The sequence below is a fragment of the Nonomuraea sp. NPDC050536 genome, from assembly GCF_044457685.1.
GTDB lineage: Bacteria > Actinomycetota > Actinomycetes > Streptosporangiales > Streptosporangiaceae > Nonomuraea.
Genome location: NZ_JBITHD010000019.1, coordinates 112617 through 168681 on the forward strand (window position 1 = coordinate 112617; position 56065 = coordinate 168681).

At 70.9% G+C, this 56065-nt stretch carries 52 protein-coding genes and 1 riboswitch (2 of these 53 only partly in view); of the genes, 22 read left to right on the forward strand and 30 right to left on the reverse strand.

The window, feature by feature from the left end:
• A protein-coding gene (locus tag ACIBHX_RS39800) for a TIGR03620 family F420-dependent LLM class oxidoreductase (protein ID WP_397072642.1) crosses the window boundary here: on the reverse strand, positions 1–554 show its 5' portion. Its footprint begins 331 nt before the window's first position; 554 of the gene's 885 nt are visible here — the first part of the coding sequence; it begins with the start codon at positions 552–554; its stop codon lies off the left edge, out of view.
• Positions 555–599: 45 nt separating this feature from the next.
• Here ACIBHX_RS39800 and ACIBHX_RS39805 point away from each other — a divergent pair, with 45 nt between their 5' ends.
• Positions 600–1082 (forward strand): TetR/AcrR family transcriptional regulator, encoded by a 483-nt coding sequence (locus tag ACIBHX_RS39805; protein WP_397072699.1) that lies wholly within the window; start codon positions 600–602, stop codon positions 1080–1082.
• On the opposite strand, the gene ACIBHX_RS39810 is transcribed toward ACIBHX_RS39805, so the two are convergent.
• Positions 1079–1639, reverse strand: a complete 561-nt coding sequence (locus tag ACIBHX_RS39810; RefSeq protein ID WP_397072643.1) for a TetR/AcrR family transcriptional regulator — start codon at positions 1637–1639, stop codon at positions 1079–1081. The two genes, ACIBHX_RS39805 and ACIBHX_RS39810, sit on opposite strands and share 4 nt — an antisense overlap.
• 119 nt (positions 1640–1758) lie before the next feature.
• Between ACIBHX_RS39810 and ACIBHX_RS39815 the strand changes: the two genes are divergently transcribed.
• Positions 1759–2043 carry an antibiotic biosynthesis monooxygenase gene (locus tag ACIBHX_RS39815; RefSeq protein ID WP_397072644.1) on the forward strand — a complete coding sequence of 95 codons (285 nt, stop codon included), beginning with the start codon at positions 1759–1761 and terminating at the stop codon, positions 2041–2043.
• Positions 2044–2133: 90 nt separating this feature from the next.
• Positions 2134–3114, forward strand: coding sequence for a helix-turn-helix domain-containing protein (locus ACIBHX_RS39820; protein WP_397072645.1), 981 nt, complete (start codon positions 2134–2136; stop codon positions 3112–3114).
• Here ACIBHX_RS39820 and ACIBHX_RS39825 read toward each other — a convergent pair.
• The 17 genes from ACIBHX_RS39825 to ACIBHX_RS39905 all read right to left on the reverse strand — a co-directional run bounded on the left by ACIBHX_RS39825 (position 3094) and on the right by ACIBHX_RS39905 (position 23579).
• Positions 3094–4104, reverse strand: a complete 1011-nt coding sequence (locus tag ACIBHX_RS39825; protein ID WP_397072646.1) for a TolB family protein — start codon at positions 4102–4104, stop codon at positions 3094–3096. The genes ACIBHX_RS39820 and ACIBHX_RS39825 overlap by 21 nt on opposite strands.
• Complete coding sequence (locus ACIBHX_RS39830; RefSeq protein ID WP_397072647.1) at positions 4101–5342, reverse strand: MFS transporter; 1242 nt, start codon at positions 5340–5342, stop codon at positions 4101–4103. Before ACIBHX_RS39830 ends, ACIBHX_RS39825 begins: the two co-directional genes overlap by 4 nt.
• A gap of 2 nt (positions 5343–5344) precedes the next feature.
• Positions 5345–6958: an alkaline phosphatase family protein gene (locus ACIBHX_RS39835; protein WP_397072648.1), complete on the reverse strand. Its 1614-nt coding sequence runs from the start codon at positions 6956–6958 to the stop codon at positions 5345–5347.
• Positions 6959–6963: 5 nt separating this feature from the next.
• Positions 6964–8112: a S8 family peptidase gene (locus ACIBHX_RS39840; RefSeq protein WP_397072649.1), complete on the reverse strand. Its 1149-nt coding sequence runs from the start codon at positions 8110–8112 to the stop codon at positions 6964–6966.
• A gap of 99 nt (positions 8113–8211) precedes the next feature.
• Entirely contained in the window at positions 8212–9777 is a 1566-nt protein-coding gene (thiC, locus tag ACIBHX_RS39845) for a phosphomethylpyrimidine synthase ThiC (RefSeq protein WP_397072650.1), read from the reverse strand.
• Positions 9770–9883: riboswitch (TPP riboswitch) on the reverse strand. (Overlaps the previous gene by 8 nt.)
• A gap of 114 nt (positions 9884–9997) precedes the next feature.
• Complete coding sequence (locus tag ACIBHX_RS39850; protein WP_397072651.1) at positions 9998–11431, reverse strand: PucR family transcriptional regulator; 1434 nt, start codon at positions 11429–11431, stop codon at positions 9998–10000.
• Entirely contained in the window at positions 11428–12456 is a 1029-nt protein-coding gene (locus tag ACIBHX_RS39855; RefSeq protein ID WP_397072652.1) for a DUF917 domain-containing protein, read from the reverse strand. The genes ACIBHX_RS39850 and ACIBHX_RS39855 overlap by 4 nt, the downstream gene beginning before the upstream one ends.
• Positions 12457–12486: 30 nt before the next feature.
• The gene (locus ACIBHX_RS39860; RefSeq protein ID WP_397072653.1) at positions 12487–13536 is read right to left on the reverse strand and encodes a DUF917 domain-containing protein; all 1050 of its coding nucleotides are present in this window, start codon (positions 13534–13536) and stop codon (positions 12487–12489) included.
• Positions 13529–15049, reverse strand: a complete 1521-nt coding sequence (locus tag ACIBHX_RS39865) for a hydantoinase/oxoprolinase N-terminal domain-containing protein (RefSeq protein WP_397072654.1) — start codon at positions 15047–15049, stop codon at positions 13529–13531. The genes ACIBHX_RS39860 and ACIBHX_RS39865 overlap by 8 nt, the downstream gene beginning before the upstream one ends.
• Entirely contained in the window at positions 15046–16353 is a 1308-nt protein-coding gene (locus ACIBHX_RS39870) for a purine-cytosine permease family protein (protein ID WP_397072655.1), read from the reverse strand. The genes ACIBHX_RS39865 and ACIBHX_RS39870 overlap by 4 nt, the downstream gene beginning before the upstream one ends.
• A gap of 118 nt (positions 16354–16471) precedes the next feature.
• Complete coding sequence (locus tag ACIBHX_RS39875; protein ID WP_397072656.1) at positions 16472–16888, reverse strand: nuclear transport factor 2 family protein; 417 nt, start codon at positions 16886–16888, stop codon at positions 16472–16474.
• 4 nt (positions 16889–16892) lie between these two features.
• On the reverse strand, positions 16893–17222 hold the full coding sequence (locus tag ACIBHX_RS39880) for an SHOCT domain-containing protein (RefSeq protein WP_397072657.1): 330 nt from the start codon (positions 17220–17222) through the stop codon (positions 16893–16895).
• Between the two features lie 106 nt (positions 17223–17328).
• On the reverse strand, positions 17329–19296 hold the full coding sequence (locus ACIBHX_RS39885; RefSeq protein WP_397072658.1) for a right-handed parallel beta-helix repeat-containing protein: 1968 nt from the start codon (positions 19294–19296) through the stop codon (positions 17329–17331).
• Positions 19297–19306: 10 nt separating this feature from the next.
• Positions 19307–20173 carry a carbohydrate ABC transporter permease gene (locus tag ACIBHX_RS39890; RefSeq protein WP_397072659.1) on the reverse strand — a complete coding sequence of 289 codons (867 nt, stop codon included), beginning with the start codon at positions 20171–20173 and terminating at the stop codon, positions 19307–19309.
• A complete protein-coding gene (locus ACIBHX_RS39895) occupies positions 20170–21054 on the reverse strand; it encodes a carbohydrate ABC transporter permease (RefSeq protein WP_397072660.1) in 885 nt (294 codons plus the stop codon). The genes ACIBHX_RS39890 and ACIBHX_RS39895 overlap by 4 nt, the downstream gene beginning before the upstream one ends.
• Positions 21055–21058: 4 nt before the next feature.
• Entirely contained in the window at positions 21059–22321 is a 1263-nt protein-coding gene (locus ACIBHX_RS39900) for an ABC transporter substrate-binding protein (protein WP_397072661.1), read from the reverse strand.
• Positions 22314–23579, reverse strand: a complete 1266-nt coding sequence (locus tag ACIBHX_RS39905; protein WP_397072662.1) for a Gfo/Idh/MocA family protein — start codon at positions 23577–23579, stop codon at positions 22314–22316. The genes ACIBHX_RS39900 and ACIBHX_RS39905 overlap by 8 nt, the downstream gene beginning before the upstream one ends.
• An 83-nt stretch (positions 23580–23662) precedes the next feature.
• On the opposite strand from ACIBHX_RS39905, the gene ACIBHX_RS39910 reads away from it, so the two are divergent.
• Complete coding sequence (locus tag ACIBHX_RS39910) at positions 23663–24811, forward strand: ROK family protein (RefSeq protein ID WP_397072700.1); 1149 nt, start codon at positions 23663–23665, stop codon at positions 24809–24811.
• Between the two features lie 2 nt (positions 24812–24813).
• Positions 24814–26625 (forward strand): hypothetical protein, encoded by a 1812-nt coding sequence (locus ACIBHX_RS39915; RefSeq protein ID WP_397072663.1) that lies wholly within the window; start codon positions 24814–24816, stop codon positions 26623–26625.
• Positions 26626–26708: 83 nt separating this feature from the next.
• On the opposite strand, the gene ACIBHX_RS39920 is transcribed toward ACIBHX_RS39915, so the two are convergent.
• Positions 26709–27119: a helix-turn-helix transcriptional regulator gene (locus tag ACIBHX_RS39920; protein WP_397072664.1), complete on the reverse strand. Its 411-nt coding sequence runs from the start codon at positions 27117–27119 to the stop codon at positions 26709–26711.
• A gap of 192 nt (positions 27120–27311) precedes the next feature.
• Between ACIBHX_RS39920 and ACIBHX_RS39925 the strand changes: the two genes are divergently transcribed.
• A complete protein-coding gene (locus ACIBHX_RS39925) occupies positions 27312–27686 on the forward strand; it encodes an STAS domain-containing protein (RefSeq protein ID WP_397072665.1) in 375 nt (124 codons plus the stop codon).
• 189 nt (positions 27687–27875) lie between these two features.
• Complete coding sequence (locus tag ACIBHX_RS39930; protein WP_397072666.1) at positions 27876–28214, forward strand: hypothetical protein; 339 nt, start codon at positions 27876–27878, stop codon at positions 28212–28214.
• Between the two features lie 3 nt (positions 28215–28217).
• Here ACIBHX_RS39930 and ACIBHX_RS39935 read toward each other — a convergent pair whose 3' ends face one another.
• A complete protein-coding gene (locus ACIBHX_RS39935; protein ID WP_397072667.1) occupies positions 28218–28640 on the reverse strand; it encodes a helix-turn-helix transcriptional regulator in 423 nt (140 codons plus the stop codon).
• Between the two features lie 389 nt (positions 28641–29029).
• Between ACIBHX_RS39935 and ACIBHX_RS39940 the strand changes: the two genes are divergently transcribed.
• Positions 29030–30079 (forward strand): NAD-dependent epimerase/dehydratase family protein, encoded by a 1050-nt coding sequence (locus tag ACIBHX_RS39940; protein WP_397072668.1) that lies wholly within the window; start codon positions 29030–29032, stop codon positions 30077–30079.
• Positions 30080–30105: 26 nt separating this feature from the next.
• Here ACIBHX_RS39940 and ACIBHX_RS39945 read toward each other — a convergent pair whose 3' ends face one another.
• The 4 genes from ACIBHX_RS39945 to ACIBHX_RS39960 form a co-directional block, all read right to left on the reverse strand.
• A complete protein-coding gene (locus ACIBHX_RS39945) occupies positions 30106–30708 on the reverse strand; it encodes a D-glycero-alpha-D-manno-heptose-1,7-bisphosphate 7-phosphatase (protein ID WP_397072669.1) in 603 nt (200 codons plus the stop codon).
• Between the two features lie 219 nt (positions 30709–30927).
• Positions 30928–32223, reverse strand: a complete 1296-nt coding sequence (locus ACIBHX_RS39950; protein WP_397072670.1) for a serine/threonine-protein kinase — start codon at positions 32221–32223, stop codon at positions 30928–30930.
• An 86-nt stretch (positions 32224–32309) separates the two neighbouring features.
• Positions 32310–33572: a hypothetical protein gene (locus ACIBHX_RS39955; RefSeq protein ID WP_397072671.1), complete on the reverse strand. Its 1263-nt coding sequence runs from the start codon at positions 33570–33572 to the stop codon at positions 32310–32312.
• A gap of 8 nt (positions 33573–33580) precedes the next feature.
• Positions 33581–37201, reverse strand: a complete 3621-nt coding sequence (locus tag ACIBHX_RS39960) for a PQQ-binding-like beta-propeller repeat protein (protein ID WP_397072701.1) — start codon at positions 37199–37201, stop codon at positions 33581–33583.
• A gap of 398 nt (positions 37202–37599) precedes the next feature.
• Between ACIBHX_RS39960 and ACIBHX_RS39965 the strand changes: the two genes are divergently transcribed.
• Positions 37600–38151 (forward strand): MBL fold metallo-hydrolase, encoded by a 552-nt coding sequence (locus ACIBHX_RS39965; protein WP_397072672.1) that lies wholly within the window; start codon positions 37600–37602, stop codon positions 38149–38151.
• Between the two features lie 8 nt (positions 38152–38159).
• Here ACIBHX_RS39965 and ACIBHX_RS39970 read toward each other — a convergent pair whose 3' ends face one another.
• A complete protein-coding gene (locus ACIBHX_RS39970) occupies positions 38160–39008 on the reverse strand; it encodes a PaaX family transcriptional regulator C-terminal domain-containing protein (RefSeq protein WP_397072673.1) in 849 nt (282 codons plus the stop codon).
• A gap of 300 nt (positions 39009–39308) precedes the next feature.
• Here ACIBHX_RS39970 and ACIBHX_RS39975 point away from each other — a divergent pair, with 300 nt between their 5' ends.
• The 4 genes from ACIBHX_RS39975 (at position 39309) to thyX (ending at position 41648) form a co-directional block, all read left to right on the forward strand.
• Positions 39309–40031 (forward strand): helix-turn-helix transcriptional regulator, encoded by a 723-nt coding sequence (locus ACIBHX_RS39975; protein ID WP_397072674.1) that lies wholly within the window; start codon positions 39309–39311, stop codon positions 40029–40031.
• Positions 40028–40396, forward strand: a complete 369-nt coding sequence (locus ACIBHX_RS39980; RefSeq protein WP_397072675.1) for a hypothetical protein — start codon at positions 40028–40030, stop codon at positions 40394–40396. Before ACIBHX_RS39975 ends, ACIBHX_RS39980 begins: the two co-directional genes overlap by 4 nt.
• A 101-nt stretch (positions 40397–40497) precedes the next feature.
• The gene (locus ACIBHX_RS39985; RefSeq protein WP_397072676.1) at positions 40498–40818 is read left to right on the forward strand and encodes a plasmid stabilization protein; all 321 of its coding nucleotides are present in this window, start codon (positions 40498–40500) and stop codon (positions 40816–40818) included.
• Positions 40819–40925: 107 nt separating this feature from the next.
• Positions 40926–41648 (forward strand): FAD-dependent thymidylate synthase, encoded by a 723-nt coding sequence (thyX, locus tag ACIBHX_RS39990; RefSeq protein ID WP_397072677.1) that lies wholly within the window; start codon positions 40926–40928, stop codon positions 41646–41648.
• A 180-nt stretch (positions 41649–41828) separates the two neighbouring features.
• Here the strand turns inward: thyX and ACIBHX_RS39995 are convergent, their stop codons facing one another.
• Together ACIBHX_RS39995 and ACIBHX_RS40000 are read right to left on the reverse strand one after the other, a co-directional pair.
• Entirely contained in the window at positions 41829–42053 is a 225-nt protein-coding gene (locus tag ACIBHX_RS39995; RefSeq protein ID WP_397072678.1) for a hypothetical protein, read from the reverse strand.
• Positions 42054–42367: 314 nt separating this feature from the next.
• Positions 42368–44029 (reverse strand): alpha/beta fold hydrolase, encoded by a 1662-nt coding sequence (locus ACIBHX_RS40000; protein WP_397072679.1) that lies wholly within the window; start codon positions 44027–44029, stop codon positions 42368–42370.
• A gap of 146 nt (positions 44030–44175) precedes the next feature.
• On the opposite strand from ACIBHX_RS40000, the gene ACIBHX_RS40005 reads away from it, so the two are divergent.
• The 6 genes from ACIBHX_RS40005 to ACIBHX_RS40030 are packed head-to-tail and all read left to right on the forward strand — an operon-like array spanning position 44176 to position 50775.
• Positions 44176–44526 (forward strand): bifunctional 3-phenylpropionate/cinnamic acid dioxygenase ferredoxin subunit, encoded by a 351-nt coding sequence (locus ACIBHX_RS40005; RefSeq protein ID WP_397072680.1) that lies wholly within the window; start codon positions 44176–44178, stop codon positions 44524–44526.
• Positions 44523–45695, forward strand: coding sequence for an NAD(P)/FAD-dependent oxidoreductase (locus tag ACIBHX_RS40010; protein ID WP_397072681.1), 1173 nt, complete (start codon positions 44523–44525; stop codon positions 45693–45695). Before ACIBHX_RS40005 ends, ACIBHX_RS40010 begins: the two co-directional genes overlap by 4 nt.
• Before the next feature lie 14 nt (positions 45696–45709).
• Positions 45710–46795 (forward strand): S-(hydroxymethyl)mycothiol dehydrogenase, encoded by a 1086-nt coding sequence (locus tag ACIBHX_RS40015; protein WP_397072682.1) that lies wholly within the window; start codon positions 45710–45712, stop codon positions 46793–46795.
• On the forward strand, positions 46795–47418 hold the full coding sequence (locus ACIBHX_RS40020; RefSeq protein WP_397072683.1) for an MBL fold metallo-hydrolase: 624 nt from the start codon (positions 46795–46797) through the stop codon (positions 47416–47418). The genes ACIBHX_RS40015 and ACIBHX_RS40020 overlap by 1 nt, the downstream gene beginning before the upstream one ends.
• A gap of 28 nt (positions 47419–47446) precedes the next feature.
• A complete protein-coding gene (locus ACIBHX_RS40025) occupies positions 47447–48562 on the forward strand; it encodes an aromatic ring-hydroxylating dioxygenase subunit alpha (protein WP_397072684.1) in 1116 nt (371 codons plus the stop codon).
• Positions 48559–50775, forward strand: coding sequence for an FdhF/YdeP family oxidoreductase (locus ACIBHX_RS40030; protein WP_397072685.1), 2217 nt, complete (start codon positions 48559–48561; stop codon positions 50773–50775). The genes ACIBHX_RS40025 and ACIBHX_RS40030 overlap by 4 nt, the downstream gene beginning before the upstream one ends.
• Here ACIBHX_RS40030 and ACIBHX_RS40035 read toward each other — a convergent pair.
• Positions 50747–51520, reverse strand: coding sequence for an IclR family transcriptional regulator (locus ACIBHX_RS40035; protein WP_397072686.1), 774 nt, complete (start codon positions 51518–51520; stop codon positions 50747–50749). The genes ACIBHX_RS40030 and ACIBHX_RS40035 overlap by 29 nt on opposite strands.
• A gap of 128 nt (positions 51521–51648) precedes the next feature.
• Between ACIBHX_RS40035 and betA the strand changes: the two genes are divergently transcribed.
• Positions 51649–53286 carry a choline dehydrogenase gene (betA, locus tag ACIBHX_RS40040; protein ID WP_397072687.1) on the forward strand — a complete coding sequence of 546 codons (1638 nt, stop codon included), beginning with the start codon at positions 51649–51651 and terminating at the stop codon, positions 53284–53286.
• A gap of 184 nt (positions 53287–53470) precedes the next feature.
• Here the strand turns inward: betA and purU are convergent, their stop codons facing one another.
• Positions 53471–54334: a formyltetrahydrofolate deformylase gene (purU, locus tag ACIBHX_RS40045; RefSeq protein WP_397072688.1), complete on the reverse strand. Its 864-nt coding sequence runs from the start codon at positions 54332–54334 to the stop codon at positions 53471–53473.
• 222 nt (positions 54335–54556) lie between these two features.
• Here purU and ACIBHX_RS40050 point away from each other — a divergent pair, with 222 nt between their 5' ends.
• Positions 54557–56017 carry an aldehyde dehydrogenase family protein gene (locus ACIBHX_RS40050; RefSeq protein ID WP_397072689.1) on the forward strand — a complete coding sequence of 487 codons (1461 nt, stop codon included), beginning with the start codon at positions 54557–54559 and terminating at the stop codon, positions 56015–56017.
• Positions 56018–56042: 25 nt separating this feature from the next.
• A protein-coding gene (locus ACIBHX_RS40055) for a glycine betaine/L-proline ABC transporter ATP-binding protein (RefSeq protein ID WP_397072690.1) crosses the window boundary here: on the forward strand, positions 56043–56065 show its 5' portion. Its footprint extends 1036 nt past the window's final position; the window shows 23 of its 1059 coding nt (coding positions 1–23); the start codon lies at positions 56043–56045; its stop codon lies beyond the right edge, outside the window.

The following is a 56065-nucleotide window of genomic DNA, read 5'->3' on the forward strand; positions in this document are numbered from 1 at the left end:
GGCCTAGGCCCGAGGAGGCTTCTGGCGTGGCGGGTGTGCGTGACCGGCATGCCCAGAGGGTGGGCGCCCGAAGCCCGTTCGGCGGCGAGCTGGAGCATCCTCGGACCCAGCGCGGCCAGGACCCGAGGCGGTGCGGGGATCGGCGGGCCGAAGGGGGCGGCGTCCATCGCGTCCAGGTAGGCGCGCATCGTCGCCACCGGGGGGCCGAAGCGGTGCCCGCGCACGTCGGTGACCAGGGCGGGATGGCTCACTCCGAGGCCGAGCAGGAACCTGCCGGGGAACGCCTCCGCCAGAGTGCGCTGCGCGGCGGCGGTGGTGACGGCGTCGCGGGCGTAGATGCCGGCCGTACCGGTGGCGACGACCATCCGGCGGGTGGCCGACAGCAGGAGGGCGGCCTGCGCCATGACCTCGCGGCCGGTCGTCTCTGAAAGCCACAGGGCCGGGTACCCGAGATCCTCGACGGCCGCGGCCACCCGGCGCGGGACCGGGGCGGGATAGCGGTCCATCTCGCCCGCCCAGATGCCGACCCGGCCGAGCTCAGGTGTGGTCTTCACGATGCGTCTCCAGACGGTAGGCATGCGGACGGGGCCGAGGCGTCCCTGGAGGAGATCGCCCGGCGGGCGGGCGTCGGCTCGGCCACGCTGCATCGGCACTTCCCGTCACGGCAACGCCTGCTCGAGGCGGTCTTCCGGGGCAAGGTCGAGGCCCTGTGCGCCACCGCGGGCGACCTGGCGGACGACCCCGATCCCGGACAGGCGCTGGTGACCTGGCTTCGCGCCGTCGCCGGGCACGCCGTGTCCAACCGGGGCCTGGCCGCGTCGCTGATGCGGGGCGGCCAGGACGGCGATCCCACGCTGGGAGCCACCTGCCACACGATGATCGTGGACGCGGGAGAGGACCTACTGACCCGCGCCCGCTGGGCGGAGGCCGTACGGCCCGGCGTCTCGATCAGGGACCTGCTCACCCTCGCCAACGCCATCTCGCTGGCCGTCGAGCAGGAACCCGACGGCGTGGCGCAGGCCGACCGGCTGCTCGGCCTCGCCCTTGACGGAGTGCGCCCAGCGGCGAAGGGGAAGAGCTAGTCGGCGGCTCGTTTGAGCAGGAGGTCGGCGGCGCGGGCGCGGACCTCGGCGCGGGTGCGCTCGCCGTGGTCGGCGGCGAGGAAGTGCTCGCCGATCCGCAGGCAGAAGGCGAGCAGGCTACGGGCCTCGACCTCGTCGGGGTCTGAGCAGAAGGCGGCGAACAGTTCGCGGGCGTATTCCATGCGCCGGTTGTCGACGCGTCGTAGGCGCGCGGCCACCGCCTCGTCGCGCCGGGCCCAGTCGCGCACGGCGAGGTCGATCGGCAGCAGGTGGTCGCCGGAGAAGGTGAGCTGGCCCGCCCGCTGGATCTTGGTGCGGGCGTCGCCGCCCTCGTGCTCCACCCGCTCCCGCACGTCCTGGGTGCTCTCGCGCTCCCAGCTGTCGAGCATCGCCTCCAGCAACTCGTTCCGGTCTGCGAAGTACCCGTAGAAGCCGCCCTTGGTGACGCCCAGCGCCCTGGCCAGGGTCTCGATCCGCACGGCGTCCGGCCCTCCTGCGGCCAGCGCCAGAAGGCCCTGCTCGATCCACTTGTCACGAGGCGTACGAATCGTGCCCACGATGTGTCTCCTCTCACACTTCCCAAAGATGTATACGCAACCGTATATACGGGGGTGTATATATACGGTACGCCGGGGCAACAGTGCCCCGCACACTGACGAGAGGAGGTGGCGGCGGAATGACAGTCGGCTTCGTCGCCTTCCACTATCCGACGCCCGAGCATTTCGAGGAGTTCGTCGGCCGCACGCACCAGGTGGCCGACTTCCTGCAGTCGAAGCCGGGATGCCTGTCCGCAGAATGCTGGGCCACGACCGACGGCGGCGCCGTCGTGACGACCGGCCGGTTCGAGTCACAGGACACCTTCCAGGCGGCTTTCGCCGCCGCCGTCGAACTGGGCCCGGTCGTCGGCTTCGACGAACGCGAACACCGGCCCCGCGAGGTCTACACCCTCCTTTCCCGATGATCCCGCACTGACGACGGCCGGCGGGCCGGACGCGGAAAGGCCCTCCCCGTCCTGGCTGCCGCGGAAGCGGCAGGAGGCGACACTTGGGTCATGGTTGATGACTTACCGGCACAGTTGCGGCGGCTGGGTGTCGCCCGGAGCGCGGCTGCGGCCTACGCCCACATGCTGAAGGTCCAGCCGGCCACCACCGCGCAGCTGGCCTCCGCGCTGGGCTGGAGGCTCGAGGACACCGAGGCCGCGGTCGGCGAGCTGACCAGGCTGGGTCTGGTGACGGGCGCGCTGGCCGGCGACGGCCTGCTCAAGCCGGCCGAGCCGTCGATCGCGCTGGAATGCCTGGCGCACGCGCGCTCGGCCGAGCTGCTCGGCGCCAGGATCGCGGCCGCGAACGCCTACGGCGCCTACCGCAGGACCGTGCACCCCCAGCCCACGGAGGACCTGGTGGAGGTGCTGACCGGCGCCGACATCGTGGAACGCATCCACCAGGTCGAGGGCTCGGTGGAGTCGGAGGTGCTGCGTTTCGACTCCCCGCCCTACCACACCAACGGGCAGCCGAACGAGGAGGAGGTCAGGAGCCTGGCGGGCGGCGTGGTCTACCGGGTGGTGTACTCCAGGTCGGCGGTGCAGAACGCCGACTACTACGCCTGCAACATCAAGCCCTGCATCGCCGCGGGCGAGCAGGCGCGGGTGCAGCCGACGGTGCCGGTGAAGCTGACCGTGTTCGACCGGCGGGTCGCGTTCGTGTCGATGTCGTTCGTGGAGGCCGAGATCAACGACTCGATGCTCGTGGTCTACCCGTCGAGCCTGCTGTCGGCGCTGATCGGGCTGTTCGAGACGTCCTGGCGGGCGGCGTTCCCGATGCATCTGGGCACGCGGGAGCCGCCCGCGGTGAGCCCGCTGCGCCGCCGCATCCTGGAGCTGCTGGCCACCGGCCTGACCGACGACAGCATCGCGCAGCTGCTCGGCATCAGCAGGCGCACGCTCTCGCGCCACGTGGAGCAGCTCAGCTACAGCGCGGGCGCGGTCACCCGCTTCCAGCTGGCGCTGCACGCCTCACGTGAGGGCTGGATCTGACGCGCGCAGCGACGCCGGCGAGGAAGCCCCGGCCAGCAGCAGCGCCGGCCGTCCCGAGCCGTCGGCCGGCACCTGCCACACATCCGACTCCTCCCGCCCGCGCGGCAGCGCGTAGGCCACGGTCCGGTCGTCGAGCCAGGCCGCCTGGTCGTCGACGCTGCGGGTCTCGGCCAGCGGGGTCTCACGCATGGTGGCGAGATCCAGTACGGCGAGCCGCCAGCCGCGGCGGGGGTCGCCCGCCACGGCCGACTTGAACGCCACCCGGGTGCCGTCCGGCGACAGCGACGGGCACTCCACGTTGTCGCGCAGCGCCTCGACGCTTCCCGCCGCCAGGTCGCCGCGGACCAGGTAGCGGTGCCCGGCGGTCGACATGGTGGCGTAGAAGCGCCGGTCGTCGGCGGCGAAGGTGACGCCCCAGAAGTTGACGTCGGCCGCCCGGTAGGGCCTGCCGCCGACGCTGACCTTCCAGTCCTCCAGGGTGGGCACTAGGCGCTGGGTGCGGGTGTCGAGCAGGCCTACCCGGGTGGAGAAGCGTCCGCCGTTGTAGGAGTCACCGGTCACGAACACCGTCCAGGCAACCCACCGCCCGCTCGGTGACACGCGCGCCCGGTTGGGGACGCCGACCAGCGGGATCGTCCGCCGCTCGCGCAGGTGCGCGTCGAGCACGGCGAGCTGGTAGGTGGGCAGGTCGCCGTCGGGACGCAGGCACAGCCCGGTCCCGCCGGCGGCGTAGAACCTGGTGCAGGTCAGCACCCCTATCCGGGGAGGGCCACCCGCGGCCGCGGACAGGACGCGGCCGCGGGTGGCCTGGTCGGCGCTGACGGCGACGAGGCGCGGCCCCGGTTCGAGGCTGATCGCCGCCGCGCCGGTGACCGCCCGGTGGGAGTGCTGCCGGGCGGCGTGTACGGCCCAGCCGCCGACCCCGGTGAGCAGGCAGAGCGCGACCACGGCCGGCGCCGCCCGCCGGCACGCCCGCCGTACCGTGGTCATCGCGGCCTACGCAGGACGGTGAGGGTGACCAGGATCGCGCCGCCGGTCACGGCGGCGGCCAGCCAGATGGCCGGGCGGGGGCCGAGCGTGCCCCAGGCCAGCCCGAACCCGATGGAGGAGGCCAGGTAGGCCAGCGCCTGCGCGCTCTGCACGAGCGCCAGCCCGGTGGTGCGCAGCGCGGCGGGCAGCACCGGCCCGGCCAGCGCCATGAGCACCCCGTCGGTCGCGGCGTAGAACCCGCCATACCCGGCCAGCGCCGCCACGACCGCGACGGGGCCAGTGAGCAGCCCACTGAGCAGCCCGCCGAGGACAAGGTAGACCGCGAGCAACGCGCCGTACCCGCCGAGCACGACGGGCAGGCGGCCGCGGCGGTCGGCGAGCGCCCCGAGCGGTGCGGCGAGCAGCAAGTAGACCAGGTTGGTGGCGACGGCCATGAGCGGGAACCAGCCGGTGGCGATGTCGTTGGCCCTGGTCAGCAGCAGGTAGACGAAGCCGTCGCCGATCGTGGCCAGGCCGAGTACCCCGGCGGCCAGCACCAGCCGCCGGACAGCCGGCTCGCGCAGCAGCCCGAGAGCGGCGGCGACGGACACCCGCGCCGTCGCGGGAGCGGGTTCACGGTGGTCGCGCACGGCAGCCCAGAGGATCACCAGCCCGGCGGCGGCCACGCAGAAGCTGACGGTGAACAGCGCGTCGAAACCGTCGGCGGTCGCCCCGCCCGCCAGTCCCAGCACGGCGAGCGCGACGAGCGGCCCGGCGAACGCACCGAGGCTGTCCATCGTCCGGTGGACGCCGAAGGCGCGGCCCAGCAGCGGCTCCGGCGTGGACAGGGTGATCAGCGCGTCGCGTGGCGCGGTGCGCAGCCCCTTCCCCGCCCGATCAGCGACCAGGACCGCGGCGACGGCCGGCACCGCGCCGCCGGCGGCGAGCAGACCGAGCTTGGCCACGGCGGAGATGCCGTAGCCGGCGGCGGCGACGGCCTTGCGTCCGCGCGTGCGGTCGGCCAGGTAGCCGCCGGCAACCCGCAGCAGCGCGGTCGCGCCGGTGTAGAGGCCGTCGAGCACGCCGTACACGGCCGGGCCCAACTGCAGGGTGAGCACGAAGTACACCGGGAGGACGGCGGTGACCATCTCGGCGGAGACGTCGGTGGCGAGGCTGACCGCGCCCAGGGCGAAGACGTTGGCGGCCAGCCCGCGCCCGGTCAACCGCCCCGGGCGCAGGCCGATGGTGGACAGGTACACGGCTATCCCACGGTGATCGTCAGGTCGTCGAGCTGGGCCTCGAGAAGGCTGGCTGTGCCGTTGTCGGCGGCCTCCACGCGCAGCCTGATGGTCTTGCCGGCGTAGGCGGACAGGTCGGCACCGCCCTGCTGCCAGGCTCCCGGCTGTTCGACCCCCGACCCTGCCTTGTCGAACAGGGTCGATCCGCCGACCACGCTGACGCGCAGGTGGTCGTCGGAGCCCGAGTTGTCGCCCGCCGCGAAGCTGTAGGTGAACGTCAGCCTGGCTCCCGCGGGCACAGTGATCTCCGGCGAGTCGATCGTGGTCGCGCCGCCGTCCACATCGTCGGCGCCTGATGAGCTGCCCGCCGCCGCGCCCGTGACCAGGCAGGTGGTGGAGCAGGCCAGCTGCATCGGCTTGTTCGACGACGCCGAGACGGTCTGCTCCGCCCCGCCCCGCTCCCAGCCGCCGGTGGAGGCGCCGCCGCCCACGGTCCAGCCCTTGTCGGACTCGAAGTCGTCGGCGAACACCGTCGTGCCCGTCGCCGAGATCCGCCACGAGAACGTGGCTGAGGCGGTGGCGCCGGAGGCGTCCCTGGCGGTCGCCGTGACGGAGGAGGTGCCGGTCGCCGTCGGCGTGCCGGAGATCAGGCCGGAGCCGCTGATCGACAGGCCGGCCGGGAGCCCGGTGGCCGACCAGGTGTAGGGGGTGGCGCCGCCGGTGGCGCCCAGCTGGAGTGACACGACCTTGCCCGTGGTGCCGCTCTGGTCGCCCGGCAGGGTGACGGCGAACGCCGATCCTGTCGTCCAGACGTCGGTGATGGGCGACTTGTCCTTGGCGTTGCCGAGGGCGGACAGGCCGTACATCTCCTCGATCGTGCGCAGCACGGTGTAGTGGTTGATCTGCGTGCCCGACTCGTAGCCCGGCTTGACGTGCTCGCCGACGAAGGTGGTGAAGATCTTGTTGACCGAGGTGAAGTTGTCCTCGTCGAAGGTCTGGACGAGCAGGCTGTTGTGGGTCTTGGCCCACTGCGCGTAGGCGTCCAGGTGGTTCTTCAGCCACGTGTCGCCGGTCTTGGTGGAGCAGTCGTGCATGTCGTCGCACATGTCGGGGATCACGAACGAGACCGTGGGCAGCTTGCTGAAGTCGGTGGGGAACTGGCTGTAGGGGACGTGGTATCCGGAGCCCTTCACGGTGGGGAAGTCCACCCAGGGGGCGTGCTTGCGTACGTACCTGCCGCTGGAGCAGCCGGTGTAGCCGGCGCTCGGCAGGCCCTCCGAGTAGGCCTTGAACGTCAGGCCCGCCTCCAGCAGCTGCTGCCCGAGGTTGGCGACGGTGAAGTCCTTGGGGCAGGAGTCGTTGGTGACGCCCTGCTGGGAGCCGGAGAACAGGGCGAGGTAGTTGGGCTGGCTCGGGTGGGTGACGCCGAAGGAGTTGGTGAACAGCGCGCCCTGGGAGGCCAGCTGGTTCAGGTACGGCGCGTTCGAGCTGCCCTTGACGGTGGAGTAGTTGGTGTTCTCGAAGATCACCACCACCACGTGGTCGTAGCGGGGTATCGCCGGGGCCGCGGCGGCGGTGCCGGCGGTGGGGGTCACGAGGAGCAGCGCGCCCGCTGCGGCGGCGAGGGTGAGGCGCATGGGGGTCAACCTCCTGTCGTAGTGGCGGGGTCGATGTACAGCAGCCGGTTGGGCGTGCCCGATCCGGGGTTGGCGATCTTGCCGGGGGTCGCGGACGTGACCAGCGCGTCCTGCACCGCGGCGGGGCTCGCGCCGGGGTGTGCGGCCAGGTATATCGCCGCCGCCCCCGTCACGTGCGGCGCCGCCATGGAGGTGCCGCCGATGGTTCTGGTGGCGGTGTCGCCGCTGTTCCAGGCCGAGGTGATGGCGACCCCCGGCGCGAACAGGTCGGTGCAGGAACCGTAGTTGGAATCCGAGGCCCGCCGGTCGCGGGAGTCGGCGTTGTCGACCACGATGGCCTCGCCGATCCGTCCTGGCGAGTTACGGCAGGCGTCGGTGTTGCCGTTGCCGGAGGAGACCACGTAGGTGACGCCGGAGGCGATCGACTTCCTGATCGCGGTGTCCTCCGTCTTGCTGGCGCCGCCGTTGAGGCTCATGTTGACCACGGCCGGCTTGGCCGCGTGCGCGGTGACCCAGTCGACGCCGGCGATGATCTGCGAGGCGGTGCCGTGCCCCGAGCAGTCGAGCACCCGGACGGCGACCAGCTTGACCTGCTTGGCGATGCCGTAGTCGGCCCCCCCGACGGTGCCGGCCACGTGCGTGCCGTGCCCCGCGCAGTCCTGGCCGTCGCGCCCGTCGCCGACCTCGTCGGCTCCGATCGAGGCGCGCCCGCCGAACTGGACGTGCGTGGGCCTGATGCCGGTGTCGAGCGTGTAGACGGTCACGCCCGCGCCGGCCGAGGGATAGCTGTAGGAGTGGTCGAGCGGCAGGTCGCGCTGGTCGACGCGGTCCAGGCCCCAGGAGGGCGGGTTGGGCTGGGTGTCGCTGGCGGTCACCACGCTGTCCTGCTCGACGAGCACGACCCGGGGGTCGGCGGCGAGTTCGGCGGCCTGCGCCGCCGACATCCTCGCGGCGTAGCCCTTGACTGCGCTTGTGTAGACGTGGTCGACGTGGCCGCCGTGCCTGGCCGTGAGGTCGGCGGGGCTGCCGTCCTTCAGCGTGACGAGGTAGCTGCCGGGGACCGGGTAGGCGGCCTCGATCACCGTGCCGTGCGGCGGTGGTGGCGTGGGAGTGAGGGCGAGCGCCGCGAGCGCGGCGCATAACAGGTGCGGCATGGCCTTCTCCTGACAGGCGGGTTGACAAACCCGACCTAAACCCAAGATCTCCGGCAGTGGTGTCACAACCACGCCACTGGCGCGTCTGCGCCACCCGCCTCAGTCGATGGGGGTGATGGGGAGGTCGTGGCTGATCCGCATGGAGCAGAACTTCGGGCCGCACATCGAGCAGAAGTGGGCCGTCTTGGCGGGCGCCGCGGGCAGGGTCTCGTCGTGGTAGGCACGGGCGGTGTCCGGGTCGAGCGCGAGGTTGAACTGGTCCTCCCAGCGGAACTCGAAGCGCGCGCCGGACAGCGCGTCGTCCCACGTCTGCGCCAGCGGGTGTCCCTTGGCCAGGTCGGCGGCGTGGGCGGCGATCTTGTAGGTGATCACGCCGGTCTTGACGTCGTCCTTGCCCGGCAGGCCCAGGTGTTCCTTGGGAGTGACGTAGCAGAGCATGGCCGTGCCGTACCAGCCGATCATGGCGGCGCCGATGCCGGAGGTGATGTGGTCGTAGCCGGGGGCGATGTCGGTCACGAGGGGGCCGAGGGTGTAGAAGGGGGCGTCGTCGCAGAGCTCGCGCTGCAGGTCGACGTTCTCCTTGATCTTGTGCATGGGTACGTGGCCGGGGCCCTCGATCATGACCTGGACGTCGTGGGCGCGCGCGAGCCCGCTGAGCTCGCCGAGAGTGCGCAGCTCGGCGAACTGGGCCTCGTCGTTGGCGTCGGCGATCGAGCCGGGGCGCAGCCCGTCACCCAGGGAGAAGGCCACGTCGTAGGAGGCGAGCAGCTCGCACATCTCCTCGAAATGCTCGTACAGGAAGCTCTCCCGGTGGTGCGCCAGGCACCAGGCGGCCATGATCGCGCCGCCGCGCGAGACGATGCCGGTCTTGCGCCCGGCGGTGAGGGGCACGTGGGCCAGCCGTACCCCCGCGTGCACGGTGACGTAGTCGACGCCCTGCTCGCACTGCTCGACGAGGGTGTCGCGGTAGATCTCCCACGACAGCTCCTCCGGGCGCCCGTCGACCTTCTCCAGCGCCTGGTAGATCGGGACGGTGCCGATCGGCACCGGTGAGTTGCGGATGATCCACTCGCGGGTGGTGTGGATGTCGCGGCCGGTGGACAGGTCCATGACGGTGTCGGCGCCCCAGCGGGTGGCCCAGGTCATCTTCTCCACCTCCTCCTGGATGGAGGAGGTGACCGCGGAGTTGCCGATGTTGGCGTTGATCTTCACGAGGAAGTTGCGGCCGATGATCATGGGCTCGGATTCGGGGTGGTTGACGTTGGCCGGGATGATCGCCCTGCCCGCCGCCACCTCGGTGCGGACGAACTCGGGCGTGACGCCCTCGCGGACCGCGACGAACTCCATCTCCTTGGTGATCTGGCCGCGCCTGGCGTAGGCGAGCTGGGTCACCGGCGCCCCGGTGGCGCGCAGCGGGTGCCGCCGCTCGCCCTGGAGCCCGGCCGGCACGGGCCTTCCTCCGTAGCGCGCGACGTCGCTCCGGTCGAGGATCCACCCCTCGCGCAGCGGCGCCAGGCCCCGGGCGACGTCGACCTGCACGTCCGGGTCGGTGTAGGGCCCGGACGTGTCGTAGAGCGTGACGCTCGTGCCGTCGGACAGGTGCACCAGCCGCATCGGCACGCGAAGATCACCAGAGTAGATCTTGGAAAAGCACGCGTCGCTCATCGCGGAAACTCCCTTCGCCGGCATTACCCGGAGCAGGTTCTGGCGGTCGGCGGCTGATGTAGCCGTCCTCTCAGCCCGGTCACACCGGGCTCCCGCGTTCGGTCGGCGCCCACCGTAACCCGGAACACCCGGGTCCGCGCAAGGGGCGGCGCGTATGCCGTCCGGCAGATTTCAGCGGAGCCACGGACTGGTCACCTGGTCCGACCTGCCATGACCGGAGCTAGGAGGGGGAGGTGCTGACGCGGCAGGCCAGGTGGAGGGCGAGGCGGGTGTCCGCGTCGGCGAGGTCGACGCCGAGGAGGCTCTCGATCCTGGCGACCCGCCGGGCGATGGTGTTGCGGTGGACGCCCAGCACGGCCGCGGCCTCGATCAGGGAGGACTCGGCGTCCAGGTAGACCGTGAGCGTTTCGACCAGTTCGGGCGAGAGGGTGGCCAGGAGCGATCTGGCCGCGGGCACGAAGGTGTCGGTGCGGGTCCAGGCGAGCAGGAGCTGGGCCAGCCCGAGCCGGTCCACGTGCAGGAACCTGCCCGTCTCCGCCCGGGACCCGGCCAGGCGGGCGGCGTCGCGGGCCTCCGACAGGGTGCGGGCGATGCCGCCGGGGCCCGGGTGCGGCCTGGCCATGCCGACGAGCAGGTCCAGGTCGGCCAGGTGGCGCTGCGCCTGCCGTACCCCGGCGGCGAGCCGATCGACGGCGTCGGTGCCGGGCTCGGCGGTGGTGGTCACCCACGCCACCCAGCCGCCGTCCTCGGCGACCACGACCGCCTCGATCCCCTCCGCGGCCAGGGCGGAGACGATGTCGCTCGTGGAGGTCACCACGTCGACGGGCCGGCTGGCGCCGAAGCGGATGCCGGTGTGCCAGCCGTCCAGCGCCCAGCCCGCCTCGGCCGCGCGCCTGCGCAGCGACGGGCCCGCGTCGTCGCCCGACTGGAGCAGCTCGCCGAGCAGGCCGGAACGGCGGCGGGCGTCGCGCTCCAGCTCGACCCTGCGCAGCGCGAGCGAGCGTTGCGCGGCTCCCGCGGCCACGGCCAGGACCTCCTCGTCGCCCGCCGTACCGGGGCTGACCAGCCAGAGCTCGGCGCTGCGGCCGTCGGGGGCGAGCACGGGCACGGCCACGCCGCCGCCCGCCAGCCGCTGGCGCACCGGCAGCGCGACCCTGACCTGCGCCGTCACCGCGGGGCCGAGCAGCGCGGCGCCGTCCCTGGCCAGCACGGTGACCTCGGCGTGCAACACCTCGCTGGCCCTGTCGCGTAGCTCGGCCAGGGTGAGCCCGCCCGCGTCGAGCACCTGGTGCGCGGCCAGCACGCGCCGGGCCACGTCCACCTCCGGTGCCGCGAGCAGGACGGCCAGCCGTACCGCCGTCTCCAGCGGATCGCCCAGGCAGCCGAGCACGGGCGTGCGCAGGCGGTCGGCCAGCAGCAGCGTGCCACGCAGCAGCGGCTCGTCGCCCGGCACGACGAGCGCGGCGGCTCCTGCCTCGGCCGCGCGGTTCAGGTCGGCGTCCAGCCGCCACCCGGTCCGCTCCCCGTCGAGACGTACGGCCAGCGCTCCGAGGAAGGGCTCGGTCACGGACACGCCGGTGACCTGGCGCCCGCTGTCGAGGGGCCCGCCCAGTACCACGAGGTCGGCCCGGTCGAGCAGGTCGGCGACGTTCATGCCGGACCCTCCATCAGCCGTGGTGGCACGTCGATGCCGAAGGCGGCGGGCGAGACCTGGGCCAGCTTGTCCGTGCGGCGCCAGAAGGCCGGGCAGGGCAGCTGCAGCACCTCGACGCGCGGCCCGCGCACCACCTCGTCGCAGCCGAGCGGCCGGCCGGTCCTGGCCTCGAGCAGGCAGATGACGTCAGGCGTGGTCGCGACGGGGACGCCGTCGGCGAAGACGGCCTGGAACTCGTTCTCCATCTCCACCCGCAGCACCGGACCTCCGTCGCCGAGCACGCTGACCACGCCGCGGCCGCCCGGCTGCCTGATCACCTCCACGACGCGGCCCGTCCCGAGCGACCGCCCGCCCAGCGCGGGCGCGCGCGGCGCCCGCTCCGGCAGTGCGAGCATGGTCCTGCCCAGCTCGAGCGCGCGGGCCAGGCCACCGACGATGGCCAGCGCGGGCAGGTCGGCCACGCGGATCGGCCAGTGCGCGAACGCCGCCCAGCCGCCCGCCGCCTGCACCGCGCCGTGCATGAGCTTCTCCCCGGCCTCCGGGTCGTAGCTGTCCATGATCGTGGTACGGCCGGCCGAGTCGACCAGCGCGTACGGCCCGGCCTGGACGCCCTTGCGCGAGGTGGATGCCTGCCCGAGCCGGGGGAAGGCCCGGCCCATCAGGTCGGCGTCGACCACGGGCAGGCCGCAGGTGAGCACCGCGAGGCCGTTGCTGCCGCCCGCCTCGATCGACATGATCGCGTCCACCCGGCTGCCGCTCCACCGGGCGACGGCCGCCACGGCCGCGGCCATCTCCTCGCCGGTGGGCGGCTTCTCCTCCAGCATCCCGGTGGCTCCGGCCAGCCCGACCGGGACGAGCAGCGCATCAGGCGGCAGCTCGGCGGCGGCCATGAGCTCGACGGGCCCCCGGCGCAGCCTGGCCCGCAGCAGCCGCATCAAGGTCACCGTGGCGCCGCCACCGCCGGAGCCGAGCAGGACGCAGCCACGTTCGAGCGCGGGCAGGTCCTGCTCCCGGATCTGGCTCATCTCTGGACGATAAGGCACCTTTCGCAGGCGTCAGATGAGGGGTACCGGGTCCAGGTCGTAGCCGAAGTACCTGGGGCCGACCAGCATCAGCCCCTCGGGGGTGCGCCAGCGCGGGTCGCACGGCGCGGCCAGGACGGTGACGCGCTGGCCGTACCGCAGGGTCTCCGTCGTGATCGGGTCGCCGGTCTGGGTGTCGAGTACGCAGATGAGGTCGGGCGTGCTGGCCACGGGGGTGCCGTCCAGTTCGGCGAGCAGGTGCTCGTTCTGGAACGACAGCCGCAGCTCGCCGTCCCCGGACAGCCGGGCGATGCCGCGGGCGAACCCGCCGACGGTGCGCCGCTCCACGTCCAGCACCTTGCCGCCGAACAGGACCCGGCCGCCCAGCCTGGCGGCGACCGCCTGCGGGGCGTCGCCGATGGCGCGGTGCTCGGCGACCAGCTCGCCGAGCTCGGCGCTGAGCGAGATCGTGGCGGGGACCATCGCCTCGCGGGCCTTGGCGCCGTCCATGGCGTACAGGACGGTGGTGGCCGAGCCGCCCATCTCCACGGTGGCCGCCCTGGCCAGGCGCTCGGTCCAGTGGTTGCTGACGGTGTCGATGACCGACCGGTTGCCCTTGTCGTCGGCCATGGCCATGGGCGAGGCGGCCACGCCGTACATGGCGGGGATGAACATCTGCAGCTCGGGGAAGGCGCGGCCCATGCCGTCGGCGTCGATGAGCGGCAGCCCGAGCCGGGCCGCGGCGGCGACGGGGATCAGCGAGTTGACGCCGCCCACCTCGGCGCAGGCGATGTGGGTCGGGCGGCGGCCGAGGTACCCGCAGATGGCCTCGACCGCGGCCGAGATCTCCTCGATCGAGGGCGGCTTCTCCACCATCACCGTGGGCGCGCCCATGCCCGCCACCGGCAGCACCATCGCCTCGTCCGGCACCTCGTCCAGCGGGACCAGCTCGACCGGGCCGTGCTCGCGCAGCGCGGCGCGGGCCATGAGCCGGCCGATGTACGGGTCGCCCCCTCCCCCGGTGCCGAGGATGGCCGCGCCGCGGGCGATGGCGGGCAGGTGCTCGAGTCCGATCTCACGCATGCAGCTCTCCTACGGCCTTGACCTTGATGCGGGTGGCGTCGCCGGGCAGGTAGGGCAGCGGGATCTCGTCGAACTCGACGATGCGCACGCTGCCCGGCCGGGCGCCGCCCGCCACGGCCCGGTCCACGGCCTCCTGTTTGGCCTCGTCCACCACCGCCTCGCGGCGGCCGGGCGGGACCGTGTAGATGCGGTCCACCTCGCCGCCGATCTGGGCGATGGCCGCGCCGATGGCGTTGGCCACCGCGTAGTTGCCCGGCCGATGCACCTCGCCGCAGCCGGGCAGCGCGTCGGGCAGCAGGATCGACCCGCCGCCCACGCCGACCACGGGCAGCGGCTCCGGGCTGGTCCGCATGCGCTCCACGGCCTCGGCCACGTCGTCGGCGATGCGCTTCAGCACCCCGGCGACCATCTCCCGGTCCAGGTGCGCGACGAGGGCGGGGTCGCCCAGCTCGGCCAGCCCGGCGGCGACCGCGATGTCGGTGGCGGTGAGCGTCGAGCCGCCGAACACCAGCGCCCGGCTGGTCAGCTCGTAGCCCACCGAGTCCGGCCCGACCGTGCGCCCGTCGTGGATCCGGCTGCCGCCGCCGATTCCGATGGACAGCACGTCGGGCATGCGGAAGTTCGTCCTGATCCCTGCGACGGTGACCTCGGTGGTGGCCTCGCGGGGGAACGCGCCGTTGAGCACGCCGATGTCGCTGGTGGTGCCGCCGATGTCGACGACCGCGCAGGTCTCCAGCCCGGACAGGACGGCGGCGCCGCGCATGGAGTTCGTCGGCCCTGAGGCGAACGTGGCCACCGGGTAGCGCCTGGCGAACTCCAGGTCCATCAGCGTGCCGTCGTTCTGGCTGAGGTACAGCGGGGCGCTGATGCCCAGCCCCGCCATGGCCTGGGCCAGGCCGTCCACGATCTCGTCGGCCAGCTCGCGCAGCGCGGCGTTGACGATGGTGGCGTTCTCCCGCTCCAGCAGCCCGATCCTGCCGATCTCGTGCGACAGCGAGATCGGCACGCCGGGCAGCTCCTCGGCCAGGATCTCCGCCGCCCGCTCCTCGAACTCCTGGTTGACGGGCGAGAAGATCGAGGAGATCGCCACCGAGCGGATGCCGCGGGCGCGGATGTCCTCGGCGGTACGGCGCAGCTCGCCGGGATCCAGCTCGGAGATGACCCGGCCGTCGAACTCGTGGCCGCCGTGGCACAGGTAGCCGCGCCCGGACACCGCCTCGACCAGCCTGTCGGGCCAGTCCACGAAGGGGGGCAGGGACGTGGTCGCTGGCAGGCCGAGCCGTACCGATGCCGTGGGAGCCAGCCGGTCGGCCTCCACCAGCGCGTTGATGAAGTGCGTCGTGCCGATCATCACGGCGCGCACGTCGCCGTGGACGTTCAGCCCCTCGATGGCGCTGACGATGCCGCCGGTGACGTCCTTGCTGGTGGTGCGCTTGACCGCGGAGACCACCCGGTCGCCGTCCATCAGGACGGCGTCGGTGTTGGTGCCGCCGACGTCGATGCCGATCCTCACGCCGCGACCTCCTCAGCGATCTCGGTCCTGCTGACGCCGACGGGCCGCACCAGACCGAGCCGCCCGCAGGCGACGTACAGCACGAACGCGGTGACCAGCGAGTTGACGCTGCCCAGGCCCGCGGTGACGAAGTGGCCGACCAGCGTCGCGACAAGCCATATCACCAGGGTGACCGGCACCCACATGGGCGCGCTCGGCGGTGCCGCGCCGGTGTCGCGGCCCTCGGCCAGCTCGCCCCGCCAGCGGCGGACGACGAAGTACTCGGCGATCATGATGCCCGCGATGGGCGGGAAGATCACACCGAGCAGGATGAGGAATTCGGTGAACAGGTCGAGGATGCCCAGCGCGCCGAGCAGGGTCCCGGCCACGCCGACGATCGCGGTGATCACGGCCCGGCTGGGGCGGCGGCCGGTGAGCACGCCGATGAAGGTGACCAGGCCGAGGCCGGAGGAGTAGAGGTTCCAGTCGTTGATCTTCAACGTGCCGGCGATGATCACCAGGGTGCCGACCAGGCCGACGGAGGAGGTGACGATCGCGATGACGTCGGAGCTGCCGACGGCGTGCGCGAGCAGCACCCCGGCCAGGCCGATGACGTACTCGCCGAGGGTGACGCCGAGGACCGTCTGCTTGACCACGTCGGCGGCGCTGCGGTTGAACCTGGTCATGTCCGAGGTGATGACCGCGCCGACCATCAGGCTGCCGGCGACCAGCGCGATGCCCTGCAGCAGCGTCATGGGCGGCCCGGGCGGCGCCTGGCTCATGAGGGTGCCGACGGAGTGCTTGCTCAGCTCGCTGACGATCGACCAGGCGACCAGCGCCAGGAACAGCGGCACCGTAAGGTAGGCGGTCCAGGCCATCGAGTGGAAGCCGGCGATCACGATCGCGGTCACGGCCAGGCCGAAGACGATCGCCCACACCCATTCGGCCGGGCCGCCGATGAGGGCGTGCAGGCCGCGGGCGGACACGCCCGACTGGATGCCGAACCAGCCGATCAGGCTGACGCCGATGGCCAGTCCGATCACCGCGGAGCCACCCCGGCCGAAGCCGGTCCAGCGGGCGAGCATCGAGGTGGACAGGCCCTCGCGCATGCCGATGATCCCGACCAGGATCATGGCCGCTTCCAGGATGACCGCGCCGAGGGTCAGCGCCCAGAAGGACTGCCAGAAGGTCATGCTGAAGCCAAGCGTGGCGCCGAGCATGAACTGCGTCAGCGCGGAGACCTGGCCGAAGCGTTGCACCGCCACCGACAACCAGGGGTAGCGTGCGCGCTCGGGCACGCGGTTGAGCGAGTAGTCGTCGGCCACCGTTGACCTCCCAGGGGGTTAGCTTGAGAGAACGGTAGGTAAGCGACTAAATACTGCAAAGGTGCGCATCGCACACTATGCCGCGATCTTTGGTGCCTTTCGCACAAATCGCAGCCGGTCAGGCCGGCAGGAGGCCCAGCTGATCGAGGAGGTCAGCCTCGTCCCAGTACTGGCGAAATGCGGCGATCTGACCGCCCCGGAGCTCGGCGAACATCGCGCCGCGCACGTCCAGGGTCTTCCCGGACGGCGGCACGACCACGTCCTCGCCCAGGTTCAGCTCGCCCGTGTGGCGGGCGGTCAGCCGCCACTCGGCCACGACCGTGCCGTTGGGCAGTTCCATCGGCGAGGCCTCCACTGTGATGTCGGACAGGCCGGTGGCGCGGTCACCCGCGCCGACCAGCAGTTCCTCGCGCGAGGGGATCTCCCTACCCGCCGACCAGCCACGGCAGTCGGGGGCGTAGAGCGCGGCGATCCGCTCCGCGTCACCCGCGGCGACGGCGCGTAGCGCCTCCAGCACGGTCTCGGTCGACGTCATCTGTTCAGCCTCCGATCAGGCGGGACTTCATGGCGGTGAACTCGGCCTCGGTCAGCGCGCCCGAGTCGCGCAGCCGAGCGAGCCGTTCGAGCTCGGCCAGCGGGTCGGCGGGCTGCTGATACGCCTGCTGAGGTGGCGGTGGCGGCTGGTAGGCCTGCTGAGGAGGCGGCTGCTGGTAGGCCTGTTGCGGCGGCGGCTGCTGCGTGGCCTGGTAGGCCGCCTGCGCCTGCTCGTTGTACTGGTCCTGCTCTGACTTGTTCTTGCCGGCGCGGTAGGCGACGGCCGCGGTGGTCGCCCCGGCCGCCACCCGAAGCAGCGGCCGACGTGGGCGCATGAAGAGTCCCATAGGAGTGCCCTCCCCCAGATTCCGTCTGGCCAGAGTCAAGCCTGCGGCTTGTTTGTGCCGTGTCACGCGGAGAAGGGCACCCCGGGGCGGGTCGTCAGGCGGTGGCGATCTCGTAGACGGCGAAGTTGCCCCACTTGAGGTTGGCGTTGCGGACCACCAGGCGGAGCTTGCGCGTGGTGACCCGCTGGGGCAGCGTGATCGTGCGGTTCTCGACGGTCGCGGTGTTGCCCGACCACGTCAGCTTCTGGCCGGCCACCTGGGTCACCCAGGCCGAGCCGTTCCAGGTCTGCACGTCGAGCTCGGTGATGGCCTGGCCGGTGGCCCAGGCGGTGTGGATGGTGACCGAGCCGATGCTCCTGTCCTGGCCGTAGCCGACGTCGATGGTGCCGGGGAAGGTGATGCCACTGGCGACGCTGCTCCACGAGGTGTTGACGTCGCCGTCGACCATGCGGAAGGGGTGCAGGACGCCGAGGGTGGCGTAGGAGGTGGTGGCCACCGTCACCGGGCCCGGGTACTGGTGGAAGCCGCGGTCGGGCTGGGTGGCGGAAACGGTGCCGCCGAAGTAGTCCGCGATGCCGGGCGCCAGGCTCACGCCCCTGCCCCTGGCGGGCGAGTCGGACTGGAGCTGGTAGTCCTCGGCGGCGGTGGAGCCGGGGTTGACCAGCTTGGGGTCGGACTTCAGCGCGTTGGTGTCGGAGGGCGCCGGGCCGCCGGAGTAGAGGTTGGCGTCGTAGAGCGTGCCGTTCTGCGCGTCGTAGCCGGCGGTGGTCTTGTTGACGACGACGTTGTTGCGGATCTTGATGCCGGTCGCGTTGTTGTAGATGTGCACGATCTTGCCGAGCGGGTAGCTGCCTGCGCCGTTGTAGGGCGGCTTCACCACGACCACGCGGCCCCCGGCGTACAGCGTGTTGTTGTAGATCTCGGTGCCCGACGTCTCGGTGGACAGGCTGAACAGCTCGTAGCCGTCGTCCCTGCTCAGGTTGTAGCGGACGGTGTTGGTCCTGGTGGGGGCGCCGGTGAAGGAGACGGTGATGAAGAAGCCGCCGTCGTTCTCGTGGCTGTAGTTGTACTGCACCACGCTGCGGTTGTTGTCGGCGTCGGAGTCGAAGCCGTGCCCGTCGGTGCCGGGGCCGTTGAAGCCGGTGCGCGAGACCTCGTTGTGCTGGACGACGATGTCGTCGTTGCCCTGCCACCAGATCCCGACGTTGCCGCCGTTGTTGACCAGCCGGCCGCTGGCCGCCCTGTCGACCCGGTTGCCGTCGATCAGGGCGCCCTTGGTGTGCATGGGCGTGATGCCGCCCGCGGTCACGTCGTGGACGTAGTTGCCGCGGATCACCACGCGAGTGCTCGGCGTCCAGGTGACGACCTCTGAGTCCGGAATTCCGGTCTCGACGGGATACAGGCTGGTCATCCCGTTGCGCCGCGACCAGGTGGACCAGGTGATGATCCCGTAGGAGCGGATGTCGGCCACCTCGTTGTTCTCGATGACCAGGTTGTCGTAGTAGGTGGGGACGCTGTTGCCGCGGATGGACACCAGCAGCCCGGCCGCGCTGACGTAGCTGCCGCCGGGGCCGTCCACGTCGTGGATGAACAGGTTGCGCAGGGTGACGTTGGCGAGCACGCCGGCGTCCTTGGCGAACAGGTTGACACCGGTGCGCGGGGTGGTGCCGTTGCTCCAGTTCGTCACCTCGAGCCCGTCGACGGTCAGGTCGTGCACGTTGCTCACCTTGACCGCGGCGTCGACCGTGCCCTCCCCCGCGATGATCGGTTTGGCGCCGGTCCCGTAGGCGCCCACGAACGCGGGGCTGCCCGCCGTACCGGCTCCTTGGACGGTCAGCCGGCCGCTCCAGCGCTGCCCCGCCCTGAACAGCAGCCGATCACCGGGACCGAGAGTCAGCTGACTGGCCTTCGCGAGGGACTGCCAGGCCGAGGCCGAGCTGGTGCCGGAGTTGGCGTCGCTGCCCGACACGGCGTCGACGTAGTAGGTGGTCCCCGCCGACGCATGAGCCGGTACGGCGGGCAGTAAGGACAGCAGGCACAGAGGTAGCAGGAGTTTGCGCATCAAGATGCTCCTATTTCGAGATTCCGGCGGTCATTCCCTCGACGATGCGGCGGCCGAGCCAGAGGTAGAGCACGATCATGGGATAGACCAGGATCACGATCCCGGCGAACAGGCCGCCCCAGTCCGAGCTGTACTGCATGGAGCTGTAGAGGTTGAGCAGCGCGGCGGGCAGCATGCGCTCCCCCGGCTGCGGCGCGATCAGCAGGACGAGCAGCGTCTCGTTCCACAGGCCGATGACGTTGAGCACGAGCACGGTGACCACGCCCGGCCTGGCGACCGGCAGCACGATCCGGACGAAGGACCGCAGGGGGCCTGCGCCGTCCATCTCGGCGGCCTCCTCGATCTCGTGCGGCAGCGAGCGCAGGTAGCCGGTGAGCACGAAGACCGAGAACGGCAGCGACAGGGCCACCTGGAAGATCAGCAGCGTGATGCGGTTGTCCCACCAGCCGGTGACCCAGTCCTCCATGAACGTGTAGAGCGACAGCTTGATCACCACGATGGGGATCACCACGGTCTGCAGCGGGATGCTCAGCCCCATCGCGAAGTAGCCCGTCAGCGGTCCGGCGAGCCGACGGCTCGAGCGCGCGAGCACGTACGCGGCCGGGGCCGACAGCGCCACGATGAGCAGCGAGCCGAGCAGCGTGAGCACGGTGCTGTTCAGCGCGGCCGAGGAGAACCCGGCCGCCTGCCAGGCCGCGCCGTAGTTCTCCCAGTGCGGGTCCTCGGGCAGCGAGAACGGGGTGAGCCAGACCTCGCCGGACTCCTTGAGCGACTGCAGCCCGATCCAGGCGACGAGGGCGAGGTTGAAGGCCACCCAGGCCCACAGCGCGATCGCGGTCGCGCGCGGGAGCAGGATGTCGCCGAGCAGGCGCCTCATGCCAGCTCCACCCGCTCGCGGCGAGTGATGCGCCGGGTCAGCGCGACCAGCACCGCGGTCACCAGGAGCACGACGACCCCCATCGCGGCGGCCCTGCCCAGGTCGGGAACCCCGGAGCCGCTGATCGAGTAGTACTGCTGCACGGCCACGGTGCGCGCCTGCAGGGGCGGGCTGGCCGGGGTGCCCGCCGTGGTGAAGGCGAGCACGATCTCGAAGATCTTCAGGCTGTTGACCACCCACAGCACCGCGGAGACGGCGAAGACGTCCCAGGTCAGCGGCAGCGTGATGTGGCGGAACTGCTCCCACCTGGTGGCTCCGATCAGCCGCGCGTCCTCGTAGATGTAGGCCGGGATGCCGTCGGCCGCCGACATCATCAGCGCCACGTAGAAGCCGGTGCTCGACCAGACCAGGCCGCCCACGATGCAGCGGAAGACCAGGTCGGGCCCGAGCCAGGGCTGCGGATCGAGGCCGATCCAGCCGAGCACGGTGTTGACGGCGCCGCCGGGGTTGAGCAGGAAACCGATGGCGGCGCCCACCGCGATCACCGAGATGATCATCGGCAGGAAGATCACGGACCGGATGAAGGCCCGGCCCTTGAGCTGCCTGAGCACCACCATCGACAGGAACGTGAAGGCGAAGACCAGCCCGCCGCCGACGACGGCCAGCACGAAGGTGTTGACGAACGCCTGGCGGAAGACGTCGTCGCGCAGCAGCGCGAGATAGTTGCCCAGGCCGCGCCAGCTCATGTCCGAGCCGGGGCCCGCCCACCTGGTGAGGCTGACCCAGAGCCCGAACAGCGACGGCCCCACGAACAGCACCGTGTAGGCGAGCAGCGCCGGCAGCAGGAAGGGCCAGAAGGCGCGCCGGATGTTGGCTCCCATCGGCTCAGTTGGTGTTGGCCAGGTGCTCGGCGGTCTTGCGCCTGCCTTCCTTGACGAACCCCGCCGCGTCGATCTTGCCGGAGATCAGCTGGTCGTCCAGCGGCAGGAACAGGTCGTTCCACCAGCTCTTCGCGGCCGCCGCGTCGTCGTAGGTCCTGTGCGTGGCGGTGGCCTCGTTGACCGCCTTCTGCACGGCCAGCAGGTGCTCGGGCGCCGGCACGTCGGCGCGCGAGGGGATGTTGAGCGCGGACGTCGAGATCTGCTGGATGTACGGCTTGCGCAGCGCGAAGGCCAGGAACCTCTTCGCCGTGGCCACGTTCCTGCCCTTGGCGTTGACCGCCCAGCCGAGGGTGCCGACCTCGACCGAGTCCTTACCTCCCGCAGGGAGCTGGAAGGAGGCGACCTTGGCGCCGGCGGCCAGCTTGTCGTGGGTCTCGCTGGCCAGCCAGGTGCCGTTGATGTTCAGGTCGTGGGTGCCCTGAGCCCAGGCGTCCTGCGCGGCGGGGAACTTGGTGGCCATGAAGTCCTTCTGGAAGTAGCCGCCCTTGGCCAGCTGTTCCACCTTCTTGGCGGCGTCAAGGACCTCGGGCTTGTCCCAGGCGGCCGGGTCCTTCGACAGCGCCTTGAGGCTGCCCGCGCCGTTGGCCCGCACCAGCAGGCTGTAGAACCAGTAGACGTTGTAGAAGTTGATCGTGCCGTCCTGGGCGATCGGGGCTCGGCCCTCCTTCTTGGCCTTGTCCAGGTAGGCGATGAAGTCGTCCCAGGTCCTGGGGTCGAGGCCGGGGTGCTTGGCCGCGTCGTACCAGATCGCGGTGGAGATGACCGTGTGCGGGACGAACGCCAGGCCCTTGTCGGTGGACGAGGCCTGCCGTACGGCTTGGGGCAGGACGTCCTGGACCTTCTTGCCCTCGTCGGGGATCTCGGCGGTCAGCACGTCGTCGAGCGGGGCGACCACGTTCTGCGCGGCGAACGCGGCGATGTTGTCCGTGGCGGTGTCGAACAGGTCGGGCCCCTGCCCGGAGGCCATCTCCGTGGCCAGGTTGTCGACGCCCTTGCGGCCGGCGAACTTCACGTCGACCTTGGTGCCGGTCTCCTTGGCGAAGTCGTCGAAGATCGTCTTGATGATCTTCCCCTGGGGTTCGTCCGCGCCCCAGGCGGAGACGTAGACCAGGGACTGCTTGCCCGGCTCGGCGCTGTTCTTCTTGCCGCAGGCGGACACGCCCAGGGCCAGGGCGCCGAGCGCCACGACGGCGGTGAGCTTACGCATGGATGGCGGGGCCTTTCTGAAGGGGGGTGACGGTTCCTGTGTGCCGGGCGCGTTCGGCCGTCCAGACCACCCGGTGCGTGGCGAGGCTCTCGGTCCCGCTGGTCAGGACCAGCGTCGGGTCGCCCTGGGCGACCGCTGCCACGAAGGCGTCCAGCAGGGCGGCGTCGCCGCCGCCGTGGCCGGTCGCCGCCGAGGCGTCCTGGCCGGCCGTGGTGACGATCTCGGTGATCTCGTCGGTGACGAAGTCGTGCACCGTCAGCCGCACGCCGTCCCCCTCGATGGAGCCGCGCGTTCCGAAGACGCGCGTCTTACGGTGCTCCAGGGCGGCGAAGGCGGTGACGGTGCAGGTGGCCGAGGTGCCGTCGGCGAATTCCATGGTCACGACCTGGGTGTCGGCCACGTCGTTGGCGCAGGCGTAGACGCACCTGCCGTACGGGCCGTCACGCAGCGCGGCGAGCACGCCCGCCTCGGTGTGGTCGGAGGTGACCGCCGACAGCGGCCAGTACTCCTTGTCCGGGTCGCCGAGACAGCCCAGGTAGAGCCGCTTGGCCGAGTAGGGGCAGGCGGGCTCGATGGGGCAGTCCAGGCACCGCTTGGCCGCGCCTGGCGGTGCGCTCTCGGCGCGGAAGTGCACGAGGTTGCCGAAGGAGGAGATCCGCTCGGGCAGCGCGCCATTGATGTGCACGATCCAGTCCAGGTCGTGGCACGCTTTGGCGAGCAGCATCGACGCCGACTCGGCCTCGACGCTCCAGTTCCCGCGGACGAAGGAATGCGCCTGGTGCCACCAGCCGACCTGCTCCAGATGCTGGATGTTCATGATCTGGCCGATCCGGCCGCCGTCGATGAGTTCCTTGAGCGCCCGGGTGTAGGGCGTGTACCGCATCACGTGGCAGACGGCGAGGATCACGCCGTGCCTGCCTGCGGCCTCGGCGATCGCCGCGGCCTGTTCTTCCGTGGGGGCCATCGGCTTCTCCAGCAGGATGTGGTAGCCGAGCTCGGCGGCGCGTACGGCGGGCTCCAGGTGCATCCGGTCCTGGGTCGCCACGATGACCGCGTCGGCCAGCCTCGGTACGGCGAGCAGCTCCTGCCAGCCGGCGAAGGCGTACTCCGGCGGGATGCCGTGCTCGGCCGCCAGGCGCTCCCGTCGTCCCGGATCCGGCTCGGCCACGGCGACGACCCGGGCCCGGCCGCCGGCCAGGGCTTGCTGGGCGTAGCCGATGCCACGCAGACCCGCCCCGATGACGGCGAGTGTGACCATGAACGTCCTCTCGGGCTTGCGACTTACTAATGAAGCCTGTTTTTATTTGTCGGGAAGTTCAGCTGTCAAGGGGGCCATAAGTGATGATTCGCGGCAGCGACACCTCGCGGGTGCGCCGGATCAACCTGGCCGCGACGATCCGCGCGCTGCGCGGCCGAGGCCCTGTCGGCCTCACCGACCTGGCCAAACGCACCGCGCTGTCCCGCCCGACGATGGAGAGCCTGGTGGAGGAACTGCTCGCGGCGGGCTGGATCAAAGAACTTCCGCCGGAGAGCGGGCAGATGGGCCGCCCGGCCAGGCTGGTGACCTTCAACGCCACGGGCGGCTACGTGGTCGGCGTCGACGTCGGCTCCTACATCATCCGGGCGACGCTGGCCGACCTGGAGGGCGAGGTGATCGCGCAGCACGCCGAACGCGTCGATCCCGCCTCGGGCCGCGCGGCGCGCCTGGCCGCGGCACGGGCGGCGGCCGCGGGCGCGCTGAAGTCCGCGGACGTGCGGGCCGACCAGGTCGCCGCGCTCTGCGTGGGCACCACCGGCGTGGTGACCGCCCAGGGCGTGGTCAGGCTCTCCGTCGGGCTGCCCGAATGGACCGGCGTGGACCTGGCGGCCGAGATGCGCGGCGACTTCGCCTGCCCGATCCTGGTCGAGAACGACTGCAACCTGGCCGCGCTCGCCGAGGGCTGGATCGGCCAGGCGCAGGGCGTGACCGACCTGGTCTTCGTGCTGTCGGGCGTGCGGACGGGCGCGGGCCTGCTCATCGACGGGCGCCTGCACAGGGGCGGGCGCGGCGGCGCGGGCGAGATCGGCGCCCTGCCGCTGCTCGGCTGGTGCCGCGCCCCCTCCCATCTGACCGGCTTTCCCGGCCTGCCCGAGGGCACCGCGCCGGAGGACGCCGCCGCCTTCGTCTTCGGCCGCGCCCGCGAGGGCGACCCGGCGGCCCGCCAGGCGGTCGACGGCTTCGCCAAGGAGCTCTCCGAGGGGGTGGCGGCGCTGGTGCTGACCGTCGATCCCGACCTGGTCGTGCTGGGCGGCGGCATCTCGCGTTCGGGCGACGTTATCCTTGGACCGCTGCGCCGGCACCTCGATCCGTACTGCCTGGAACCGCCCGCGCTGTCCGTGTCCACCCTGGGCGACCAGGCGGTCGTGCTGGGGGCGGTACGGCACGCGCTGAACCAGGTCGACGCCCGGCTCTACGACATCGACTCCCCCCTTCCGAGGCCCACCACATGATCGTGAAATTTCATGACGACGGCGCTCCTGCCCGGTTCTTTCACCCGGACCTGCCCGAGCACCCCTTCCTGCTGCAGGAGGGGGACGATCGCTGGCACACCGCCGCGCACCGTTGGGGCGCCGGGTTCGCCATCACCGATCGCGGCTCGGGCCGCTGGCGGGGTCCCGGCCGGGTCACCGGCTCCCTGACGCTCGAGGTCACCAGGTCGGCCGGCGAGCGCCTGCTGGAGACCTACACCTGGACCAACGACTCGGACCGCCCGCTGACCATCGGCTCGCTGGCGATCTCCCTGCCGATCAGGGACGTCTACGACTCGGCCGCCGACTCCCTCACCCGGGCCTGCCACGCGCACGTCTGGACCGGCGGGGCCTGGTCGTGGGTGCTGGCACAGCCGATGTCGGGCCGAGGGCCGGTGCTCGGCACGATCGTCAGAAGCGGGGCGCTGTGGGCGTACTCGATCGAGTCGCGCGGCAGCCACACCAGCTCCAACGTGCGCGGGCACCTGATGGTGCACGTCACCGACCACGCCCGCAACCCGTCGGCGTTCGGCGGGCAGCTCGCGCTGGTCCTGGAGCCCGGCGGGAGCCACGTCCTGGAGCTGGAGACCGGCTTCCACGCGTCCGTAGCGGAATTCCTCGAGGCCACCAGGCCGCCTGTCGCGGTGGGCAGCCTGGTCGCCGAGGTCGGAACGCCGCTGCTCGTCGGCTCGCAGGAGATCGTCTCCGACACCCATGGCGTGAAATATGTGGATATCGCGGGCGGTAGCCGTACCGCTGTGCTCTTCCACCAGCCGCGACGCGAGCTGGTCGAGCGCAGGATCGGCAGGATCCTGGCCGACCACCGGCCGCTCGAGCGGGCCGAGCCGGACCGGCACGCCTTCCTCCCCTACGACAACGCGACGGGGCTCACCCAGACCGCCAACGGCTGGGGCGACTGGACCGACGGCGCCGAGCGGCTGGCCATGCCCACGCTGCTCCAGCAGGCCCGGCTGCGCGGCTGGGGCCCGCAGGAGGAGATCGACTCGGCGCTGCACGGCTGGGCCCGCTTCGCCCGCCACCGGCTGGTCTCCCCCGACGGCACCGTCCATCGCGGCAGCGACTTCCCCGAGCGCGTCCCCAGGCTCTACAACTTCCCGTGGATGGCGCACTTCTTCGCCGACCAGTACCGGCTGTACGGCGAGGCCGCCGATCTCGAGCTGGCGGCCCGGATTCTCGAACGCGCCTACGCGCTCGGAGCCGAGAACCATCTGCTGATCGGCCTGCCGGAAGCCGTCCGGCTGGTCACGTCGCTGCGCGGCGACACCGCCCTGACCGAGGCGCTCCAGCGGCACGCCCTGCACTTCGCCGGCCTCGGCACGGACCTGCCCAGCCACGAGGTCAACTACGAGCAGTCCATGGTGGCCCCGCTGGTCACGCTGCTCGCCTCGGCTGACCCGACGCCTTCGACGCAGGCCGCGCTTGAGCGGGCGGTGCGCTGGCTGCGCGCCTTCGGCGGACCGCAGCCGCACGTACGGCTGCGCGACATCGGCATCCGCCACTGGGACGGGTTCTGGTTCGGCCGCCACCGGCACTACGGCGATGTCTTCCCGCACTACTGGAGCGTGCTCACTGCTGTCGCCCTCACGCAGATCGGCGACGCGGGCACGGCCGAGGCGATCTTCCGCGCCAACCTCGCCAACTTCTTCGCCGACGGCACGGCCACCTGCGCCTTCCTCATGCCGAGCTGCGTCGAGGGAGAGCCCGGCCACCGCTCCGATCCCCTGGCCAACGACCAGGACTGGGCCCTGACCCTCTGGCTCAGGCACTCACCGTGAGTCGCGTGGCCGGGGGTGCATGCGTGTCAGGGATCACCAGACGTCCCCTGGCTGGAGCGAGGTTGACCACAGCTGCCTCCTGATCACGCCGGGTAGTCGTCGGCGTGGTGGTCCGCGTTCGCCAATGCCGTCCGCTGGTCATGGGCTGCCGAGCCGTCGTCGGACGAGCTGGAGGTGTCGGGTTTGCCGCGTGGTGCGTCCTCGTAGGCGGCGAACAGGTCGACCAGCGCGCGCACCGGAGTGTGGGCTTCCGTGGGATACCGGAAGCTCCGGTGCAGGTTGAGCCGGTACCGGTTACGGCGCCCGACACGATCTCTGCTGAGGTAGCCGGCGTCGTGGAGGTCGGCCACGATGCCCTGCACCGCTCGCTCGGTGATGCCGATGGTGGCGGAGATGTCGCGCAACCGGATCTCGGGATCACGGGCGATCTCCAGCAGCACCCGTGCGTGGTGGGTCAGGAACGTCCAGGACGAATGATGGTCAGAACTGTCCATCGTCTTCACGCTTTCACATGAGCCGCTGATGTTCCTCTCTCCGATCCCTGCGTGGGGAACGTATATTCACGAAAATTACTTCCGGTGTTAGGCTGGTTTGGCCAGACTCCGGCTTGCCACTGTTGTGGAGAACCCCATGCCCACCGATTTGTTTGCCATGCGTCTTGCGGCGCGGAAAGGCCGAGGCTCATCGTGACGACGCTCGCGATGACCTGTCAGCAGTTGCGTACCGGCGCGCTCATCAGCGTGACGGGCGAGGTGGACATCACCACGTCCGCCCATCTGCAATCGGCGATCAAGGAAGGCCGCCGGCCGGGCGAGCCGCTGATCCTGGACCTGGGCGGCGTGACGTTCCTGGACAGCACCGGATTGAGTGTGCTGCTGGACGCGCACACCGCCGCCGAGCGTGACGGCGGCAGCCTTCACCTGGCCGATGTGCAGAGGTTGCCCATGCGGGTCTTCCAGATCACGGGCGTCCTGCCACGCCTGCACCTCCACACCACCGTGGGGAGCGCCCTCGCGACCCTCATCGAAGCCGGCCAACGCGTCGCAGCCAATGACGAATGAAGCGTTGTCCACGGATCAAGAAGGCCCCCCTGAGCATCCCCGCTGATGAGGCCGGCGGGTGATAGAGGGGCTTCCGGCTGGGTAGTCGCCGTCGCCTGAAGGACGAAGAGGTGACCTCGTGAACGACCAGAGGAAGTCCACCGCCGAACTGATCAGCGACTTGGCCGACTTGAGAGAGGCTGCGCGACGATGAGCGAGACCGATCCCGGGTTCAGCCACGAGCAGGCGGGCGACGTCGGCGCCCGGCGCGCCACCGTGGGCGCCCCGACCGATACCGAGTCCGTCAACGTACCGCTCACCAGGCCGGGGGCCGTGGAGAACGCCCTGGAGGCAGAGCAGGAACACCGGCCGCACGAGACGTTCGTCCCAGAACCGCCGATCAGCGACGAGCCGGACGTCCCCGCGGCCCACGCCGAAATAGAGCGGACCTCGGCGCCCAGGAAGCGCCCGTTGCTGCTCATCGCGACCGCGGGAACCATCGCCGTGCTCGTCCTGCGTGCTCTGGTGAATCGCGGGAAAGCCAGGTAGGCCTCAGGAGGCCCCGTCGGGCATCACAGGAGCGGAGAACGTCGGGACGGCGCCGTCGGCCGAGTTCACGGTCCGGAGTTCGCGCTGGGCGCCGGCCTCGTTGGCGGTCCGGGGTTCGCGCTGGGCGGCGGCCTCGTACGCCGAGAACAGGTCGACCAGTGCCCGGACCGGCGCGTGGGCTTCCGTGGGGTGGCGGAACTTCTGGTCGAGGTTGAGCCCGTACCGGTTGCGGCGCCCCACCCGATCACGGGTCAGATAGCCGGCGTCGTGCAGGTCGGTCACGATGCCCTGTACGGCGCGCTCGGTGATGCCGATGGTGGCCGAGATGTCGCGCAATCGGACCTCGGGATCACGGGCGATTTCCAGGAGCACCCTGGCGTGATGGGTCAGGAACGTCCACGCCGAATGATGGTCAGAATTGCCCATCGACATCACACTTTCCCACGTCACAGGCGGCTTGCGCACGGAGCCGTTGAAGGGACCCTCCCCATCTGGAGAAGAACGAATCGCCTTTCACGAATCCAGCTTCCGGAGTTATGGTGGTTTATCAGACTCCGTCATGCTACCGACGGCGAGGGCACTCATGCTCACCACGCCAACGATCACACGCCTGCCGCATCGAGAGCCTGACACGTGACCACGCTCGAGGTGACCTGCCGGCAGCTGCCCGAAACCACGCTCCTCCACGTGACGGGCGAGGCTAATCCCGGACGCGTGAACCGCACCTACCCAGCCGTCGCCGCGCAAACCGGTGGTCATGCACGCTGACCTGCGCAAATCAGGTTTGCGATGCACAGCAGGGGCAGCGGCGAGGTATGCATGTAGTCGTCATAGGCGCCACCGGCAACGTGGGCACGTGCGTGATCCGGGCGTTGGCCGAGGACCCCGCGGTCACCTCGGTCCTCGGACTGGCTCGCCGTCTGCCCTCCTGGCGTCCACCCAAGACCACCTGGCAGGCCGCGGATGTGATCTGCGACGACCTGGTTCCGCACCTGCGTGGCGCGGATGCCGTCATTCATCTGGCCTGGCTGTTCCAGCCCACCCGCGACCCGCTGGTGACCTGGCGGGCCAACGTGCTGGGCAGTCTGCGCGTCTTCGACGCCGTGTCCGCCGCGGGGGTGGGGGCACTCGTCTACGCGTCCTCGGTGGGGGCCTACTCACCCGGCCCCAAGGACCGGCGCGTCACCGAGGACTGGCCCACCAACGGCTGGCCGACCGCCGCCTATGGACGGGAGAAGGCCTACGTCGAGCGGGCACTGGACGTCTTCGAACGCGACCATCCGGGCATCAGGGTGGTGCGGTTGCGGCCGGGCTTCATCTTCCAGCAGGCCGCCGCGACCGAGCAGCGCCGCCTGTTCGTCGGCCCGTTCCTGCCGCACCGCCTGGTGCTGCCCGGCTTGATCCCCATGGTGCCGGACACGCCGGGATTGGTCTTCCAGGCGGTCCACGGCGAGGACATCGGCCAGGCCTACCGGCTGGCGGTCACCAGACCCGTGAACGGGGCGTTCAACATCGCCGCGGAGCCGGTGATAGACCCGCGAACGCTCGCGGAGTTGCTGAAGGCGCGCCTGATCCCGGTGCCGAGGCTCCTGCTGCGCGGCGCGGCCTCGGCGGCCTGGCATCTGCGGCTGATCCCGTCGGCTCCCGAACTCGTGGACATGGTGCTACGGCTGCCGCTCATGGACACCACGCGCGCGCAGCAGGAGCTCGGCTGGAGTCCGCGGCACACTGCGGTCGAGGCCTTGCAGGCGCTGCTCGAGGGCACCCGAACGGGTGCCGACCTGGACACCCCTCCGCTCTCGGCACGAACCACCGGCCCGGCCCGAGTCCGCGAGCTGATCACCGGCATCGGCCGTCACCGCTGACCCTGCCCGAATGACCAGCGGGATCCTCACCAGCGGCTCCAGCCCACCATCTGCGTCCACGCGGTGGCTCCGGGGCTCAGCGCGCGAGGAGCGGTCCGCGGGGCGGCGTCGAGCACCCGGTCGGCGACCTCGGTCAGGTCGTGGGCCACTTCTGGGGCCTGCTCGATCTCCTCCTGGCGGGTCTGGGGAGTGGGGACCAGGATGCCGTGCGCTCCGGCGGACCTGGCCGCCTGCATGTCAGTGCCGATGTCGCCGACGACCAGGCAGTCGCGCGGGCTGACCTCCAGCACGCACGCGAGCCTGATCACCAGGCCGGGCGCCGGCTTACGGCAGGTGCAGCCCGCGGCGTCGTCGTGCACGCAGATGGCCCACGCGTCGAACGGTCCCAGCAGTTCCTCCACGCGCGCGTTGACCTGATCCATCTCGTCAGCACTGAGCAGTCCGCTGGCCACGCCCGACTGGTTGGTCACCACGCCCACCGGTACGTCCGCGTCCCTCAGCCGGCGAAGCGCCTCCACGGCGCCCGGCATCGGCTCCACCTTGTCCGGATCGCCGTTGTAGGGCACGTTCTTGATCAGCGTTCCGTCCCGGTCGAACAGCACCGCGCCGGGACGACCGCGTTCGAACACCACGCACCTCCCTTGCTGCCTGCGCTCCGGCTACCCGAGACCCAACCCCGCAAACAACCACGCAGAGCGACCCTGCCGGATGTTCGCCCGGGTGGAGGACGGGTCGCGAGGCCCGGCACCGCGCTGTCCGCCGGGCGGCTCGGCCGGCGGCCGCGGGTCTCCGCCGAGGAGGGGCTGCGCCGTACCATCGGCCAAGGACCGCTGATCGCTGATGCGGTCTCAAACCTTGTGGTGGCCATGACCGCGACCGTCGCCGTGACCGCGGGCATGACCATGACCATCGCCGTGGCCGTGTGGTTCCTCGGTGGCGTCGCCGTGGTGCTTGCGGGTTTCGCCCGGGGGCGGATCTTCGGTCGCATGCGGGACGAGGGGCGTGGCGCGTTGCTCGGCGGAGACACGTAACACGTGCAGCGGCTCCGCCATCTGGATCCGGGCGGGCTGCAGGGGCGGCGGCTCCACCTCGACTGACGTGCCCGTCGGGGGCCACGACGCCGTCGCGATCGCGGCGACCACCAGGGACCCGATCGCCGCGACCTGCCGCCAATGGACGGCGAGCTCGTCGCGAATCCGCGTGCGGTGCCGGGCATGCCGTGCCGTGGGACGACCGGCCCGTGCCGTGGAATGACGGGTCATCGGGCCCGTCTCGACGACTTCGGTGTTCCCGGGGATGCCCATGGCGTCGTGCGGATCCTCGTCGTGGTGCAGGGCGGCCAGCCGTATCAGCTGGTCGTGGACCTCGGCGGCGTCGGGGCGCAGGGCCGGGTCCTTGGCCAGGAGCCCGGAGATGACCGGCGCCAGCGGGCCGGCGTGGCTGAACGGCTCCGGCGCGGCGTTCACGACGGCCGACAGGGTGGCTTGCTGCGTGCTGCCACCGAACGGCGCGCGGCCCTCCACCGCGGCGTACAGGGTGGCGCCCAGCGACCACAGGTCCGATCCTTCGTCGGACGGGCCGCCGGCGGCACGTTCGGGGGACAGGTAGGCGGGGGTTCCCATCACCATCCCCGGCCCGATCACGTCGTCCTCGCCGGGTGTGATGGCCAGCCCGAAGTCGGTGAGGATCGCCCGGCCGTCGCCGGTCAGCAGGATGTTGGCCGGTTTGATGTCGCGATGCAGCACGCCGGCCGCGTGCGCCGTGCGCAGCGCCGCCAGCACCTCCAGTCCGAGCCGGATCACCTCGATCGCCGGCAACGGTCCCCGCTCGCCGATCTCACTGGCCAGGGTGCGGGAGCTGACGAGCTCGAGCACTATCCACGGCCTGCCGTCGGCCACGACCATGTCGTGCACCGTGACGATGTGCGGGTGGGCCAGCCGGGCGGCGAGGCGGGCCTCGCGCACCGTCTGCCGCATCAGTGCCTGGCGGTCCGGCTCGGGCAGGCCGTCGGAGATGGCGACCTCCTTGACGGCGACCTCGCGATCGAGCAGCTCGTCCCGGGCGCGCCAGACCCTGCCCATGCCGCCCCGCCCCAGCTCCGCGAGCAGGCGGTAGCGTCCGCCCAGCAATCGCGCGTCGACCATGCCAGCTGGGCTACCCGATCAGTTCCGCCTCACGCGTCCTCACCCCGATCTCCTGACGTTTCGCAGGTCGGCCATTGGGTGGGCGTTCATGGGGCGGTCAGCGCGACGGCTGCCAGCGCCGAGGCGGCCAGGCCACCGGCCGTCACCAGGGAGGCGGCGATCAGCGGCAGGCGTCCGATCCACGCCCGTAGCCGCGCCGATCTCGCCACGTTCGTCAGCGCGTTCCTGCCTCGCAGTACGGCGATGCCGACTCCGGAGAGCGTTGCCGCCATGCCCACGCCGAAGGCCGCCACCATGGCGAGGGCGAACCCGGCCCGGCCGGTGAGCAGGCCGGTGAGCAGCAGCAGGAAGGCCGAGGGCGAGGGAAGCAGCCCACCCGAGGCGCCCATCGTGACGATGCCCCGCCACGTAAGCAACGAGGCCTCGTGACCGTGGCCATGCCCATGCCCGTGCCCATGCCCGTGCCCATGCCCGTGACCGTGGACTTGCCGGGGGCGGAGGTGGCGGAAGAGGAGACCGATGCCGACTCCCAGCACGACGAGCGCCCCGCCGAGCTGCAACCACCGAGTCACCACCCCGAGGGAGGGCGCGCTGTCCATGGCGAGCCACCAGCCGACGGCCAGCACGGCCACCGACACGGTGTGCATGACCGCCACCACCACCCCGAGCAGCACCGCGTCCCGGGTCCGGCCGTTGCCGCCGACCAGGTAACCGGCCGTCAGCGTCTTGCCGTGACCCGGCGCGCAGGCGTGCACCGCGCCGGCCACCAGGGCGACCAGCAGCGCGAGCGGCAGCACCACGTCGCTGTCCACCAGGGAGGACAGCTCGGCCGTCCACGCCGCGGCGAACCCGAGCGACGGGCCCGGCGTGCTCGCCGTACCGTCGAAGCGCAGCACGTGCGCGGGAGCGGTCGCCGTGTGCAGCGCGCCCCCACCACCCGGCGTCGTGGACACCGTCCGGTACGCCTGGTCCACATCGGTGAGCGCGGTGATGGTGACGGTGACGGCGCGGACCTCGGCCCGGCACCGGAAGCGCAGGACCGCGCCGGAGGCGGCGAGGGCCTCGGCCCGCACCGCCTCCGGCTGACACGCCGTCCCGTCCTGCGACACCTTGATGTGCTCACGCAGATAGTCGCCGACCTGCTGACCCCGGCCGGCGGCCACCTTGTCGAGCCGCGCCAGGTCATCGGCGGCGGCCGACCAGGTCACCTCGACCGTGTCGCCGTGAGCGGTCACCTTCGCCGCGAGCGGCGGGCCGAAGGGGTGTGCCCACCCCGGACCCGCCGCTCCCAGCAGGATCAGTGCCGCCAGGCCCACTGCCGCGAGCAGGCGAACGAGACCCCGTGTCATGGCCTTCATCACTCGCCGTAACCGCCACGGATCTTCGTGGCCTCGAGCGCGTGGATCGAGCCGTCGTCGGTCAGCGCGTAGAGCATGTTTCCACTCACCGACAGCGCCGACGCCACGCCCGCGCCCAGGTTGTACTCGGCCAGCTTGCGGCCGCTCGCCCGGTCGAGCGCCACCACGCGCCCGTCCCAGGTCGTCGCGTAGACCACGGTCTCGGTCGCCAGCGTGTGCATCGCCGGAGAGCCGGGACCCGCCGCGGTGCATCCGGCCGCGACCCGCCACTTGTCATCCATCGGGCTCTCACCCGGCAGGTAACCCAGCGGCGTCTCCCAGACCGGCTTGGCGGGAGTCGCCGAGGCCGTGTCGTAGGCCCTGACGACGCCGTCGACGCTGGCCACGTACGCCATCGCGCCCCTGGTCGCCGGGCTGGTCACCGGAGGCGGCCCAGGTTCGCAGGTGCTCGCCGTACCGAGCTTGGCCTGCCAGAGCACCTTCGCGCCCGCCTGCAGGTCGTGGCCGCGCACACCGGATGAGGTGGCGGTCACCAGCCCCGTGTCGGTGAAGGCGGGCGAGGACTGGGTGAACAGGTCGCCCCCGGTGTCCACCGATGCCTGCTGCTTGCAGGTGGTCAGGTCCATCGCGATCAGCGTCTGGCTGGACCCCGACTGCAGGTAGGCGGTGGTGGCGCCGGGCCGCCGTACGGCGACGCTGTGGAACTCGCCCCAGCCGGTCGGCGCGCCGAACCCGCCTGGCAGCTTGGCGCCGGTCTTGGCGTCGCGGCACAGCACGGTGTCCCACGCCTGATAGACCGCCACGGAGCGGTCCGGCAGGTCGAAGACGCTCACCGGTCCGCCGTCCCGGCCGTAGCGGCGCACGGTGGAGCCGGTGACGTGCTCGTCGTCGATCGTCTCCCAGGCCACCTTGCCGGTACGGGTGTCGAGCGCGTACACGCGGCCGACACCTGTGGTCAGGTAGACCTTGCCGTCGTGGACGGTCGGGAAGGACTCGGCGTCGCCGTCCAGGTAGGTCCGCCACACCTCAGCGCCGGTCAGCGCGTCGTAGGCGAGCATCATGCTGTACGGCGAGTCGAACGCCTGCGAGGCGACGATCACCTTGCCGTCCGACACGGCCGCGCCGTTGAGGTGGAACTGCTCGCCGGTGTTGGCCGCCCAGCGCAGGTCGAGCTTGGCGCCCGGGTCGTCCTTGGCCGACGAACGGGACTCCTCGTCGCCGCCCTGCCTGGTCCAGTCCTGGCCCAGCTTGGGCTGGTCGAGCCGGTCGTCGGCCAGCACCTGGAAGGTGGTCCTGACCGTCGGCCAGGCCTTACCCGCGGTGTCGACCGCGACCATCTCGGCCGTGTAGGTGCCCGGGTGCAGGCCGGCGATCCGGGAGCTGACCCTGGTCCACGAGACGTGCGCCGTGGGGCAGGGCTCCGCCTTACCGCCTGGCGGGGTGTAGCAGTTGACCTGGCCGGTGGGCTTGGTCTCTCGGCCGAACTCCAGGTGGCGGTCCTGCCAGACCACCTTGTCGTTCTTGAAGCGGATGGTCAGCGCGGCGGTGGCCGGGGTGCGGCCGTCGTCCTCGGCGTACAGCTCGACGGGGACGCCGGCCTTCGCGCCGTGGACGCTGCCCTCCGCGGGGCTGACCAGCGCGACGTCGTCGTCGACCTCGAACTGGCGGTGGGTGCCCGTGAGGTAGCCGGTGTCCTCGTTCTCCTTGGTGTTCGGGTCGTCGGTGATGTCGCTGAAGTCGAGGATCTTGTAGTCGGGCCTGGCGGAGTCGATGCCGTACACGCCCATGTTGTTGATCTCGACCGACCTGGCGAACGCGCCACGACGGTACTCGGCCTGCTGGTTGTGGCCGGCCGCGAACATGCGCACGTCGTACTTGGCCAGCTCGTCCACGGTCGGCTGCATGCCGGCGCCGGGACCCCACTTGGTGAACAGCGAGCGGTGCGCGAAGACCAGCACCTGCTTGCCGACGGCGTGCCTGCGCAGGTCCTCCTTCAGCCACGCCAGCTGCGGGGCCAGCCCACTGGAGTCGTAGTTGTCCTCCAGGACCACGACGTGACGGCCGTCGCGGTCGAAGCTGTACCACTCGGGGCCCATGTTCCTGCGCCAGTACTCCAGGCTGCCGCCGTAGCCGACGGAGGTCGCGGTGCCGCCGATGTCGTGGTTGCCGACGACCGGGTAGTACGGGTGGCCGAGCTTGCCCTTACGCAGGCCGTTGCGCAGGATGTCGTAGCCACCCTGGCGGCGCGGCTCGGCCGCGTAGTCGCTCACCGTGAGGTCGCCGGTGGTCATGGTCAGCGTGGCGCCCTGCACCTCGGACATCGCGTCGACCTGACCCTGCCAGCGCGGCAGAGTGTTCCTGGCCGCGTCGTCGGTGGTGTTGCTCACCTCGACGTCGGAGACCATCAGCCACTTCTCTTTGGGGTTCTTCGCGTTGGCGTCGGGCCGCAGCGCGAAGTCGAGACCCTTCAGCGGTCCCTGCCCACCCGGCACCTCGCGGAAGAAGGCCGGCACGTAGTCGTCGCGCAGCATCGGCGTGTAGCCGTTCGGCGAGACGATGCTGACCAGGTCCGTCTCCCTGCGGTTGCGGTCGACGGTGATCGAGTAGCCGCCGTCGGCGCCGGTGGTCGCCCACACCGCGCCGTCGGTGACGGACACCCCCGGCATGCCCTTCTCACCGGCGTCCTTGACGCCGTCGCCGTCCTCGTCGGCGAAGACTGTGCCCTCGACGGCCACGTTGTCGGAGCCGCGGCCTGCGAGGGTGAACGTGACCGGCTGGCTCAGCGGGTCATAGCCGTCGTTGGCCAGGAAGTGCGCCTTCCAGGTGCCTTCCCCGAGGGCGCCGCTGTTCAGCGTGACGGTGCCCGCTGCGTTCGGCGCGTACACCCAGGTCCTGGACGAGACCGAGCCGGGCTTTTCGTCAGCGCCGTAGAGGCCGATCCAGTTGAGAGCGCCCGGCTTGTCGGTGGTGTAGCGGAAAGTGAGCGGCTCGCCAAGCTTGGGGTTGGCGGTGGTGAGCTCGAGAGTGCTGCCGGCAGCGGCAGCCTTGGGCGAAGCACTCGGCGAGGTGCTGGCTTCAGGGCTTGCTTCGGTGCTTGCCTGAGTGCTCGCTTCGGTGCTCGGCGACGCGCTCGTCTCAGTGCTGGGCGCGACGCTCGGCTCGGGGGTCGGCCCGTCCACGGCGGCCTGCGCCGTGCTCGGGGCGATCACCGCGATCGCGAGCCCGGCGGCCACGACACTCAGCCATCCGGTACGGCGGCGCAGCCAGAGCACCGCCGTGACCGCCAGTACGGAGCCAAGCAGGATCGCCACCAGCGACAGCGGCGGCCACGGCGAGCGCGGCGCATGCGAGCCGGTGGCGTCGACGATCGGAAGCGCGTCGGTCACGTTCGACGTGACGCCGTCGAACTCGGTGACGATCTGCGACAGCCCGCCCGCGCGCAGCAGCGCGCCCAGGTCCAGGCTGTCCACCGCGCACGACCAGGCGAGCTCGATGACGACGCCGCCGGGGATGCCGCCGGCGTCGCCGGACACCCCGTGCGCGCTGACCGGGCACCCACCTCCCAGCAGCCCGCTCGCCCAGGCTCCTGCGCGTTCCGGGGTGACGACATCGCGGTGCACAACCAAGCGACCGCTTGTTATTCCGGTCGTGGCGCTGACGACCAGCTCGGCGTGGCTACGGGTCAAGTGGGCGGACGCGGGACCAGCGGAGATGCCGAGCGTGACGGCCAACGCCACGGCGAATGCTCCGAGGGCCTGCACAGTACGTAACAGGTGATGCTTTGCTGAAGACACGCGACAAAACTAGACAAGTCGCAATCCAGAAGCCGAGACACCAACGGCGATGTTCATCCCATTCGTCCCAAGAGTTCACCCGCGTCCCCAAGCCGGTGTACGCACGGCTGGGCGGGCGTGAACGTTCGCCCACGAGTCCGTCCCCGCCGGTAAGCCGCGTCGTACTGGACTGGCCGGAGATCCATCCGGGATCCTGGCCACGTCCTACACGAGGGAGATCGACCATGAACGCACAGGTGGACGTGCTGACCGCCGGTTACGCCGAGGATCGGGTCGCGAGCACGGTGACGCTGATCAGGGACCAGGACGCCGTGATCGTGGTGGATCCCGGCATGGTGGCCGGGCGGCACCTGATCCTGGACCCGCTACGCGACCTCGGCGTCGCCGTCGAGGAGGTCACCGACGTGGTCTTCAGCCATCATCATCCCGACCACACGCTCAACGCGGCGCTGTTCCCCCGTGCCCGGTTCCACGACCACTGGGCGATCTACCAGGACGACCGGTGGGACAGCCGGCCGGCCGAGGGGTTCGCCCTGTCGCCCTCGGTCCGGCTGCTGGCCACGCCCGGCCACACCAGACAGGACATCTCCACCGTGGCCGACACCGACGAGGGCACGGTCGTGCTGACCCACCTGTGGTGGCACGCCGACGGCCCCGACCCCGACCCGCTCGCCGAGGACCTCGAGCAATGGCGCGCGGGCCGGCAGCGGGTCCTCGACCTCAACCCGATCCTGATCATCCCCGGGCACGGCGCCGCATTCACCCCCGCGGGATAGAAGCGCCGTCAGCGGGCGGCGATGAGGTCGCGGTAGCGACGGAAGAGGCGGATGTCCTCGCCGCCCGTGGCCAGGAGCGAGAAGCACTCCGCGACCAGCGCGCGGGCCCGCGTGCCCGGCCAGGGCCGCGGGAGCAGTTCGGGCGGCAGGAGCGGATCGGGCTCCATGGCGCGGGCGAACTCGGCGGCCACCTCGATCGCGATCGTCAGGCGCTGCGCCTCGGACAGGTCGGCGTGGCCGCGCAGGTGCTCCAGGCGGGGCCCGGCGACCTCGGCCAGCCGGTGGTGGCGTTCGGCGATCTCGGGCAACGGCCACAGCCCGGCGGCGAGCACCACGGGGTCGGCCTGGCCGCCCTGCCGCAGGTCCCGGCTGGTCAGGAGCGTGAGGTGCTCGCCGACGCCCAGCCGGCGGGCATGATCTTCGACGTAGGGTTCCCACGGGTTGGCGCTGACGTACAGGCCGCCCTGGATGGCGGCGCCGCCCAGGCGGGTGAGCTCGGCGCGCAGCGCGTCGCGCCCGGTGCGGGCGCTCTCGGGTACGGCGAAGGCCACCAGGTGCCAGACGCCGTCCCAGCCGGCGAGCCCGGCGTCCTGCCGGAAGGCGTGGTTGACGAACTCGACGTCCAGGCCGAGCTCGTGCTCGGCGGGGCCGGTGGCCCGCAGGATCGCCTTGCGCCCCCTGCCTTCCTGGACGAATCGCCCCTCGGCGGCCAGCCGCTTGATGCACAGCCGTACCTGCTGGTCGCTCATCCCCAGCAGGTTGCCGGTGGCGTAGAGCTCGGCGCCGTCGACGGTCATGTCGGGCCGCACCAGCGCCTCGACCAGCATCCGCGTGGGCACCTGCACGTCGGCGGTCATGTACGGCGAGCCTCCCCATCGATCGTCGCAAGCACGATAGCTCAGGAAACGATAGTAGCGACCCCGGGAATGTCCCCGGCGCAACCGCTGTTATGTGACCCGTGGCCGGTGTGCCCAGTGTCCCCGGGCCTCACCTATTGCCTTCGCGGACTACCGTTCGGCTGGAGCCGCGTTGAGCCTTTCGCCGAGAGGCGACCTGCACACCGGTACGCACTCGTGACAGTGCCCGTCCTCCCCCGGAGGGCGGGCACTGCGCATTCCAGCCCGCCGCTTCCAGACCACGACACTAGGCTCGCGCCTATGAATCGGACAGATCGGTTGTATGCCGTGGTGGAGGAGTTGCGCGCCGTCGCCCCCAGGCCGCGCAGCTCCCGCTGGCTCGCCGGCCGCTTCGAGGTCAGCCCGCGCACCATCGAGCGCGACGTCAGCGCCCTGCAGCAGGCCGGCACCCCGATCTACGTCAAGCCCGGCCGCAGCGGCGGCTACGTCCTCGACCCGCGCCACACCCTGCCGCCGCTGAACATCACCCCGCAGGAGGCGGTCGCCGTCGCCGCGGGACTCCAGGCGCTGGCCGCCACCCCGTTCGCGGAGACGGCCCGCTCGGCCCTGCACAAGCTGCTGGCCGTCATGCCCGAGCGCGAGATCGCCGCCACCCACGACCTGGGCGGCCGGATCGGCTTCATCAAGGCCGACGTCGCGCCCGTTCCCCGTGGCATCCAACAGGCCCTGACCGTGCGGCGGGTGCTGCGGATCTCCTACGCAGACCGCAACGGGGAGGCGTCCGAACGCCTGGTCGAGCCGCTCGCCTTCCTCGGAGGCAGCCACTGGTACCTGCTGGGCTGGTGCCGCCTTCGGGAGGCCGTCCGAGGCTTCCGGCTCGACCGCGTCGAGCGCGTCACGGTCACCGACGAGAGCGTGCCCCGGCGCGAGATCGACCTCTCCGAGTTCGACGCCCTCGGCCACGATGTGATCCCAATCACGCACCTGACGCTGTCGGGCGCGGGGCCGAAGCTCGGGGCATGAAACAGCTCTGGAACGACTGGACCAACCTCTGGAACGGCGATCTCTCCCTGGCGGAGCGCATCATCGCCGACAGGCTCACCGTCCACTCCCACGCCGCCGCCCCCGTGGGCGACCCCGACTCCGTCACCGACAGGCACGGCCTGGTGGAGTGGATCGGGCAGGTCCGCGCCTCGCTCGGCCCCGACCTCACCTACCACACCAGTGTCGGCCCCTTCCTCGACGACGGGCACCTCTCCTGCCGCTGGCTGGCCACCTTCACCGGGGAGGACGGCGCCCAGCTCACCAAGGGCGGCATCGACGTCCTGCGCCTCGAGGGCGACCTCATCACCGAGGTCTGGACCGTCACCGGAACCCGCCTCCTCTAGCCGCTCCGCTCCCTCCGGGTGAGAACGGGCGGGCTCTGGGCAGGGTGATCTGGGAGAACACACGGGAGGCCGATGCCTGCCGTACCGAAAGGACAGAGGCCATGCCACGGGGATCGAGCCCGAAACGGGAGCGACAGTACGAGCACATCAAGGACAGCGCCCGCAAGCGGGGGACGAGCGAGAAGCGGGCCAAGGAGATCGCCGCGCGGACGGTGAACAAGGAGCGCGCCAGGGCCGGCGAGTCCAAGACCGCCAGCCGTACCTCGACGCAGGACATGTCCTCGAGCCGTCGGGGCGGGCAGCGCTCGCACTCCGGCGCCCAGGGCCGCACCAAGGACCAGCTGTACGCCGAGGCCAAGAAGCGCAACATCGAAGGCCGGTCCAAGATGACGAAGGCGCAGCTGGAGAAGGCCCTCAGCTAGCTTGGACGCCCTCTGGCGCGCGCCAGGGGGCGCCGAGGCGGCTCAGCGTCCCGTCTCGGTGGACCGGGTGCGCGAAGGAGTCGTACCGCTTTCCTAAGATGACCGGCGTGAGCCAGAGCGACATCCAGTTCCGCAGTGACATGACCGTCGAGTTGATCAAGCACGCGGCCTCCGACGCCGACGTGCTGTGGGCGGCCCGGGTCTCGACCAAGGGAGAGAGCTCCCTGGACGAGGTCCAGGCCGACCCCGACGGCTCCCGCGGCCTGATCAACTTCCTCATGCGGGACCGGCACGGCACGCCGTTCGAGCACTCCTCGATGACCTTCTACGTGCGGGCGCCCATCTTCGTGTTCAGGGAGTTCATGCGGCACCGCACGTTCAGCTACAACGAGGAGAGCGGCCGCTACCGCAAGCTGGACCCGGTGTTCTACGTGCCCGCGCCCGACCGCAAGCTGGTCCAGGTCGGCAAGCCGGGCAAGTACGACTTCGTGGACGGCTCCGCCGAGCAGCACAAGCTCGTCACCGACATCACCAAGGACAGCTACCGCCGCTCCTACCAGGCCTACCTGGAGATGCTGGAGGCCGGCATCGCCCGCGAGGTGGCCCGCACGGTCCTCCCCGTCGGCCTGTACTCCTCGATGTACGCCACGTGCAACGCCCGCGCCCTGATGAACTTCCTGTCGCTGCGCACCAAGCACGAGGACTCGGCCTTCCCGTCCTTCCCGCAGCGCGAGATCGAGATGGTCGCCGAGCAGATGGAGACGATCTGGGCCGAGCTCATGCCCCTCACCCACGCCGCCTTCCAGTCCTGCGGCCGCGTCTGCCCCTAGTCACCAGGCTCCGGGCAGGTCCTGGAGGGGGCCGAGTACGATGGCCACCACGGCGGCTTCATCGGCGAGCAGTTCGGCATGAAGGGCGACCCGGACGGCTTCGCCCGCACGCTCCGCCAGGTCCTGTCCGCGTAGAGCCGGTTCCGGTCACGCCGTCGACGGCGTGACCGGACCTGCCCGCTACCAGTCCTCGAACGGCAGCGCGATGCGCGCAAGCGCGTCGAACAGGACCGCCCCGTCGTCCATGCGCACCACTCTGATCTGCAGCGCCTGCCCGCCGGCCAGGCCCTCCACCGCCGCGTAGGCGAACTCGGCGAAGTGGTAACGATCTACCGCGGTGTAGTCAGGCGGCGGAAGGGTTATCTGTACCTCGTACCGGTCCGGCGGCCACCGCCAGGGCTCCAATTGATCACTTCCATCTCTCAGGGAGGGGTCCCCGAGTGAACTCCCCCACGATCGTCCGTGCGGCCACAATCCGGCCAACTGTGACCACGTCGATGACCGATCGTAACTGTCCGGTAAGCGATCATTGCCAAAGGTGAGCGAACCTCGCACCGATGCGTGTTACCCCTGGAAACAGGGCGGGGAGGCGGCGCAGGGCGATCAGGCCGCACCCGAGAAGCAGGAAGGAGACGGCCGGCGCCACCGCGATGAGCGACACCCCGCCGTAACCGAGGGTGTCCACATCGAGGAAGGGATAGGGGTAGCGCTTGCGAGCATCAGGTTGCTCTGTCCTCGAAGGAGTGGATGGCCCGGGCGAGCTCCGCGGGGTGCGTCAGCTGGAGGTGGTGGCCCGCATCGGGGATGACCGTCACGGTGACGTCCGGGAGCGTGCGCACCGCCGAGGTGAGCGGATCCCGGCCTCCCACGATGATGTGCACGGGGCCCGGATGGCGCGCCAGCTTGGCCAGCAGGTCGTCGCGCCAGGCCTGGCCGCGGGTGGCGGCGAGCAGGCGGCCGACCTCGGCGGCGACGCGGCGCAGGTCGTCGGCGCTCGACCGCAGGGCCTGGGCGTGCGAAGCGTCCCCGGTGAGCCGACGTGCCAGCGTCTCGGGACCGACGTGGCGCAGAATCCAGCGGGCGAAGGGCACGCGTCCACCTCGCGGCTGCAGGAAGAACGGTGACACGAGCGTAAGGACCTGGTCGGTCGCGGCCTCCACGGCGGCGGCCGCGCCGATCGAGTGGCCCACCAGATGCCGGGCGCCGAGCGCGGCCACCCACGCGGTCCAGTCCTCACGGCCTCCCCCGCTCATTCCGAGCCCGGGAAGGTCCACGGCGCGAGCCCGGCCCAGCGACTCGACGACGGGCGCCCAGGTGTCGGCGTTCACCGGCAGCCCCGGCAGCACCACGGTGGGCGCGTCGGGCGAGCCGAGCTCAAAGGTCCTGACACCGGCCACGGTGGTGAACCTTCGCTCGCCTTGCGGGGCGTCCCCGAAGCGGCGCGCCGCCAGCTGATCCGCCCATCGGAGGATCGCCCCGGTGACCTCCGGCATCGCCAGCCCATGGCGTGCGGCGAAGGCGTCGGCGCTCTCCGTGGGATAGCGGTCGCCGGACAGGAAGGAAAGAGTCTCAGGATCGGCTCTGGTGACCCACCGGGGCAGCCGCCTGATGACGGACACAGGAACGCGCAGGCGCGGAACCCTCACCTGGTAGTGCTTCGCGACGAGCGCGAGCAGGTCCGGCAGCGCGGGCGTGGCGTCGTCGAGCACCCAGTACGCGGCCCGCTCGGTCGACGCGTCGAGGGGAAGGAAGGTCATGAAGCGCGCGAGGTGGTCGGCCGAGACCACGGGAACGAACGTGCTCGCATTCCCCGGCACCGCGGCCAGCGTGCCCCGCCAGACCTCCTTCACCGTGGCCGCCAGCCCCAGCTGCTGGTCGGGCCGGTCCTCGATCACGCTCGCCGGATTGACGATGGTCCACGGGATGTCGAACCCCTGGAGCACCGCGTCGGCCTCCACCTTGGACGCCTCGTAAGGTCCCAGGCCCCGGTCGGCGCCGGGATCCTTGCCTCCCACCCGATACCCGGACACGTGCACCAGCCGCCGCAGCCGGGGCAGCCGCCCGGCGAACGAGGCGATGGCGCGCACGCTGTCGACGTTCGCCCGGCGGGCCTCCTCCATCGACATCCCGAACCGGTAGGCGCCCGCACAGTTGTAGATCTCGGTGACGTCGTCCACGTCCCCCTCGATCAGGTACGGCGAGCCGAAGTCGACCCGGAGGTCGGCCGGAGCCGGATCCCCGAGCCACCGGGCGAGCCGCCGGTAGGACTCGGAGCTCCGGTTGGCCGTGCTCACCCGCACACCGGCCTGCCGGAGCGCGAGGACCAGGTGCCGCCCGATCAAGCCGCTGGCTCCGAAGACCAGCGCATGCCTGCTCATCATGAAGCGAAATAATAGACCGGTCTACCTATTTTCGCCAGACGCTGGGGGCGTAAGTCCCACAAATCGGTCTTGACATCTCCCCGTCTCGCCCCCAGGCTGTTGCGTATAGCGCTAAACGTTTCTCTTTACGAAACCGGGGTGTGAGGATGATCCCAGCGTGCCCACTGGCGTCACTCCCTCGAGGCGAAGCCCTTCGCGTCGAGGCCGACCCGCCGATCGCGGTGTTCCACACCGAGGACGGCGAGATCTTCGCCATCGATGACACCTGTACCCACCAGGACGCGTCGCTCGCCGACGGCTGGCTGGAAGGGTGCGAGATCGAGTGCCCGCTGCACGCCTCGCGTTTCGATCTGCGCACCGGCAAGGTGGACGCGCCGCCGGCCAAGCGTCCCGTGCGCACGCACGAGGTGGTGGTCGACGACGGCGTCATCTACGTCAAGCAGTCCGAGGCGCCACCCAACCTGCCGCCGGGCGTCACCGTCAAGGGGCAGGCGTGAACACGATCTGCGTCGTCGGCGCCTCCCTGGCCGGGCTGCTGACCGCCAGGGCGCTGCGCGCCCAGGGATACCAGGGCAGGCTGGTGCTGGTCGGCGACGAGCACCACCGCCCCTACGACCGCCCGCCGCTGTCGAAGGACTTCCTGCGCGGCGACCTGGCCGAGGCCGACCTGGCCCTGGAGGGCGAGGGCGAGGAGCTGGACGCGGAGTGGCGGCTCGGTGTGGCCGCCGTCGCCTTGGATCCCAAGGAGCGCCGCGTCGAGCTGAGCGACGGCACCTCGGTGCAGGCCGACGGCATCGTCATCGCCACCGGCGCCACCGCCCGCAGGCTTCCCTGCGCCGGCCGGCTGGCCGGCGTCCACACGCTGCGCACGCTCGACGACGCCCGCGCCCTGCGCGCCGACCTGGAGCCGGGCAGGCGACTGGTGGTGATCGGCGGCGGCTTCGTCGGCGCCGAGGTCGCCGCCACCGCCTGCGACCTCGGCCTGGACGTGACGCTGGTCGAATCCGGCCCCGCGCCGCTGGCCCGCGTCGTCGGCGTGCCGATGGCCGAGGCGCTGGCCGCGCTGCACGTGCAGCGCGGCGTGCGGCTGCTGTCCGGCTCGGTCGTGTCCGACCTCACCGGCGACGACCGGGTGGACGGGGTACGGCTGGCCGACGGCACCCAGCTGCCCGCGGACGTCGTGGTCGTCGGGATCGGCGCCGTGCCCACGATCGACTGGCTCCAGGGCAGCGGCCTCGAACTGGGCGACGGCGTGCTGTGCGACGAAGCGGGCGGCACCTCGGTCCCCGGCATCGTGGCCGTGGGCGACTGCGCCGCCTGGCTCGACCCCGACCAGGGCAGGCACCGCAGGATCGAGCACTGGACGGGAGCCCGGCAGCGGGCCTCGGTGGCGGCGGCCACGCTGCTGTCCGGCGGCACGGCCCGCACGGAGGCACGGCGGCCCAGCTACATCTGGTCCGACCAGTTCGATGTGAAGATCCAGTTCATCGGGCACGCCGCGGACGCGGATACGGTCAGTGTGGAGGAGGGCGATCCGGCCGGGCACAGCTTCCTCGCGGTCTACCGGCAGGGCGACCGCCCGGTCGCGGTCCTCGGGGTCAATCAGGTACGGCTGTTCACCCGCTGGCGGCGGCAGCTCGAGACGGCGCCGGTTCAGGTCGGCTGAGACAGGAGTGAATCATGGCTCATGAAGTACGTGGGGTCGTCGCGACCGGCAAGGGTAAGCCGGTCAGCCTGGAGACCATCCTGGTGCCGGACCCGGGACCCGGCGAGGCGCTGGTCCAGGTGCAGGCCTGCGGGGTCTGTCATACGGACCTGCACTACCGGGAGGGCGGCATCAGCGACGACTTCCCGTTCCTGCTCGGCCACGAGGCGGCCGGCGTGGTGGAGTCCGTCGGCGACGGCGTCACCGACGTCGCGCCCGGCGACTTCGTGATCCTGAACTGGCGGGCCGTGTGCGGCTCGTGCCGGGCGTGCCTGCGCGGCCGCCCGCAGTACTGCTTCGCCACGCACAACGCCACCCAGAAGATGACGCTGGCCGACGGCACGCCGCTCAGCCCCGCGCTGGGCATCGGCGCGTTCGCCGAGAAGACGCTGGTGGCCGCCGGCCAGTGCACGAAGGTCGACCCGGCCGCCTCCCCTGCCGCGGCGGGCCTGCTCGGCTGCGGTGTGATGGCCGGTCTTGGCGCCGCGGTGAACACCGGCGGGGTCAGCAGGGGCGACTCGGTGGCGGTCATCGGCTGCGGCGGCGTCGGCAACGCGGCCATCGCGGGCGCGCGGCTGGTCGGCGCGACCACGATCATCGCGGTCGACGTGGACGACAGGAAGCTGGAGTGGGCCCGCGGCCTGGGCGCGACCCACACGGTCAACGCCAAGGACGGCGACCCTGTCGAGGCGATCAGGGAGCTGACCGGCGGCCACGGTGCCGACGTCGTGATCGACGCGGTCGGCCGGCCGGAGACCTACAAGCAGGCCTTCTACGCCCGCGACCTGGCGGGGACCGTGGTCCTCGTCGGCGTGCCCACGCCGGAGATGACGCTCGAGCTGCCGCTGCTCGACGTGTTCGGCCGCGGCGGCGCGCTGAAGTCCAGCTGGTACGGCGACTGCCTGCCGAACCGCGACTTCCCCATGCTGATCTCCCTCTACCTGCAGGGACGGTTCGACCTCGACGCGTTCGTCAGCGAGACCATCGGGCTGGACGACGTCGAGGACGCCTTCGCCAAGATGCACCGCGGCGAGGTGCTGCGGTCGGTGGTGGTGCTGTGATGCGCGTCGAGCACCTGGTCACCTCGGGCACGTTCAGCCTGGACGGCGGGACGTGGGAGGTCGACAACAACGTGTGGCTGGTGGGCGACGACCAGGAGGTCCTGGTCATCGACGCCGCCCACGACGCGGCCGCCATCGCGCGGGCCGTCGGCGATCGCCGGGTGACCGCGATCGTGTGCACGCACGCGCACGACGACCACGTCAACGCCGCTCCCGAGCTGTCCGAGCTCACCGGCGCGCCCGTGCTGCTGCATCCCGACGACGAGGTGCTGTGGAAGCTGGCCCACCAGACGGCCACGCCCGGCGGGCAGCTGGCCAACGGGCAGCTCCTGCGGGTGGGCGGCTCCGCCGTACACGTGCTGCACACGCCGGGGCACGCGCCGGGCGCGGTGTGCCTGTACGTGCCGGAGCTCGGCGTGCTGTTCTCCGGGGACACGCTGTTCAACGGCGGCCCCGGCGCGACGGGCAGGTCGTACAGCGACTTCCCGACGATCATCTCATCGATCAGCCGGACGCTGCTGACGCTGCCCGGCGAGACCGTGGTGCACACCGGACACGGTGAGGACACCAGCATCGGAGCCGAGGCTCCACAGCTCGAGGACTGGATCCGCCGAGGGCACTGACCCGGCCCGTTTCAGAGGAGTACTGCCCGTGACCACCACCACCGCGTCAAGCGTGATCCCGACCCTCCCCGGTCGCTACTACGTGGACCCCGAGATCTTCGCCGCGGAGCAGAAGAACATCTTCGAGTCGATGTGGTTCTGCGTGGTGCGCTCGGCCGACCTGCCCAAGCCGGGCTCGTTCAAGACCGTCCAGGTCGGCTCCGAGAGCATCCTCATCACCAGGGCGCGCGACCAGTCGGTGCGCGCGTTCTTCAACGTGTGCCGCCACCGCGGCGCGACATTGCGCACGGAGGAGTCGGGCGAGGTGAAGCGGGCCTTCCAGTGCCCGTACCACGCCTGGACCTACGACCTTGACGGCAAGCTGGTCGCCGCTCCCAACCTGACCAAGATGGCCGACCTGGACCGGGTGGAGTACGGCCTGGTGAAGGTGCACGTGCGCGAGTGGCTCGGCTACGTGTGGGTGTGCCTGGCCGACGAACCGCCCTCCTTCGAGGAGGACGTGCTCGACGCGGTGACCGAGCGGCTCGGCTCGCTGGAGCTGATCGACAACTACGATGTGGCCAGCCTGGAGGTGGGCCGCAGGATCGTCTACGACGTGAAGGCGAACTGGAAGCTCATCATCGAGAACTTCATGGAGTGCTACCACTGCGCCACGATCCACCCTGAGCTGACCGAGGTGCTGCCGGAGTTCGCCGACGGCTACGCGGCCCAGTACTTCGTGGGCCACGGCGCCGAGTTCGGCGACGAGATCCAGGGCTTCACCGTCGACGGCTCCGAAGGGCTCGACCGCATCCCCGGCGTGAGCGAGGACCAGGACCGCCGCTACTACGCGATCACCATCAAGCCGCAGGTGTTCATCAACCTGGTGCCCGACCACGTGATCGTGCACCGGATGTTCCCGCTGGCGGTGGACCGCACGGTGGTCGAGTGCGACTGGCTCTACCTGCCCGACGTCGTGGCGAGCGGCAAGGACCTGGACAAGTCGGTGGAGCTGTTCCACCGGGTCAACGAGCAGGACTTCGAGGCGTGCGAGCGGTGCCAGCCGCAGATGGGCTCGCGCACGTACGCCAAGGGCGGCGTGCTGGTGCCCAGCGAGCACCACATCGGCGCCTTCCACGAGTGGGTCCAGGACCGCGTCGGGTGAGCGGCGGCGACGACGAAGAGGGGCTGAGGGTCGGCCCGCCCAAGGACTGGGCGGGCGGCCTGCCCGCGGTGGGCCACGCGATGCGCATCGCCTACCGGCAGATGGGGGCCGGCCGTACCGCGCTGACGCTGCTGCGCGTCAACCAGAAGAACGGCTTCGACTGCCCGGGCTGCGCCTGGCCGGAGGGCGAGCACCGCAGCCCGGCCGAGTTCTGCGAGAACGGCGCCAAGGCGGTGGCCGAGGAGGCCACCACCCGGCGCGTCACCCGAGAGTTCTTCGCCGCCCATCCGGTGAGCGAGCTGGCCGGGATGAGCGACTACTGGCTGGGGCAGCAGGGCCGGCTGACCGAGCCGATGTACCTGCCGGCGGGCGCCGACCACTACGAGCCCATCGGCTGGGCGGAGGCGTTCGGCATCATCGCCGCCGAGCTGCGCGCCCTGGACAGCCCCGACGAGGCGGTGTTCTACACCTCGGGCCGCACCTCCAACGAGGCGGCCTTCGCCTACCAGCTGCTGGTGCGCCGGTTCGGCACCAACAACCTGCCCGACTGCTCCAACATGTGCCACGAGTCCAGCGGCGCCGCGCTCACCGAGACGGTCGGCATCGGCAAGGGCACCGTGTCGCTCGACGACCTGCACCAGGCCGACCTGATCTTCGTGGTGGGCCAGAACCCGGGCACCAACCATCCGCGCATGCTCTCGGCCCTGGAGAAGGCCAAGCGCGGCGGCGCCCGGATCGTCGCGGTCAATCCGCTGCCCGAGGCCGGGCTGCTGCGGTTCAAGAACCCGCAGAAGCCCTCCGGGCTCGGGAAGGGCACCGGGCTGGCCGACCGGTTCCTGCAGATCCGGCTCAACGGCGACATGGCGCTGTTCCAGGCGCTTTCGCTGCTGCTGCTCGACACCGCCGACAAGGCGTTCATCGCCGAGCACACCAGCGGCTTCGATGACTGGAAGGCGCACCTGACCGGCCTGGACTGGGCGGACGTGCTGGAGGCGACCGGCCTGACCCGGCAGGAGCTGGAGGAGACGGCGCACGACGTCAGGACCGCGAAGTCCGTCGTCGTGTGCTGGGCCATGGGGCTCACGCAGCACCGCAACTCCGTGGCCACCATCCGCGAGGTGGTCAACTTCCAGCTGCTGCGCGGCAACGTGGGCCTGTGCCCGGTGCGCGGCCACTCCAACGTCCAGGGCGACCGGACCATGGGCATCTACGAGAAGCCCTCTCAGGCCTTCCTGGACGCGCTGGCGGCGGAGTTCGGCTTCGAGCCGCCCCGGCGCCACGGGCTGGACACCGTCGAGGCCATCCGGGCCATGCGCGACGGTGAGGCGAAGGTCTTCGTCGGCATGGGCGGCAACTTCGTCCGCGCCACCCCCGACAGCCACGTCACCGAGGCGGCGCTGCGCCGTACCAGGCTGACCGTGCAGGTCTCCACCAAGCTCAACCGCTCGCACGCGGTATGCGGCGAGCGGGCGCTCATCCTGCCCACGCTGGGCCGCACCGAGCGCGACCCGGCCGGGTTCGTCACCGTCGAGGATTCGATGGGGCTGGTGCACGCCTCGCGCGGCAGGCTCGCGCCCGCCTCGCAGGACCTGCTGTCGGAGGTGGCGATCGTCGCCAGGCTGGGCCGCGAGCTGTTCGGCGAGGAGCCGTGGGCTGAGTTCGAGCAGGACTACGCCACGATCCGCGACCGCATCGCGCGGGTGATCCCCGGCTTCGAGGACTTCAACGACCGTGCCGAGGCCGGCTTCGCGCTGCCCAACGCGCCCAGGGATGAGCGCCGCTTCCCCACCGCCACCGGCAGGGCCAACTTCACCGTCAACCGGCTGGAGGTGCTGCGGGTGCCGCCAGGGCGGCTGCTGCTGCAGACCGTGCGCAGCCACGACCAGTACAACACCACCATCTATGGCCTCGACGACCGCTACCGCGGCGTCAAGAACGGCCGCAGGGTGGTCTTCGTCCACCCCGACGACCTCGCGGAGCGCGATCTGGCCGACGGCGACCTGGTCGACCTGGTCAGCGAGTGGCCCGACGGCGAGCGCACCGCCGAGGGCTTCAGAGTCATCGCCTATCCGACCGCCCGCGGCTGCTGCGCCGCCTACTTCCCGGAGACCAACGTGCTGGTACCGCTCGACTCGGTGGCCGAGACCTCCAACACCCCGACCTCCAAGAGCGTCGTGGTACGGCTCAGCCCGCGTACCCGAGTCGACGGCTGATCTCGTCGGCTCCGCCCATCAGGACGGGAGCGAGCTCGTGCATGCGCTCGGCGGTGAAGCGGTAGGCAGGGCCGGAGACGCTCACCGCGGCGACGACGTCGCCGTGGTAGGAGCGGACGGGCGCCGCCATGGCGTTCAGCCCCTCTTCCAGCTCCTCGAGGCAGTAGCCGTATCCGTTCCGCTTGATCACGATCAGCTGCTGCTCCAGCTGGGCGACGGCGGTGACGGTGCGGGGCGTGAAGGACTCCAGCTGCCCGTCGGACAGCACCCGCTCGCGCTGGCGCTCGTCCAGATGGGCGAGCAGCACCTTCCCACTGGAGGTGGCGTGCAACGGCGTGATCTGGCCGACCCAGTTGTAGGCGGTGACCGCCGAAGGGCCGCGCACCTGGTCCAGGTTGACCACGTAGCTGGAGCGGAGCACGGCGATGTTGACCGTCTCGCCGATCTCCTCCGCCAGACGCTGGCAGACAGGGCGCCCCCGCTGGGTGACGTCGAGCTGCGTGTTGACCCCGCCGGCCAGGCGGATGATGCCGAAGCCGAGCCGGTACTTGCCGCGCTCCTCAGCCTGCTCGACCAGACCGCGCGCCTCGAGCGCGCCGAGCAGCCGGAACGCGGTCGACTTGTGCACGTCGATCTCCGCGGCGACCTCGCTGACTCCTGCCTCGCCCCGCCGGGAGAGGATCTCCAGCACGCTGATCGCCCGATCGACGGACTGCACGCCCCCACTGCCCGAATCGTTGCCCATAGCGAAACTGTAAGTGCTAGAGGGAACGAGGGCGAACATAACACTCAAAAGATCTCCTGTTGCGAGTAGTGAAACGCAATGCGTATAGCGCTACGATTTGGCGAAACGCGCGAGCGAGACGAGGCACCATGACGTCACATCAATACGACTTCGTCATCGTGGGAGGCGGCTCGGCCGGCAGCGCGCTGGCGAACCGGCTCTCCGCGGACCCTGCCACGCGGGTGCTCGTCCTGGAGGCGGGCCGGTCGGACTACCCGTGGGACGTGTTCATCCACATGCCCGCGGCCCTGCCGTTCCCGATCGGCAACCGCTTCTACGACTGGCGGTACGAGTCAGAGCCCGAGCCCCACATGCACGGCAGGCGGATCTATCACGCTCGCGGCAAGGTTCTCGGCGGCTCGAGCAGCATCAACGGCATGATCTTCCAGCGTGGCAACCCGCTTGACTACGAGCGGTGGGGGGCCGATCCCGGGATGAAGAACTGGGACTACGCCCACTGCCTGCCGTACTTCAAGCGGATGGAGAACTGCCTGGCCGATCCCGACACCCCGTGGCGGGGCCACGGCGGGCCGCTGGTGCTGGAGCGCGGGGCGGCCGGGACGCCGCTGTTCGACGCCTTCTTCGAGGGGGTGCAGCAGGCGGGCTATCCCCTGACCGACGACGTGAACGGTTACCGGCAGGAGGGCTTCGCCCGCTTCGACCGCAACATCCGGCGCGGGCGCCGGCTCAGCGCCGCCAGGGCGTACCTGCACCCGGCGATGAAGCGGCCCAACCTGACCGTCAAGACGCGCGCGCTGGTGACGAAGATCCTCTTCGAGGGGACCAAGGCCGTCGGCGTGGAGTTCGACGGCGGCCGGGTCCGGGCGGGCGAGGTCATCCTGTGCGGCGGCGCGATCAACTCGCCGCAGCTGCTGCAGCTGTCCGGGATCGGCAACGCCGGCGAGCTGAGCGCGCTCGGCGTCGACGTCGTGCACGACCTGCCTGGCGTGGGCGAGAACCTGCAGGACCACCTCGAGGTCTACATCCAGCACGGCTGCAGCAAGCCGGTCACGATGCAGCCGAACCTGCAGAAGTGGCGCCACCCCCTGATCGGCGCGCAGTGGTTGTTCCTGCGCAGCGGGCCTGGGGCCACCAACCACTTCGAGGCGGGCGGCTTCGTCCGCAGCAACGACGAGGTCGACTACCCGAACCTGATGTTCCACTTCCTGCCGCTGGCCGTGCGGTACGACGGCTCGGCGCCGGCGGGCGGGCACGGCTACCAGGTGCACGTCGGACCCATGTACTCCGACGCCCGCGGCTCGGTGAAGATCAAGAGCACGGATCCGCGGCAGCATCCCGCGCTGCGCTTCAACTACCTGTCCACCGAGCAGGACAAGCGCGAGTGGGTGGAGGCCATCCGGGTGGCCCGCAAGATCCTCGACTCGCCGGCGATGGCCGAGTTCAGTACGGGTGAGGTGTCGCCCGGGCCTTCCGTCGAGACCGACGAGGAGATCCTGAACTGGGTGGCCGAGGACGGCGAGACCGCCCTGCACCCCTCGTGCACGGCCAGGATGGGCGTGGACGAGATGTCGGTGCTCGACCCGGACACCATGCGGGTGCACGGCGTCGACGGGCTGCGCGTGGTGGACGCCTCTTCCATGCCGTACGTGACGAACGGCAACATCTACGCGCCGGTCATGATGCTGGCGGAGAAGGCGGCCGACCTCATCCTGGGCAACACGCCGCTGCCGCCGCAGACCACCGAGTTCTACCGGCACCGGGCCTGACAGAAGGGCGGCGGGGAAACCTCCCCGCCGCCCTCGAAGCCGCGAACCCAAAACCAAGAGATCGGTGTTTGGTCCCAAACACCGATCTCTTCGGGGTTTGATCCCCAACGTCGATTGTGGTCTTTCAAACCTGGACCCATGGGTGAACCCCGAACCCCGATCTCTCGGGGTTCGGGGTTCGGGGTCAGCGGAAGACGACGGTGCGGTTGCCGTTGAGCAGGACGCGCTGCTCGCTGTGCCACTTCACGGCCCTGGCAAGCACCTGCGCCTCCACATCCCGGCCCACCGCGACCAGGTCCTCGGGGTCGAGCTCGTGGTCCACCCTGGCCACGTCCTGCTCGATGATGGGCCCCTCGTCGAGGTCGGCCGTGACGTAGTGCGCGGTCGCCCCGATGAGCTTCACGCCACGCTCGTGCGCCTGGTGGTACGGCTTGGCGCCCTTGAAGCCCGGCAGGAAGGAGTGGTGGATGTTGATGGCCCTCCCCTCCAACTGCTTGCACAGGTCGTCGGAGAGGATCTGCATGTAGCGCGCCAGGACCACAAGGTCCGCGTCGTACTCCTCGACCAGCTCCAGGATCCTCGCCTCAGCCGCGTCCTTGGTGGCGGCCGTGACGGGCACGTGGTGGTACGGCACGCCGTACGAGACCGCGAGAGCCTCGAGGTCGGGATGGTTGGAGACGATCGCGGGGATCTCGATGTTGAGCGCGCCCACCTGGCGCCGGAACAGCAGGTCGTTCATGCAGTGGCCGAACTTGGACACCATGACCAGCGTGCGGGTGGGCGTGGCCGCGTCCTTCAGCTGCCAGTTCATCTGGAAGGACTCGGCGACGTAGGTGAAACCCTCGCGCAACCGCTCGATCTCGTCCTGCGCGGCGAAGTGCACGCGCATGAAGAACCCGCCGCCCTTGCGGTCGTTGAACTGCTGGCTCTGCAGCATGTTCCCGCTGTGCTGGACGAGGAAGCTACTGACCGCGTACACGATGCCCGGCTTGTCGGTGCAGGACACCGTGAGGATGAACTCACGGCCAGGGTCGGGACGTGGAGACATCGCACCCTCCCGGTGTTGCGTATGACGCAAAGATGAGATTTATACGCAACAGACTGAGGGCACAGGCCGACCACGTCAAGGGGCAAGAAGGTCAAACCTCATCACAACGTATGTATTTGTCTAGTGATTCCAGCAAACCCTTGACGAACGCTGCGAGACGAGTCAATCCTGTTCCTCATTGAGCAGCGCCTTGCGCGATACGCAACGATCAAAGGTGTGTCGATGACCGAGCTCTATATCGGAGGCGTGTGGGCCAGACCACTCGCCGGTGGTCAGCGCCGCATCCACTCGCCCGCCGACGGAAGCCTCGTGGCCACCGTGGCCGAAGGGACCGCGGCGGACACCGAGGCGGCGATCGCCGCGGCCAGGCACGCCTTCGACAGCGGCCCCTGGCCCGCGACGCCGGCCCGCGAACGCGGTGACCTGCTATTCAAGGTAGCCGACCTGCTGGAGCGCGACCGCCAGGCCTTCGCCCGCGCCGAGTCGGGCGACACCGGCAAGCGCCTGGTGGAGAGCGAGTACGACATCGACGACTGCGTGGCCAGCCTGCGCTACTTCGCCGGCGTCGCAGGGACCGACGCGGGCCGGGTCGTCGACACCGGCCGCGACGACGCGATCAGCCGCATCGTCCACGAGCCGATCGGCGTCTGCGGCCTCATCACGCCGTGGAACTACCCCCTGCTCCAGACCACGTGGAAGGTCGCCCCGGCGCTCGCCGCGGGCAACACCTTCGTGCTCAAGCCGAGCGAGCTGACCCCCAGCACCGCCATCCTGCTGATGCGCGCGCTGGCCGAGGCCGGCCTGCCGGACGGGGTGGCCAACCTCGTGCTCGGCACCGGCCCCGAGGTCGGCGCCCCGCTGGCCGAGCACCCGGACGTGGACATGGTGTCCTTCACCGGCGGCCTGGCCACCGGGCGGCGCGTCATGGCCGCCGCCGCGTCCACCGTGAAGCGGGTGGCGCTGGAGCTGGGCGGCAAGAACCCCAACATCGTCTTCGCCGACGCCGACTTCGACACGGCCGTCGACTTCGCGCTCACCGCGGTCTTCCTGCACTCCGGCCAGGTCTGCTCGGCCGGCGCGCGCCTGCTGGTGGAGGACTCCCTGCACGACGCGTTCGTCGAGGAGGTCGTACGGCGGGCCGAGCGGATCCGTCTGGGCGGCCCCTTCGACCCGCAGGCCGACACAGGCCCGCTCATCTCCGCCGCGCACCTGGCCAAGGTCGAGGAGTACGTGGCGGCGGGCCTGGCCGAGGGGGCCGTGCTGCGCTGCGGCGGCCGCCGCCTCGACGGGCCCGGAAACTTCTACCCGCCGACCGTCCTGGACGAGTGCAAGCAGGGCATGCGCGTGGTGCGCGAGGAGTCCTTCGGCCCCGTCCTGACGGTCGAGCGCTTCACCACCGAGGACGAGGCGATCCGCCTCGCCAACGACACCGAGTACGGCCTGGCCGGCGCGGTCTGGACCCAGGACGCCGGCAAGGCGCAGCGGGTCGCGGGCCGGCTGCGGCACGGCACGGTGTGGATCAACGACTACCACCCCTACGTGCCGCAGGCCGAGTGGGGTGGTTTCAAACAGTCCGGCAACGGCCGCGAGCTCGGCCCGACCGGACTGGACGAGTACCGCGAGATCAAGCATGTCTGGCAGAACATCCGCCCGCGCCCACAGCGGTGGTTCCCAGAGAACTGATCGCTCCGACGACGAAGAGGTGGTCATGACCGTCCCGTCACTGACCGA

Excerpts from the sequence above, each read along its gene's own strand:
- ACIBHX_RS39815 (WP_397072644.1), top strand. The coding sequence starts at position 1,759 with ATGACAGTCGGCTTCGTCGCCTTCCACTATCCGACGCCCGAGCATTTC.
- ACIBHX_RS39820 (WP_397072645.1), top strand. The coding sequence starts at position 2,134 with ATGGTTGATGACTTACCGGCACAGTTGCGGCGGCTGGGTGTCGCCCGG.
- ACIBHX_RS39825 (WP_397072646.1), bottom strand. The coding sequence starts at position 4,104 with ATGACCACGGTACGGCGGGCGTGCCGGCGGGCGGCGCCGGCCGTGGTC.
- ACIBHX_RS39835 (WP_397072648.1), bottom strand. The coding sequence starts at position 6,958 with ATGCGCCTCACCCTCGCCGCCGCAGCGGGCGCGCTGCTCCTCGTGACC.
- ACIBHX_RS39840 (WP_397072649.1), bottom strand. The coding sequence starts at position 8,112 with ATGCCGCACCTGTTATGCGCCGCGCTCGCGGCGCTCGCCCTCACTCCC.
- thiC (WP_397072650.1), bottom strand. The coding sequence starts at position 9,777 with ATGAGCGACGCGTGCTTTTCCAAGATCTACTCTGGTGATCTTCGCGTG.
- ACIBHX_RS39850 (WP_397072651.1), bottom strand. The coding sequence starts at position 11,431 with ATGAACGTCGCCGACCTGCTCGACCGGGCCGACCTCGTGGTACTGGGC.
- ACIBHX_RS39855 (WP_397072652.1), bottom strand. The coding sequence starts at position 12,456 with ATGAGCCAGATCCGGGAGCAGGACCTGCCCGCGCTCGAACGTGGCTGC.
- ACIBHX_RS39860 (WP_397072653.1), bottom strand. The coding sequence starts at position 13,536 with ATGCGTGAGATCGGACTCGAGCACCTGCCCGCCATCGCCCGCGGCGCG.
- ACIBHX_RS39875 (WP_397072656.1), bottom strand. The coding sequence starts at position 16,888 with ATGACGTCGACCGAGACCGTGCTGGAGGCGCTACGCGCCGTCGCCGCG.
- ACIBHX_RS39880 (WP_397072657.1), bottom strand. The coding sequence starts at position 17,222 with ATGCGCCCACGTCGGCCGCTGCTTCGGGTGGCGGCCGGGGCGACCACC.
- ACIBHX_RS39885 (WP_397072658.1), bottom strand. The coding sequence starts at position 19,296 with ATGCGCAAACTCCTGCTACCTCTGTGCCTGCTGTCCTTACTGCCCGCC.
- ACIBHX_RS39890 (WP_397072659.1), bottom strand. The coding sequence starts at position 20,173 with ATGAGGCGCCTGCTCGGCGACATCCTGCTCCCGCGCGCGACCGCGATC.
- ACIBHX_RS39895 (WP_397072660.1), bottom strand. The coding sequence starts at position 21,054 with ATGGGAGCCAACATCCGGCGCGCCTTCTGGCCCTTCCTGCTGCCGGCG.
- ACIBHX_RS39900 (WP_397072661.1), bottom strand. The coding sequence starts at position 22,321 with ATGCGTAAGCTCACCGCCGTCGTGGCGCTCGGCGCCCTGGCCCTGGGC.
- ACIBHX_RS39905 (WP_397072662.1), bottom strand. The coding sequence starts at position 23,579 with ATGGTCACACTCGCCGTCATCGGGGCGGGTCTGCGTGGCATCGGCTAC.
- ACIBHX_RS39910 (WP_397072700.1), top strand. The coding sequence starts at position 23,663 with ATGATTCGCGGCAGCGACACCTCGCGGGTGCGCCGGATCAACCTGGCC.
- ACIBHX_RS39920 (WP_397072664.1), bottom strand. The coding sequence starts at position 27,119 with ATGGACAGTTCTGACCATCATTCGTCCTGGACGTTCCTGACCCACCAC.
- ACIBHX_RS39930 (WP_397072666.1), top strand. The coding sequence starts at position 27,876 with ATGAGCGAGACCGATCCCGGGTTCAGCCACGAGCAGGCGGGCGACGTC.
- ACIBHX_RS39935 (WP_397072667.1), bottom strand. The coding sequence starts at position 28,640 with ATGGGCAATTCTGACCATCATTCGGCGTGGACGTTCCTGACCCATCAC.
- ACIBHX_RS39940 (WP_397072668.1), top strand. The coding sequence starts at position 29,030 with ATGCATGTAGTCGTCATAGGCGCCACCGGCAACGTGGGCACGTGCGTG.
- ACIBHX_RS39950 (WP_397072670.1), bottom strand. The coding sequence starts at position 32,223 with ATGGTCGACGCGCGATTGCTGGGCGGACGCTACCGCCTGCTCGCGGAG.
- ACIBHX_RS39955 (WP_397072671.1), bottom strand. The coding sequence starts at position 33,572 with ATGACACGGGGTCTCGTTCGCCTGCTCGCGGCAGTGGGCCTGGCGGCA.
- ACIBHX_RS39965 (WP_397072672.1), top strand. The coding sequence starts at position 37,600 with ATGAACGCACAGGTGGACGTGCTGACCGCCGGTTACGCCGAGGATCGG.
- ACIBHX_RS39970 (WP_397072673.1), bottom strand. The coding sequence starts at position 39,008 with ATGACCGCCGACGTGCAGGTGCCCACGCGGATGCTGGTCGAGGCGCTG.
- ACIBHX_RS39975 (WP_397072674.1), top strand. The coding sequence starts at position 39,309 with ATGAATCGGACAGATCGGTTGTATGCCGTGGTGGAGGAGTTGCGCGCC.
- ACIBHX_RS39980 (WP_397072675.1), top strand. The coding sequence starts at position 40,028 with ATGAAACAGCTCTGGAACGACTGGACCAACCTCTGGAACGGCGATCTC.
- ACIBHX_RS39985 (WP_397072676.1), top strand. The coding sequence starts at position 40,498 with ATGCCACGGGGATCGAGCCCGAAACGGGAGCGACAGTACGAGCACATC.
- ACIBHX_RS40000 (WP_397072679.1), bottom strand. The coding sequence starts at position 44,029 with ATGATGAGCAGGCATGCGCTGGTCTTCGGAGCCAGCGGCTTGATCGGG.
- ACIBHX_RS40005 (WP_397072680.1), top strand. The coding sequence starts at position 44,176 with ATGATCCCAGCGTGCCCACTGGCGTCACTCCCTCGAGGCGAAGCCCTT.
- ACIBHX_RS40015 (WP_397072682.1), top strand. The coding sequence starts at position 45,710 with ATGGCTCATGAAGTACGTGGGGTCGTCGCGACCGGCAAGGGTAAGCCG.
- ACIBHX_RS40020 (WP_397072683.1), top strand. The coding sequence starts at position 46,795 with ATGCGCGTCGAGCACCTGGTCACCTCGGGCACGTTCAGCCTGGACGGC.
- ACIBHX_RS40035 (WP_397072686.1), bottom strand. The coding sequence starts at position 51,520 with ATGGGCAACGATTCGGGCAGTGGGGGCGTGCAGTCCGTCGATCGGGCG.
- betA (WP_397072687.1), top strand. The coding sequence starts at position 51,649 with ATGACGTCACATCAATACGACTTCGTCATCGTGGGAGGCGGCTCGGCC.
- purU (WP_397072688.1), bottom strand. The coding sequence starts at position 54,334 with ATGTCTCCACGTCCCGACCCTGGCCGTGAGTTCATCCTCACGGTGTCC.
- ACIBHX_RS40050 (WP_397072689.1), top strand. The coding sequence starts at position 54,557 with ATGACCGAGCTCTATATCGGAGGCGTGTGGGCCAGACCACTCGCCGGT.